This window comes from Herbidospora sp. RD11066, from assembly GCF_054661255.1.
On the sequence record NZ_BAAGDO010000006.1, the window covers coordinates 171,103 to 228,773 of the forward strand.

Genomic DNA, 57,671 nt, shown 5'->3' on the forward strand with positions numbered 1-57,671 from the left:
GTGCCGGTTGCGTAGCCACGTCCGGAAGGCGGTGGCCACGTGGTCGCAATGGCACCAGGTGCCGTATTCGTTGTGCACATGCCACATCGCCAGCGCCGGGTGCCCGCCGTAGCGGTCGGCCAGCGCCGCCGCCAGTTCCTTCGAAGCCGCTCTGTACGCCGGTGCGCTCACACAGTAGGTGTCCCGGCTGCCGTGGCTGAGGCGGGTGCCGTCGGCGGTGACCGTCAACGTGTCAGGAAATTTCCGGCCGAACCACGGTGGCGGTGACGCCGTCGGCGTGGCCAGGTTGACCTGGATGTCGTTGTCGTGGAGCAGGTCGATGACGCGGTCGAGCCAGCCGAACTCCCAGCGTCCAGGCGCGGGCTGGAGGCTGCTCCATGAGAAGACGCCCAGCGTGACGAGGTTGACCTTGGCCCGGCGCATGAGGGCGACGTCTTCGTGCCAGACGTGCTCGGGCCACTGCTCGGGGTTGTAGTCGCCGCCGAAGTACATGGCCCCCCTTGCCTCCTTGTTTGTTTGGTGTTCAAACTAATTACCCATGAAAAGCCATGTCAACCGGGAAGAGACCATGGTCACCGGCAACGCACCCTCGTCGGCGCCCTGAAGGTGACGCTCCCCACGAACGCCTCTTCCTGCCGGTGACCCCGCCCGTTGCGCCACCGCCGACCGCCGGAATCTTGGCCGAACTGCGGTCGCTGCTGTACACGGGGGAGTGCCAGCGCGCGGCTGACCGGGTTGCCGAGGTGGCCGGCGGAGGAACTCCGGTGGATCGACCCGTTCGTCGGCGCGGGCACGCTGGCCTTCCGCCCGGCGCAAGCTTCCGGCGCGTACGAGCGCAAGACGACGTTCGCAACCGGGCTGGTCACGCAAACGACGGGCGGCCTGACGCAAGACGTCTTCGCCTCCCGTGCCAACCACGTGGTCGTCATTCGGCCCGTCGATCGACGGAGTGCTGTCCCTGAACCAGCTCGACGGGAGTGCGGCCCGGGAGCTCGCCTTGCCCTGACCGGCGCGCGAACACCCGCGTTGACGTTTGTTGGGATGGACGGCAAACTAATTCACAGACAGCCCCAACGCGTTGGAGTGCAGCGATGCCGTATCGCCCCCCGTTGATCGCGCGCGAGTACTTCGTCGCCGACCCTCCCGAGCTGCCCCTCCGGCGGCACGGCGAAGGTGGGCTCGCGAGTCTGGCGCGGGCCGAGGTGGTGGCCACCGACGGGAGTGGTGTCACCCTCAAGGGGGTCACGACGACCGAGGAGTCGCTCGTCGTCCAGGTGAGCGCCGCCGGCGACGGGATCATCCGGGTCAAACTGAGCGAACAGGCCGACGCCCGCACCCGGTCGGCGCGGGCCCTCAGACTGACCCGGCCCGTCGAGGCCGCCGCCGAGGTGACCGTCGGCGACGAGCGGGTGGTCGTCGACGCGGGGGCCGTCAAGGCCGAGATCCGCCTGAACCCCTGGAACCTGCGCTTCACCGACCCGAGCGGGCGGACCCTGACCGAACAGGACCCCGGCCGTCCTGATATTTCGGGACGTGTTCGCACCCTCCCGTTCGGCCGGTCCCAGGCTGACGGGGTGACCGTCGCTTATCACGAGACGTTCCTGGTCCCGGCCGACGAGGCGTTCACGGGGTTCGGGGAGTCGTTCACGCCGCTCGACAAACGCGGGCAACGGCCGCTGATGTGGAACTTCGACGCCTTCGGGGCGGAGTCGCAGCGGGCGTACAAGAACGTGCCCTTCTACCTGTCCAGCCGGGGCTACGGGATCGTCGTCGACAGCGGCATGCCGGTCGAGTTCGACATGTGCCAGACGACCCACAGCGACGTGCAGATCGTGGTGCCCGACGACCTGATCGACTACTACGTCCTCGGCGGCCCTACCCCCGCCGACGTGCTGCGGCGGTTGCACGCGCTGACCGGGCCCGCGGTGCTGCCGCCCAAGTGGGCGTTCGGGTCGTGGATCTCCTCGGGGTTCTTCCGGGACAGCCAGGAGCGGGTGCTCGACCGGGCCCGCAAGATTCGTGAACGCGGCATTCCGTGTGACGTGCTGCATCTCGACACGTTCTGGCAGATCGACGGGCACTGGTCCGATCTGCGGTGGGACCGGGACGCCTTCCCCGACCCCGAGGGGATGCTGGCCGAGCTCGGGCGGCAGGGGTTCAAGGTCTGTCTCTGGATGAACCCGTACATCTCGCATCTGAGCCCGGGCTTCGAGGAGGCGGCGAGCAGCGGATACCTCCTGCTGACCCGCGACGGCGAGGCCTACGTGGCCGACGCCTGGCACGGGTCCTACCCGGCCTGCGGGATCGTCGACTTCACCAACCCCGCTGCGCGCGTCTGGTTCCGTGGCCTGCTGAAAGGGCTGCTGGAGCAGGGTGTGCAGGTGTTCAAGACCGACTTCGCCGAAGGGGTGCCGGCCAACGCGGTCGCCTACAACGGGATGACCGGGACCGAACTGCACAACGTCTACTCGCTGATGTTCAACGACCTGGTCGCCGAGGTGACCCGCGAGGTCGCCGGACACGGCCTGGTCTGGGCGCGGTCGTCCTACCTGGGCGGGCAGCGGCACCCGGCGCAGTGGAGCGGCGACGTCGACGCGACCTATCCGGCGATGGGCAGCACCATCCGGGGCGGGCTCTCGCATGGTCTGTCCGGCATCGCGTTCTGGAGCCACGACGCGGGCGGTTTCACCGGAACGCCCACGCCTGATCTCTTCGTGCGGTGGGCGCAGTTCGGGGCGCTCTCTCCGCTGGTGCGCTTCCACGGGACCACCAGCCGCGAGCCGTGGGAGTTCCCCGAGCACGCCGAACGCGGCGCGGTCGAGGCGCTGCGGCTGCGCTACCGGCTGATGCCCTACCTCTACTCGACGGCGATCGAGGCGGTGGAGACGGGCCTGCCGATCATGCGGGCGCTGTGCGTCGACCGGCCCGACGACCCGGTGAGCTGGCAGGCCGACCTCGAATACCTCCTCGGCCCCGACCTGCTCGTCGCCCCCATGACCTCGGCCGACGGCACCCGGGACGTCTACCTCCCGGCCGGGACCTGGGTCGACCACTGGACCGGCGAACACCTCACCGGCGGCCGCCACCTCCGCGTCTCCCCGCCCCTGCACCGCATTCCCCTGTACGGCCGCCACGGCGCCGTCATCCCCACGACCGCGACCCCGGGGGTGACCGTGACCGACAGCCCGGAGATCTCCCTGCTCGTGTACGGCCTTCCCGACGGCGAAAGCCGCACCGTGGTCCGCGATGACGACGGGGAGACGCTCGTGATCGCCGTACACGAAGAGGGAAGGCTGGTCGTGCGGTCGGAGGGCCCGAAGACGGTCGTCGGGGTCGAGATCATCGGCGGCTCGGCGGAGATCGTCATCGAGTAGGTCCGGAATCAAGGCTTTACCCAAGATCACGTTCGAGTAGGGCGACCGATGTCGCCAAGATTCGCAGCTTCTATGGCGGATTGAGCCTGTTCGACACCGGGGGTGGGGACTCCGTCGACTTCGAGATGGATTTCCCCTACGACTCCGACTCTGGGTATGTCCGCTTCGAGCGGTGGAGTGGGCTACCCCCGTGTCATGAAGCCTGCACGCGTGTCGGACAGGGCCGGGTCCTCGTGCCCTCCGGGGTCGTGGAGGTGCGTAACGGGTTCGACCTCGATGTGCCAGGTTATGGGTTCGACCTCGAACAAGCTGGAGCGCAATGGTCCATCCGAGTGGACCGTCACATCATCGCTGAGCTGCCGATGCTCACCTATTTCGTGATCCGCTTCTGGCCATAGAGCTGGAGCGGGGTTCACGAATGGTCAAATCGGGTGGGTCCGGTTTCGCTATTCTCCCGCTATGGCCGAATCGATCGGGGAACGACTGGCCTCCCGATATCTCCTGTTGCGTCCCCTCGGCGCCGGTGGCATGGGCACCGTCTGGCTGGCGCGGGACGAGTTCCTCGATCGCGAGGTCGCGGTCAAGGAACTGCGGGTTCCCGAGGGCATGGGGGAGCGGGAGCGGGCGGAGCTCGTCACCCGGGTGATGCGCGAGGCCGAGGTGACCGCACGGCTGCGGCACCCGGCCGTCGTCGCCGTGCACGACGTCCTGGTCGAGGACGGCCGTCCCTGGATCGTCATGGAGCGGCTCAACGGGCGCTCGCTCGCGGCTGAGATCGCCGCCCACGGGAGCGTGCAGCCGGGCGCGGTCGCCGAGGTCGGGGCCCGGATGGTCGACGCGCTGGCCGCCGCGCACGCCCACGGGGTGCAGCACCGCGACGTGAAGCCCGCGAACGTGTTCCTCACCGCCGACGGGCGGGTCGTGCTGACCGACTTCGGCATCGCGCGGCAGGCCGACACGACCCACCTCACCGGCGACGGGATGCTGATCGGGTCGCCGGGCTACATCGCGCCGGAGCGGCTCGAAGGCCACCCGGGCGGGCCCGCTTCGGACCTCTGGTCGCTCGGGGCGACGCTGTACACGGCTCTGGAGGGGGTGGCGCCGTACCGGGGGAATCAGGTTCAGGTCATCCAGGACACGCTGACCACACCCGTGCCCCTCCCGCGCACCACCGGGCCGCTCGGCACGCTGATCACGTGGCTGATGGCGCGCGATCCGGCCGACCGGCCCGACGCCGCGACCGCCGGGCGGCTGTTCCAGGAGATCGTCAAGGGCGGGAACCCGCAGATCGCCCCGCCGAAGCGGCAGCGCAGGATCCCGTGGGTCGCGGTGGCGGCCGGGCTCGTCGCGGTCGTCGCGGCGGCCGTGGTCGTCGTGGCCCCCTGGGAGACCACCGGCGAGAGCGCCGCCGCCGAGCGGAAGCGGCCGCCGGCGCCCGTGTTCGAGCAGGCCGTCGACCTGTGCCGGGTCGTCTCCGCCGACCAGGTCAAGGCGTTACTCGGGCAGCCCGCCCGGCCGACGGAGATCAAGGGCGGCTGCCAGTGGACGACGAAGGGCACCGGCCTGCGCCTGGAGCCCGCCACCGACTCCGACACCGCGAACTGGTGGGACCTCACGCCCGAAGCGGCCCGTTCCCTGTACGGCGGCATCCAGCGCCGGGTCGCCAACATGCCCCGTGACTCGTCCTTCATCTGGTACGAGATCGGCGCCAACCGCCGCCTGCCCACCGTCACCTCGACGGTCCGCCCGCTCGAAGGCGTCGGCGAGGAGGCGTTCACCTGGGACATCACCTCGGCCGAAGGCCGTCTCATCGGCGTGGACGTCTACTTCCGCGTCGGCGACTTCGTCGGCTGGTTCGAGTACGCCGACCTGGGCGACCGCACCGCCGACCAGATCCGCGACGGAGCCACGACCGGGGCCCGCGCCGCCGCCGACGCGCTGTGGGGCCACGCGTGACGCTGCTCGCCGGGCGCTACCGGCTCGCCGAACCCCTCGGGAAGGGCGGCGCGGGCACCGTCTGGCGCGCCCACGACGAGCTGCTCCGGCGTGAGGTCGCGGTCAAGCAGATGCGCATCCCGAGCGATCTCGGGCCCGGTGAGCTGGCCGAATACACCTCCCGCGCGATCGGGGAGGCGCGCGCGGCGGGGAAGCTCAACCATCCGTCGATCGTGAAGATCCACGACGTGGTGCCCCACGACGGCGCGCCGTGGATCGTGATGGACCTCGTGCCGGGAACGTCCCTCGACAAGCTGCTGCCGCTCCCGAGTGGCCGGGTCGCCGAGATCGGTCTCTCGATCCTGGACGCCCTCGAACTCGCCCACGCCCACGGCATCCTGCACCGCGACGTCAAACCGGCCAACGTGCTGGTCGGCGACGACGGGCGGGCCATGCTGGCCGACTTCGGCATCGCGGCGCCGTTCGGGGCGGACCCCGCCGACGGGTCGGGGTCGCCGGCGTACATGGCTCCGGAGCGGTTCCGGGGGCTGCCCGCCGGGCCGCCGTCGGACCTGTGGTCGCTCGGCGCCACCCTCTACGCGGCCGTGGAGGGCCGCGGCCCCTTCCACCGCAACCTGCCCGCCGCCGTCGTGGCGGCCGTCGTCATGCACGATCCGCCCCCGATGGCGCAGGCCACCCCCGCGCTCGCCCGCGCGGTCGGCGCGCTCCTCGCCAAGGATCCCGCCCACCGCCCCCCGGCGGCGACCACCCGCCACCTGCTGCGGGACGCCGTCGCCGCCGTCCCGCCCCGCCCCCGGCGCACCGGCCGGTGGGCGCTCGCCGCCGCCCTCACGATCGGCGTCGGCGTCGGCGCCGGATGGGCCGCCTCGCAGTTCACCGCCGACGACCCGGCCGTCACCCCGAGCCGGTTCGCCGCGGCACCCGACGCCTGCCAGAGCCTGACCACCGCGCAGATCACCCGTCTGCTCGGCACCCAGGCCGACGCCGAGCCGACGAGCGACGGCGGCTGCCGCTGGATCAACCGGTCCGGCGGCACCGAAGTCGTGGTCGGCTACCGCCTCACCACCGGAACCGCCCAGGCCCGCCCCGACGGCGCCGAAGACCTGACGGGCGTCGCCGACGAGGCATACGTGGCACCCACCGACGGCGGCGCCACCGTCTGGTTCCGGAGAAACAACCTGTCCGCCCAGGTCACCTACAAGTCGCCCGGCGACGACAGCAGGGAGCGCGCCCGCCAGGCCGCCCAGCTCGTCGCGGCCGGAATCGGCTGACCAAGGAGTCCCCCAATGTCCGAAGACCCCCAGAAGCCCCGGAACCACCTGCGCGCGGTCCCCCCGCCCCCGGAGGACACGCCCCCAGCGGACCCCCCGGGCGAGGCCTTCGGCTCTCCTGGACGGAACCCCCGCCGCTCCGACGACGAACTGGACGACCCGGCCACGGGCGAGATCCCCCGGGCGACGGGAATGCCGTTCCCGCGCCGGACGGGGGAGTCCGGCCTGCCGACGATCGGCGACCCGGCGAGGGTCGCGTCGTGGCGCACGGCCAAGGAGGCCCCGAAGGAACCGGCTCCCGAGCCTCCGCCCGTCGCGGAGGAACCGCCTCCGGCGCCGAAGGGCTCCGGCCTGGCCCCGGACGAGTCGGACCCCTTCGGGGCGATGCTCCGCGACCTCGACAAGGGCACGGCAGAGCCGCAGGGCGAACAGGGTGTCTCGGGCGATTCGGGCGGCGCCGGTCTGTCTGGCGACGGTGGTTCGGGTGGTCGGTCAGGCGGGAGTGGTGCCGGTGACGCGGCCGGGTGGCCCGCGAGCGGCGAGCCGGCCTCGCGGCCTCAGGAAGTGGATCCGGCGACCGCCCGGTTACGTGAGGGCGCCTCCGAGCTGCCCCGGCGGATACCCAAGTCCTCAGGCAGGCGGCGGGAGGACCCGGCGCCCTCGTCTCCGTCCGATCGTCCGGGATGGTTCGAGACCCCGGCCAGCCAGCCGCGCACGCCGGAGGTCCCGCAGACCCCTCAGGGCCCCGGTCAGGTCCGGCCGCCCGCGCTGTTCGGTGCGCCGATTCCGGGGGCGCCGCCCGAGGGACGGTCCGATTTCCGTGACTTCGGCCGCCCGGATGTCCCCGGACGTGGCGGCGGCCCCGTGCCCCAGCCCCCGGCGGACCAGAAGCCGCCGGGCGCCAACGGTGTCTCGCCGGTGGGCGACGGCGGGTTCAGCGCCTTCACCGCGCACCGGTCGCCCCAGCATCCGTCGGGCACCGACCAGCCTTGGCCCTCCGCCGGACCGGACTGGCCCGGCGCACCGGAGCCGCCCACCACGCAGGCTCCGAGCCCCAACCCCGGCTGGCCCGGCCCGCAGGACCACTCTTGGCCGGGCGCGGACGCCCCCGCGGCCGGTGGCGGATGGCCGGGCATGAGCCCGCACCCTTCCGGCATGGACGCCTCACCCGCCGCGGGCTGGCCCGGCGTCGAGCCCAGGAACGACGGCCCGCGACCGGCCCCCGGATGGCCGGGCGCGGAGTCTCCCCCGGGCGGCGCGCTGTGGCCGGGTACGGAACCCAGGACCGACGCGCCCTGGGCCGGTACCGAACCCAGGATCGACACTCCCCCGCCCGGCCCGCAGTGGCCCGGCACCGAGTTCCAGGCCGATGCGCCGTCGGCGGGTGCGGGCTGGCCGGGAACGGAATCCCAAGCGGGTGCGCAGTGGCCCGGTACGGAGCCCAGGGGAGACGTACCGAGGCCTGGACAGGAGGGCCCGCCGGACGCCCGGCTGGAGGCCTCGGGGCTGACGGCGCCGGGGTCGGCGTGGTCGACCCCGTCCGACGGGACCGTGTGGCCGCCGCCGCACATCCAGGAGCCGAGGAGCACGCCGGAGGTCCCCGGGCCCCACGGCCATGTCCCTCGGGGCAGCGAGCGGTGGCGGGGGCCCGCGGCCGAGCCGAACCAGCCGGTTCAGGGGCCCTGGCCGTCCACTCCCGCGGCTTCGCCGGGGCCCGAGGGCACCGCGGTGCTCTTCCAGCCGCAGAGCGGCGGTTCGGGCGGCGACGCCTGGCAGGGGCAGGACAACTGGCAGCAGCCGAACTCGGGGCCCTGGCAGGGCACCACCCAGCCCGGCTGGGCGCAGCCCCCCGGCCCGCCGCGGAAGAACAGGTGGCTCTGGCCGCTGATCGCGGCGGTGGTCGTCCTCGTCGTCGCGGGCGGGACGTTCGTGTTCTTCCAGAACTCCGGCGGGGAGACCCCGCAGTCGGCGCCTCCGCCGAAGGCGGGCGCGTCACCCGAGGCGTCGGGCGCGGCTCCGGCCGCACCGGCGAAGGATCCGAAGGGCACCGACGTCGACGTCTGCGCGATGCTCGACCCCGAGCAGACCGAGCGGCTCGTCCCGGGCGCCAAGATCGACATGCGGATGTCCGACGAGCGCGACGGCAACCTGGTCAGCTACGTCCGGTGGACGTGTGACTGGACCAACCGCAGCATCTCGTTCGGCGAGTTCAACCGCCAGCGGCAGATCACGATCAACGTCGCCCGCTACGAGGCGATCGGCGACACCACCGCCGACAAGGCCGCCACGATCCAGTTCGACGGCCAGAAGCGCCAGTGGGAGTACACCGCCTCGGTCTCCAACGAGGAGCGCTACTACTCCAAGCCCGAGATCATCCCGAACGTCGGCGACGCCGCGATCGCCCAGTACCAGTGGACGCGCGAAGACGACTACCGCTACGCCTTCGGCACCGGTTTCGGCCGGGTCGGCAACATCACCTTCGAGGTGAAGTACGAGGCCAGCCAGCAGCACAAGGAAGCCGACGTCCTCACGAACGACACCAAGCAGTCGATCACCGAGGAGAACGCCATCCGCGAGATCAAGGGCCTGCTGAACCAGCTCGCCCAGTCGGCGGGCGCCTGGTACGCCGGCAAGCCGCTGCCCTTCGAGGGCAAGGCCAGGCCGACGGCCGAGCCGACCCCGAGCCCGTCGCCGGTCAAGATCGCGCTCCCGCCGAACTGCGTGGCCGTGAACCAGACGGCCGGCACGCTGGTCCCGAACACCGAGGGCCTGGCCCAGTCGCTCACCGAGGGCAAGGCCAAGCTGACGGAGTGTCAGTGGTGGAACGACGCGATGCCGGTCGAAGGCGGCAAGGTCCGCTGGCGGAACCTGCGCATCGGGATCAGGGAGTTCCCGAACTCCGAGATGGCCCGGTTCTACCTGGTCGACGAGCGCGGCAAGAGCCGGGGCACGGCCAGCTCGAAGATCGGCGGCATCCAGTGGGGCAAGGTCCAGAAGCTGCCGAACATGGGCACCGACAACTACGGCCAGGCGGTCAAGCAGCAGACCGAGACCGCCTACAGCGGCGCCTATGAGATCAAGGTCATGCAGGACAAGTTCGTGATCACCGTCCTGTTCGGCGGCGCCGACCGCCCGTCCGGTACGGAGATCAACAACACCGAGGCGGTCCTGATGCCACTGCAGGAGGCCGCCGCCGGTGCGAAGGCGATGGCGACGGGTCTGCTCGCGACCCTGTGAGCTGTGGTGTCCCCCTGGGTAGGTACGCGAAGAAACGACCTATCCGGGGGGAATCATGGCCGCTTGCGAAGTATGCGGTAACGACTACGACATGACGTTCGAGGTACACGCCCAGGGCGCCGTCCACACCTTCGACAGCTTCGAGTGCGCGATCACGAGAATGGCCCCGATCTGCGAGCACTGCGGCTGCAAGATCATCGGCCACGGCGTGGAGGCCGACCGCAAGTGGTTCTGCGGCGCCCACTGCGCCCGCTCGATGGGCGCCTCCAAGATCGTCGACCGGGTGATGGCCTAGACCGGCGGACGGCCCCGAGTGATCACCCGGAGAGGCGGGTGATCACTCGGGCCTAGAAGAGGAACCGCACGTAGTCGGTGATGCCGGTGAGCGGTTCGAGGGTCGCGTCCGGGAAGCGGGCGACGAAGGTCCTCACCCGGCCGTCGGCGCTGATGCTCGCCCACACGTACGCCCGGCCGCCGCCTGGGAGATCCACCCACCACCGTGAGCCCGCCACCCCGCTGTGGACGGCGTCCAGAGGTCCCTCCACCCGCGTGGGTTTCGCGTCCAGGGTGGCGATGAGCTGGTCTTTCACCGTTTCCAGCAAGGTGGGGGAAAGCGGGGGTTCGATGGTCACGACGCGAACCGTGAGGCGGTGGCGGGAGTCGGGGGAGGCCAGGTCGGCGGCGCCGCTCGAAAGGCGGGTGTAGGTCCAGCCCGCCGGTTGGCACAGGGTCAGGCCGCCGGGCCAGTCGGGGCGGAAGGTCAGTGAGTCGGTCATGGTCGGGCGGGTCACGCTCGCCGTCGTCAGGAGGCGGTCGTCGGCGTAGAACTCGATGCGGTACTCGCCCTTCGACGGGCAGCTGAAATCCACGATCGGCCAGGTCATGGTGCCGGTCGGAGCGGTGCCGGGCCAGCGCAGGGGGACCAGCAGGTCGGGCCGTTGCAACCACTCCCCACCCGGGTCCTCGCGGTAGTAGGCGAGGGCGCCCAGGCGAGCACCCTCGACCATGCCCTCAAAAGGGATCTCGGCCTCGATCGTCGCGCCCCGCACACTCAGCGTCGGCGTGCCCAGCCGCACCGAGGGCGCGTCCCGGCCGTCCGGCAGCATCTCGGTCAGCTGCGCTCGCACCATGGCGGCCTTGATCTCCCGGGCCAGTGGCCGGGCGAAGCCGTGCCGCTCCGCCAGCAGGTCGGCGCCGACCCGGATCGTGGCCCGTAGCTCCCCGCGCTCGACCGGGTTCGCCCGCGCCGCGACCACCACGGACAAGGTGGTGAACGTCTGCCGGGCGGCGTCCACCCGGCCCTGGCCGAGCAGGGCGAACACCAGGTTCGCCCATGGCCACGGCGGGCCGGGGTTGAGCGCGATGGCCCTGCGGGCGTACCGCTCCGCCGCCTGGTAGTCGCCCAGGCGAACCAGATGGCCCGACATCCCCGCCAGGGCGACGTGGCTCTCGCCGCCCTGGTCGAGGGCCGCGCGCAGGTCGGTCACCGCCGCCTCGTAGGCCGCGCGCGGGGCCACGTTGACGACGTACACCGACGTGTCGCGCTGGGGGTTGGCCGCCGCGACCCTGGCGGTCGCGCGGCGTTCGTAGGCGTAGGCGAAGGAGTCGTCCGCCTCGATGGCCTTGGTGTAGGCGCGGACCGCCCCGTCGAAGTCGCGGGAGGCGAAGAGGTGTTCCCCCTCGACGGCCGAGGAGATCGCCGCCTGGGACCGCACCGGCGCGGGGATCGCCCACGTCACCCCGGTCGCGAGCACGGTCAGGCCGACCAGGGCCGCACCCGGCCGGAGCAGGTGGCGGCGGACGCCCTCGCCGACGGTCAGGGACAGGCCGAGCAGGGTCAGCGCGACCGCGAGGAGGGCGGTGCCCGCCGCGTAGGTGTTGCTCTTGTCGCCCCACGCGGTGGCCGTCTCCTGGGCCGCCTCCTGGGTGAACGCCGCCCGCCGGGCTTCCCGCATCAGCCCGCTCAGATCGATTCCCGTCACGGGGGCGGTTCCGTAGTCGGGGGCCGCGGGTTCGGCGAGCAGGGTGGCGCGGAGCGACTCGATGTCGTGGCGGCGTGCGACGGTGCCCAGGGTGGCCAGGTCGCCCAGGCTCCGCATGCCGTCGGCGGTGCCCTCGGCCTGCGCCGCCAGGGCCGCGACGGCCGCTCGCTGGGCTTGCCGGGCGTGCCGGTCCTCTTCGCTGCCGGCCTGTCCGCCCAGGTAGGCGAGGAAGGCGGCGAACAGGCCCACGGCCGCCATCGTCAGGGCCAGGCGCCGTTTGAAGGGCGTGTCGAACTCGTCCACGCTCATCCCACCGGGGCCAGCGCCAGCCACAGCGCCAGCACGGTGAGCAGGCCGCCGGCCACCGCGCAGCCCCGCACCAGCCACCTGCGCACCCGGGGCGCGGTGAGGCGGGCGACGATGAGCAGCAGCACCAGCGCGGGGACGGCGGCGGCGGTCAGGGTGAGGTGGCCGACCCGGGCGTGCAGCGCGTCGGCGGTGGCGGCGGTGCGGTCGGGCTGGTCGGCGGGGACGATGAACGCCTCGTCGTAGCTCACCGTCGCGGCCAGGTTCCTGTCGTGCTCCCAGCGGGCGACGGCGCCCTCGCCGGTCACGTAGCGGCGGTCGATGAACTGGTCGGCGAGGAGCCCGTCGGCCACCTGGCGCAGGATCAGCGCCTCCTTGGGATCGGTGGCCTCGATCGCGTCGGCTTGGGCGTGCAGGGCCCGGTAGTGGGTGACCTGCTCGGCGCCGTGCCTGCTCATGATGGACGCCGACACGTGGGCCGACCGCGTCTGCACGGTCTCCACCACGGCCTGCCGGTCGGCCTCGACCGCCTGCGACTTGAGCCGCACGGCGGCGTAGGAGGCGAACGCGCCGGTGATGGTGACCAGGCCCACCAGGATCGCGATCACGGTCTCGTCGGTCCGCCGGGGACGGTCGCGGCGCAGGCGGAACCGCCTGACACGAGGGGATGCCATATGGCCTATTCAAGTGAAGAAAAGCGCTACCGGCGGCGGTTCTTCATTTTTCGGAAATCGAAATCACGAGTAATGCACCACGGTCGGCAGATCCGAATCGAGTTCGGCGAGGGTCCGCCGTTCGGCCCCGGAAGTGGCGTCGATCGTGAAAATCCGGCGGCCGTCCCGCACGATCAGGGTGTCCTCGTTGAACCACCCGATGACCTCGCCCGACGGCCGCAGCACCCCCGGCCCGCAGATCCCCGCAGCGCACGCCCCGGCATACCGCCCACCCGAGGGCGAGAACACCAGACTTTCCATATCGTCATATGTCCGTAATTGGGTGCCGTCTAATCGGTAAACCACGCCACCCGACGTCACCCCACCCGGCGCGAACCCGAAAACCGACGGCGGCGAATCGACCGCCACATACGTCGCCCGCCGGGCGCCCACGTCCACCACCGCGAATCCGACCCGGGTCGACGTCTCCCCGTCCCACTCGGACACCGTCAGCAGCAGCCGCGTCCCGTCGGCGGACCAGACCGGCGAGCTCACCACCAGCGGCGTCGTCACGGTCGGCACCGTGAACGTCTCCGCGCCGCGCCGGAAGGTCACCACGTTCCCGTCGATCGCCTGGGACGGCGTCCAGTTCACCTCGGCCACCGTCCCCCCGTCGGGCGACACGACCGGATTGCGGTGCAGCTCGATCCGCTCGAAGGAGTCACGCCCCCGCACATACGACCGGATGCTGATGGTCGACGTACGGACCAGAAAAGACGTGAGCCGCACCGGGTCGGACGCATGCTCGTAGAGGGTCCCCGGCAACTCGCCCACCGTCCGCGCGGTGAAGGTGGCCGAAGGCGGCCCGGTCAGCTGGGGCGGGGGAGGCCGCGACACCCAGAACGCCACTCCTGCGGCGGCGGCCGCCAGCGCCAGCGCCGCCCCCGCGAACCACCACCGCCGCCGCCCCGGCCGAACCGGCGCCGGAGACGGCCCGAGCAGCCGTAACAGCACGTCGGACGAGGTGGGCCGGGCCAGCGGATCCTTCACCAGACACGCGGCGACCACCTCCCGGAGGTCCCCCGTCAGCCCTCCCAGAGAGGGCTCCCCGCGCAGCAGCCGGTTCAGCACCGCGGGCACCGAATCCGCCCCGAACGGGGGCGTGCCCGACGCCGCGAACACCATCGACGCCGCCCACGTGAACACATCGGCCGCGGGCCCGGGAGGCGATTCCCCGAGCTGCTCCGGCGCCATATAGGTCGGAGTCCCCACCGCCCCGCCACCGGTCGTCTCGGCGTCGACCGCCCGCGCGATGCCGAAGTCGATCACCCGGGGCCCGTCGCGGCCGAGGATCACGTTCGCGGGCTTGAAGTCGAGGTGCACCACCCCGGCTCGGTGGATGGCCGACAGCGCCGTGATCGTCCCCACCGCCACCGACCGCAGCGCCCCGCCGGTGAGCGGCCCGCGCTCCCGGACCAGCGCCTGCAGCGTCGGCCCCTCGACGTATTCGCTGGCGATGAACGGCACCCCGTCCTCCACCCCGAACGCCAGCACCTGCGCCGCGCAGAACGAGGCGACCTCCGGCAGCACCTGCGCCTCGTGGAGGAACCGCTCAGCCGACCCGTCGCCGGACACGGCGTGCAGCACCTTCACCGCCACCTGCCCGCCCTCGGGCGAGGTGGCCAGGTAGACCGTGCCCTGCCCGCCCGCGCCCAGGGTCCGCAGGATCGTGTAGCCGCCCAGCCGGGTGCCCTCCACGAGGGTCAGCCCCGCAGGAAGAACAACTGAACGCGGGGCTCGTCAGTGGGCACGTCGAGGGTGACCAGGGTCCGGGTCGTCTCGCCGGAGAAGTCGATCACGTCGGCGCGGTATTCGCCCTTCTTCTCCCGGGAGAACATCAGGTGGGTGGCGTCGAACCAGCCGATCATCCCGTCGCCCTCGGCCGAGGGCACCCCGCCCCGGCGGGCCCCGGTCGCGCTGTCCCACACGCAGAAGACGTGGCGTTTCTCGCACTGGGTCGTCACGAACGACTGACCGTCGGGGGAGAACCAGGAGAGCCCGGCCGGCAGGCCCGTCCAGTGGAAGCTGCGGGCCACCCGTCCGGTCAGGTCGTGGAAGCGCACCCCGAACCTGCCCTCCGGCGTCAGGTAGCCGGTGGCGACCTCGCGCCCGTCGGGCGTCCAGCGGAACGCGGGCAGCGCTCCCGGCCGGACATCCTCGGAGGCGGCCAGGAACAGTTCGCGGTCGGCGTCGTTGGCCGTCTCGACGACGGTCGCCGCGCGGGTGGCCGGGTCGACGACCAGGAACCCGAAGGGGGCGGTGTCCTTCGCCTCGCCCTCGGTGATCCACAGTGACAGCAGCAGCCGGGTGCCGTCGGGCGACCAGGTGGGATGGTGGGCGGTCAGCGGCGAGGCGATGGTCGGCACGGTGAACCTCCGGCCGCTGCCCCGGTCGGTGAACTCGACGTCGAGCCGGTCTCTGGTCGCGACGAACAGCTCGTCGATCGTGGCGGTCCAGCGTCCGTCGGGCGAGATGACCGTCACATGGTTGTCGCCGCCGGTCTGCGCGAACCCGGCGCCGTTGGGGCTGCGCGCGAAGGCGGCCGTCGCGTCGGCCGACACGCTGGCCTGGTAGGAGGCCAGCCGCAGCGGATCGCCCGGCTCCTCGTTGAGCACCCCGTCGGCCAGCGTCACCGGTGAGGGCCCCGGCGAGGGGAACGCCGGCGGATGCGAGGTGGGCGCCGCCGCACTCGGCGCGGGCTTGCGCGCCTGCGACGCCGGAGCGGGCGCGAGCAGATACCCACCCGCCCCGGACACCAGTGCCAGCGCCAGCCCACCCGCCGCGAGGGCGACCGCGCCGCCCTTCCTTCTCTTCTCCGGTTCTGTACGGCTCACGCGAACCTGAGGCGCCACGACCACCTCGGGCGTCGCGGTGGGCAGCACACTGTCGAGCGCCCCCGCATGGCCGAGCAGCCGGAGCAGCGTCTCCTCGGCCCCCGGCCGGGCGTCCGGTTCGTCGGCCAGGCAGTCGGCGACGAGATCCCGCAGCGCCCCCGACAACGGCCCGAGATCGGCCGCCCCATAGGACACCCGCGTCGGGTTCTCCCCGAACGGCGGACGCCCGGTCGCCGCGAACGCGATCACCGCCGCCCACGCGAACACGTCGGTCGCGGCGGACGGCGGCTCGTCGGGGTCCTGCCAGAGCTCCCGGTCGTCGGCGTCCCAGTCGGCGGTGACCGGCCGTTCGGCCCCGATCAGCCGTGGCCCGTCGGGCCCGAGCAGCACCCGCTCGGGCGCGATGGCCCCGTGGGTCAGCCCGGCCCGGTGGAGGGAGGCCAGCGCGGTCGCCGTGGTCACCGCGAGCCGGTGCACGGCGGGCCCGGACAGCGCCCCGCCCTCGGCGATCTCCTCGGCCAGGGTCGGCCCCGGTACGTACTCGGACACGATGTAGTCGCGCCCGGTGTCCAGGATGTGCGGCGTGCCGACGGCGGCGGCCTCCCAGACGCGGGCCAGCGCCTCGCGGCCCGCGGCGTCGAGCGGCCGGGCCAGCCGCCGCGCGGCCACCTGTGCGCCGCCGGGCGCGGTGGCGAGATAGACGTCGCCGCCCAGCCGCCCCACCAGGGGGTAGGGGCCGAGCGAGGCCGGGTCCTGTGCTGTGAGCGGCTCGACGGGAGGCATCTGGGTTCAGTTCCCCGTGTAGTAGAGGAGCAGGTCGGTCGTGTCGTCCTTGGGCGGGATCTCGGCCAGCACCCGCTGGGCGCGGCCGCGCAGGTCCATCACCACGATCCGGTGCGGGTCGCCGCGCGGGTCGGCGACGATGAGGTGGGCGTCGTCGTACCAGCCGTAGAGCAGGGCGTCGGGGTAGAACAGCGCGATCGACGCCTGCCGCACCCCGGTCATGGTGTCCCAGACACAGTACGACCCGCCACTCGGGCAGAACGTCACGAACGTCTTCCCCGAGGGGGAGAACATCCGGCGCCCGTACGTCTCGCCCACCCAGTGGTAGGCCTTGGTCTGGCGGCCGGTCAGGTCGCGGAACCTGACCCCGTGCTCGGTCTCGGTGCGGTAGCCGACGACGACCCCGGAACCGTCGGGCGTCCAGGCGAAGTGCCCTTCACCGCCGGTCGTCTCGTCGTCGGTGTCGACCGTGGAGACCGCCTTGGTGGCGACGTCGACGACGACGAACCCGCCCGGACGACCCTCCTCACCGGAGGTCGTCGTGAGCATCAGTTTGGCGCCGTCGCGCGACCACGTCGGCCGGGTGTAGGTGACCCCCGGTGTGACCGTGAACGGCTCACCGGCGCCGGTGAACGTGATCGTCTCGGGTCCGACGGCCGCCAGCCACTTCCCGCCGGGGGAACGGGCCGGTTCGGCGTCCTTCACCGGAAGCTGCGTGAAGGTGTCGCCCTCGGTCCGGACCCAGGTGTCGGCGCCCTTCCGGTAACCGGTCAGCCGGGCGGGGTCGGCCGGGTTCTCCAGCAGCGTGATGGCCGGGCCCGGCGCGGTGAAGTTCCCGGTGGCGACCGGCGGCGGCGAGGGGTCGGCCGCGGCGGCCAGCGTGCTGACCGAGGTCGACGGGACGCCGGTGGCGGCCACCTGGGTGGTCGCCGGGGCGGTGCGGTTCCCGCCCAGCAGATAGCCGCCCAGACCCGCCACCAGCACGATCGCCACGGCTGCGGCGATGATCGCGACCGGCCGGACGCTGCGGCGGGCCGGGGGAGCGGCGACGGCGGGCTCGGTCTCGGGTTCCACGGGCCGGGGGGCGGTGGCCTCGCGCACGGCTTCGAGGGTGGCCCGGTCGACGGTCAGCTGGGCCTCGCCGATCAGCCGTTCGAGGGCCTCCTGCGCGGTCGGCCGCTGCCCGGGATCCTTGGCGAAGCAGGCCGCCGCGACCCCCGCCAGCCCTTCGGGCAGGCCGTCGAGGTCGGGGTCGTCGTGCAGGACGGCGTTCATGGTCGCGGCGTGCGAGTCGCGCTCGAAGGCGCGGCGCCCGGTGGCGGCGAAGACCATGACGGACGCCCAGGCGAACAGGTCGCCGGGTGGTGACGCAGGGGTGGGCTCGGGGCGTAACACCTCGGGCGGCAGGTGGGCGAGCGAGCCGATGGGGCGGGTCTCGTCGAGCAGGTCGGGGCGGGCGATCGTGCGCACCTGGGCGGTGGCGTCGGGGTCGTCGGCCGACCAGGTGGCGACCGTCTCGGCGACCTTGGTGACCCCCTCTGCCACCAGGGTGCCGAGGTCGAGTAAGGCCAGCCTCGGGCCCGCGCCGGTGAGGATCACCGACTCGGGCGTGAACGATCCGTGGGCCACGCCCTCGCGGTGCAGCCCCGCCAGGCCCGTCATCGACGCGATGGCCAGGCGCTGCAGGGCGGCCTCCGGCAGGGCGCCGCGCAGGTGGGCGCCGTCGACCTTCTCGACCACCACGTAGGGCTCGCCGTTGGCGGTCCCCGCGTCGATCAGGTCGAGCCACGGGTAGCCGCCCGCCCGTTGCAGCCGGTCGATCCGTTCGAGGAACGCGTCGGGGTCGGTCAGGCGGGTGTGGAACAGCGTCAGCAGGGCGCCGTCGCTCGTCTCGAAGGTGGACGAACGGTCGCCCGGCGGGTACGCAGAGGTGAGCGTGTGGCCGCCGAGCCGGCGGGGATCGCGGAGCGGCTGTGGCACTGCCAAGTGGATCCTCCGATTGCGCGTCGGTGGATCATTATGGCGATTAGCCTACTGCGAATCCCGAAATATCAGGATTCAAAAGCGACCAACCGGACAATGACCCACCCGTCCCCGTCGGGCATCGGCGGGAACGTCGTGCCGGGCACCGCCGCGAAGACGTGCGGCATCTGCTCGCGGGTCACCGTACCGAACATGTCGCCGGGGAGGGTCATGCCCATGGCGTCGGCGCGCTTGGCCGCCGAGTAGAAGCTGCCGCCGTCGTCGAGCTCGGCGGCGATCGAGGCGGCGCCCCAGGCGTCCGCCAATCGGATGAAGGCGACCTTGGCCCGCTCGGGCCGCTGGGACTGGGCCACGAGGTAGTCCTCGATCTCCCAGATGAGCAGTTCGCCAAGGTACTGAGGGGTGTCCTTCCACATGACGCCAGATCCTGGCCGAGCCCGCTTGATGTCCGCTTGTCTCCCGATTGCACCGCTCTAGTGGCCTCCACGTTGCCGCCGCCTCACAAACGGGCCAATTGTCCGGTGAAGCCGGTCAAGGTCTTCTCGTCGCAGGTCGTAGAGACCACACTGCTAGGTGTGAGCGACTTTGATGTACTCGTCCTGGGATCCGGGCCGGGTGGGCAGAAGGCCGCCATCGCGGCCGCCAAGCTGGAGCGCCGGGTAGCCATCGTTGAACGGCGCAACATGATCGGCGGGGTGTGCATCAACACCGGCACGATCCCCTCCAAGACCATGCGCGAGGCCGTGCTCTACCTGACCGGACTCAGCCAGCGCGAGATGTACGGCCGCAACTACCGCGTCAAGGAAGAGATCGGCATCCACGACCTGACGGCGCGCACCCAGCACGTCGTGGGCCGTGAGGTCGAGGTGGTCCGCAACCAGCTCAACCGCAACCACGTCACGGTGCTGACCGGTTCGGGGCAGTTCCTCGACCCCCACACCGTCGCCGTGGTCGACGACCTGGGCCGCGAGACGAAGGTGACCGCCGACAAGATCATCATCGCCACGGGCACCCGCCCGGCCCGGCCCGACAGCGTCGAGTTCGACGGGTCGACCATCGTCGACTCCGACGGCATCCTCGACCTCAACCACGTGCCCGACTCGATGGTCGTGGTCGGCGCCGGCGTCATCGGCATCGAGTACGCCTCCATGTTCGCCGCCCTCGGCACCAAGGTCACCGTGGTCGAGCGCCGCGACCGGATGCTCGAATTCTGCGACCTGGAGATCATCGAGGCGCTCAAATACCACCTGCGCGACCTCGCCGTCACGTTCCGGTTCGGCGAGACGGTCGCCGCCGTGGAACGCCACGAGCGCGGCGCGCTGACCATCCTGGAGAGCGGCAAGAAGATCCCGGCCGCCACGGTCATGTACTCGGCCGGCCGCCAGGGCATGACCGAGTCGCTCGCCCTCCACACGGCGGGCCTGGAGGCCGACGCGCGCGGCCGCATCACCGTCGACGAGCACTACCGCACCAACGTCCCGCACATCTACGCCGTCGGCGACGTCATCGGCTTCCCCGCCCTGGCCGCCACGTCGATGGAGCAGGGCCGCCTGGCCGCCTACCACGCGTGCGACGAGCCGGTCTCCGACCTGAGCCGGCTCCAGCCGATCGGCATCTACACCATCCCCGAGATCAGCTTCGTCGGCGCGACCGAAGACGAGCTCACCGACGCCCACGTGCCGTTCGAGACCGGCCTGTCGCGCTACCGGGAACTGGCCCGCGGCCAGATCATCGGCGACACCCACGGCATGCTCAAGCTCCTGGTCTCACCCGAGGACCGCAAGCTCCTGGGCGTGCACGTCTTCGGCACCCAGGCGACCGAGCTCGTCCACATCGGCCAGGCCGTCATGGGCTGCGGCGGCACCATCGACTACCTGGTCGACGCCGTCTTCAACTACCCGACCCTGTCCGAGTCCTACAAGGTGGCCGCCCTCGACGCCATGAACAAGCTGCGCAGAGTCCAGCGCTTCACCCTGTAGACGGGCCCGGGGCGATCAGAGCTCGTACGCGAGGATCGCCCCGGGGTTCCGCAGGTCCCGCGTGGGCCTGCCGTCGGCGTCCCGGGTGAGGCCGCCGCTGTCGGTGGCGATGTAGAGCGTCTTACCGGCGGGATCCATCGCGGTGTCCCGGTAGCGGTTGACGGTGTCGGCGATCCTGACGGCGGCGCCGGCCTTCTCCCGGGCGGGGTCGAGCGGGATGCGGTAGACGGCGCCGTCCTTGAGGGAGGTCGCCAGCAGCGTCCCGGCGGGGCCTGGTTCCAGGCTCGACAGGGCCAGGGTGGGCCAGCAGACGAACGCCGTCGAGGGGTCGCATTTGGGGTCGGCGCGGAAGTCGAAGCCGTCCTCGACGGTGTCGAAGGTGATCAGCGGCGGGGTGAAATCGGGGTCGTCCCAGTCGGTCTCCTCAGCCTGGGGAACGGTCGCGGGGATGTCGTAGTCGCTGAACGTTTCAGCCTCGCAGCCGTCTTTCGCCTTGGCCCATTGGGCGTAGACATAGGCTTTGCCGTCGCGGTATCCGGCGACGTGGGGCCAGCCGTAGTTCTTTCCGGACCGCACGAGGTCGACCTCGTCGTCGGTTTTCGGCCCCTGGTCGGTGGCGTAGAGGAGACCCGAAGGGGTGAAGGTCAGCCCTTGGGCGTTGCGGAAGCCCACCGCGTAGACGTGGCTGCGGACGCCGCCGAACTCCGGGTTGTCGTCCGGGATCGAGCCGTCGAGGTTGAGGCGCAGGACCTTGCCCTGGTAGGCGCTCCGGTCACCGGCTTTCACCTGGGCCGCGGAGGGGAGGGTCTGGGCCTGGATGGTCTCGCAGTAGAGGCCGAACTGGTTGGCCCCCTGGTCGCCGATCGTGTAGTAGAGCTTGCCGTCGGGACCGAAGCGCAGCTTCCCCGACTGGTGGTCGACGCCGGAGACCAGCCCGGTGAGGACGTCGACCGGGCCGGTCAGCACCTGCCCTGCCGGGTCGTAGGTGTACCGGACGATCTTCGTGTGGCGGGCCTCGCCGTCCGCGTAGGTGTGGGCGAGGTAGACCCCGTCGTGGCCCTGGCCGCCCAGCAGGTCGGGGTGGAGGGCCAGACCCAGAACGCCGTCTTGGGCGCCTTCGGTGTGCAGGGCCTCGTCGACCGTGAGCACCACGGTCTTCTGACCGTTCGCCGGGTTGACGCGGGTGACGCGTCTCCCGGTCTTCTCCGTGACCCAGAGGAAGTCGTCGGGCCCCCACACGATCTCGTAGGGGTCGTCGAGCCCGGTGGCGACCACCCGGATCTCGCCCGATCTTGGTCCCTCGGCGGCGGGGGTGCACGCGGAGACCAGCGCGAGCAGACAGGCTGCGGCCGCCACGGAGATGACCTTCATGCGGCTAGATGGGATCACAGGAGCCGGGGGAAGACTACCCCTTGACCGCGCCGATGATCACACCCTTCGTGAAGTGGCGCTGCACGAACGGATAGATCAAGAGCACCGGCACCAGAGCCACCACGATGATGGCCATTTTGATGGCCAGGTTGGGCGGCAGGGCGTATCCGGCGGCGGTGTCGATGGCCCGCTGGTTCGGCACCAGGTTCATGCCCTGCTGCACGTACTGCCGCAGGATCAGCTGGAGCGGCCACTTCGCGTTGTCGTTGATGTAGAGGACGGCGTTGAAGAACGCGTTCCAGTAGCCGACCGCGTAGAACAGCCCGATCACCGCCGTGACGCCCTTCGACATCGGCAGCACGATCCGCCACAGGATCCGGAAGTCGGACGCGCCGTCGATCCGGGCGCTGTCGAGCACCTCACCGGGGATGTTCATGAAGAACGCCCGCATCACGACCAGGTTGAACGCCGACACGGCGGTGGGCAGGATCAGCGACCAGTAGCTGTCGATCAGCCCGAGCTCCCGCACGATCAGATAGCTGGGGATCATGCCCGGCGTGAACAGGAACGTCAGCAGGAACAGGAACAGCAGCGGCCGGTGCAGCACCGAGCCGGGCCGCGACAGCCCGTACGCCGCGAAGATCGTCAGCCCCAGGCTCAGCAGCGTGCCGACCACGGTCACCCCGGTCGACACCAGCACCGCCCGCGTCACCACACCCCCGCCGAACAGCTCCCGGTAGGCGTCGAGCGAGAGCTCACCCGGCAGGGTCACCAGCCCGCCCGCCTCGGTGACCGTCCGCGCGGTCGACAGGCTGGTCAGCACCACGACGTAGATCGGATAGACCATGGCCAGCACGATCAGGCCCAGCACGACGGTCTTCGCGGTCAGCCCGAAGACGGTCGGCCGCTCCTGCCAGACGGGACGAGTACTCATGATCTCTTGTAGATTCCCTGCTCGCCGAAGCGGTGGGCGACCTTGTTGGCCACCACGATGAGGATGAGCCCGACCAGGCCCTTGAACAGCCCCGCCGCCGCGCCGTAGCTCCACGCGCCGGTCATCAGCGTGCGCCAGTAGACGAACGTGTCGAGCACCTCCGCGGCCTCCGCCCCCACGGCGTCGCGCTGGAGGAAGAACTGCTCGAAGCCCACGTTCAGCGCGTCGCCCAGCCGCAGGATCAGCAGCAGCAGGATCACCGGCCGGAGCCCCGGCAGGGTGATGTGCCACAGGCGGCGCCACCGGGAGGCCCCGTCGACGGCCGCGGCCTCGTACAGGTTCGTGTTGATGGCGGCGAGGGCCGCGAGGAAGATGATCGTGCCCCAGCCCGCGTCCTTCCAGACCGACTGGGCGGTGACCAGCACGATGAACGCATCAGGGTTGGTCATGATGTTCCACGGCTCGTGCCCGGCCTGGCGGAGGGTCTGGGCGAGCAGCCCGGCGCCGCCGAGGATCTGCTGGAACAGCGCCACGACCAGCACCCACGAGAAGAAGTGCGGCATGTAGACGACGGCCTGGACGAACAGGCGCAGCCGCCGCGACAGCACGCTGTCGAGCAGGATCGCCAGCGCGATCGGGATCGGGAAGTAGAACACGAGCTGGAAGGCCGTGATCGTCACGGTGTTGCGCAGGGCGGTCCAGAACTCCGGGTCCGACAGCAGCCACTGGAAGTTGTAGAGCCCGACCCACGGGCTGCCGGTGATGCCGTCGTAGGGCGAGTAGTCCTGGAAGGCGATGACGTTGCCCAGCGTCGGCACGTAGTGGAACACCACCACCAGCGCCACGGCCGGGATCGTCATGGCCAGCAGTTGCCAGTCGCGCCGCAGCCGGGCGCGCAGCGGCGCCTTCCGGGAGCCGGCGGATGAGGTCAGGACATCCGCCGGCGGGGACTTTCTAAGCACGGCCATTCTCGGTGAGGACCTTCATGTAGAACTCGCGTCCGGCGTCGCCGCCGCCCGCCTTCCACTCGGTGATCGCCTGCGAGAGCGTGCCGAGCGCGCGGCGGCCCCGGATGATGTCGGTGACCTTGTCCTCGAACGGCTTCACGGCGGCGGTGAAGTCGCCGGGCTCCTCGATCCTGATGCCGTCGAACGGGTCCTGGTGGCGGACCTGCGCGGCGGAGTTCCACCAGGTGGTGGCGGCCCGCACGTAGTCCGGGTGGGCCTGCGACTCGAAGATCGGGTCGACCCGGCCGCCGAGCCACACGTAGCTGCCGACGATCTCCTTCGGCCCGAGCTCGGTGACCTGCGGGGCACCGGCCGCGTCGCGGGTGAAGTGGACGCCCTCGACGCCGTTGTTGAACAGCAGTTGCTCCCGGCTGCCGAACGGCGCCGACAGGTAGTCGAAGATCGCGAGCAGTTCCTCGATCTTCTCCTTCGGGGTGCCCTTCTTGATGAACGTGTAGCCCGGGTCCTGGTTCATCCGGTATTCGGGCTTGCCGCCGTCGGCGCCGAACACGGGCACCGGCTCCATCCAGAAATCGGGCTGCTCCTTGCCGATCTGGATGAGGGTCTCGGCCCAGAACGAGAAGCCGTCGCTCTTCACCAGGACCTGGCCCGACTTGAAGAGCTCCTTGTCGTCGGCCGCCGACTTGGCCGACAGGACGTTGGGGTGCACCAGCCCGGCGTCCACGGCCTTGCGCATCCACTCGACGGCGGCGGCGAACTCGGGGGTCTCGTACTCGTGGACGATCGAGCCGCCCTCCTTGCGCCACTTCTTGGGCGCCCGGTGGATCTCCTTGATCATCGGGAAGATGTCGCTGAACGCCCACCGCTCCTTCTTGGCGTCGGTGACCGCCTTGCCCATCTCGAACAGGTCGGTCGCGTTCGCGGGGGCGCCCTGACCTAATTCGTCCCAGAGGTCCTTGCGGTGGAAGAGCACCCAGCCGAACTGAGGCGTCGGGTAGGCGGGCACCGCCTTGAGCTTGCCGCCGAAGACGGAGTACTGCCAGGCCAGGGTCGGGATCGCCGACAGGCCCGGATACTTCGCCGCGACGTCGCCCGCCAGGTACGGGGTGAGGTCCTCGAACAGGCCGTCGACCGCGCGCGAGTAGTCGGGTACGGCGGCCAGCGCCCAGCCGGGCAGGGTGGTCACGTCGGCGACGTCGCCACCGGCCAGCAGGGTCGGCAGCTTGTCGTTGATGGTCAGGCCGTCGAGGTAGTTGAACTCGATGGTCGCGCCGAGGTCCTTGTTGACGGCGTCGTAGTAGGCGTTCTGGCCGAGCGGCGCCGGGAGCGGGCTCCAGGTCGGCACCATCACCTTGTAGGAGCCGCCCTTGCCGGGGGCCGCCGCGACCAGGTCGACCAGCTTGTCGCTCGACGGATAGGACAGGTATCCGTCGCGTCCGAAGCCGGGGACCGAGGCGGCGATCTCGGGGGTCAGGACCGTACGCGGAACATATTTCGGCACCAGCGCGGCGAGTTTGTCCATCGACGCGGCGGTGGCCTTGGCGCCGGGTTTCGGTCCCGGCGGGGCGGAGCAGGCGGCGAGCACGCTCAGCCCGGCGAGGCCGAGGAATCCCCGTCTCGTGGTGGTTCTCACAGAGCGCCCCCTTCCTGGTAGAGTTAGTTCGTCTAACGACCAAACAAACTAGTCCAGAACCCAAGTCGCCACAAGTGCGGGATGATGGGGCCGACACGGAACGGGGCTCAATTGATCACCAATACGCAGGGAAGCGCCTCCGGCCCGCAGCCGGCCGACTTCACCGATGTGCGGGCCACCAACCTCGCCGTCGTGCTGCGGTTCGTCCGGGAGAACGCCCCCTGCTCGCGCGCCGACATCGCCGCTTCCACCGGCCTCAACAAGGCCACGGTGTCGAGCCTGGTCGCAGACCTGATCGACCGGCGGCTGCTGCGCGAGACGGGCCTCACCGAGAACCGGGTGGGCCGCCCGGCGACCATGCTCGTGCTCGACGGCTCGCCCTACGCGGCGGTCGGCATCGAGGTGAACGTCGACTACCTGACGGCGGTCGCCGTGGACCTCAAGGGTGAAGAGCTGCTGTCGTGGCGCCGGTCGTTCCCGGGTGGCTCGGCCTCCCCGGGCCAGGCGGTCGCCGGGATCGCCGGGGTCGCCCGCCGCGTGGTCAACAAGATGACCAAGGAGGCCCGGCAGGTGCTCGGCCTCACGGTCGCCGTGCCGGGGCTCGTCGACCTGAACGGTTCAGTGCGGCTGGCCCCCAACATGGGGTGGCGCGACGTCGACCTCGCCGGCGATCTGGCCAAGGCGCTGCGCGACCCGGGCTTCCCGGTGCTGGCCGACAACGACGCCAATCTGGGCGCGCTCGCGGAGTTGCGGTTCGGCCCGCACAGCGGCGTGCAGAACCTGGTGTTCCTGACCGGTGAGATCGGGGTCGGCGCCGGGATCGTGCTCGACGGGCGGCTGCGGCGCGGGGGAGCGGGCTTCGGCGGCGAGATCGGGCACATCGAGATCGTGCCCGGCGGCCCGCCGTGTCACTGTGGCCGCCGGGGCTGCCTCGAAGTGGTGGCCGGGCTGGGCGTGATCCTCGACCGGACGGTCCCGGGCGGGGTGTCCCCGGCCGAGCTGGAGCCCGAGATCGACGAGGTGGTCCAGCGCGCCGAGGCGGGCGACCCGGCCGTGCTCGCGCTGCTCGACACGCTCGCCGAGAACCTCGGCAAGGGCGTCGGGATCGTGTCGAACCTCCTCAACCCCGAGGTCGTCGTGCTGGGCGGCTACTACGTGAAGCTCGCGCCGTGGATCCTGGCCCGCGCCGAACAGGAGATGCTCGGCCGGACCCTGGCGCCCGGAGGCGGCGGCTGCCGCCTCGTGGTCTCCGGTCTCGGCTATGGCGCCGCCGCTCTGGGCGCGGCGGCGCGGGTGCTCGACTCCGTCGATTCGGGACGGCTGCCCGCACCGATCTAAGACTTGTTTCAAGGCGTGGAGCATCGTTCAATGATGGGCATGGCACGCCTTTCGCGAATCCTGACCATCGCGCTGCTGGCCCTGCCGGTGACGCTGGCGACCCCGGCACACGCCGCCTACGGCTCCGACCTCGCCGTCAACATCGACGTCTACGGCCAGGGCATCAAACTGTCCGGCGCCTACGGCACGATCGCCTTCGACGACGGGAACACCAAATACCGCTACTCGATCGCGGTGTGCTGGCAGGGCAGCTACAGCCGCCCCACCCTCTACGCCTCGGTCAACGGCGCCTGGCGCTCGCCGCTGGGCGGCACCTCCACCCCGGTGACGATCCCGCAGTGCACCGGCCAGGCCACCCTCGTCTCCGGTGAGGCGAGCGGCGGGACCATCAACAACGTGTCGATCGTCGTCGACGGCGTGAAGTTCAACCCGCCGAACAGCACTTACCACACCAACTCGGCGTTCTACGACAACCCGTTCAACTAGAAACCGGGCAGGACGACACCGCCGAGAGGTGCGGAAACGGAGTAGGTGTCCAGCGGGCGGATGGCCCCGGTGGTGACGTCGGCCGCATAGGTCCGCCAGCCGGGGACGGGCTCGCCGGGTGGCAGGTTCACGGCGACCGTTATCTCGGTCGCGGACAGCCAGGGGCCCAGCCGCATGGGGAGGAAGTCCGCAGGGGCGTCCTTGAACCGGGTCGTGGTCCGCACCTCACCGGTGGCGGCGTCCCTGGTGATCAGCTCGTAGTCGCCGGGGGTGGGGTTCTCGTCCCCCGCGGGACGCGTGAGGTGGGCGATGGTGGCGCCGTCGGGGGACGACCGGCCGGGGGTGTGCCAGGCGGCGCCGGTGAAGGGCCGCACCCCGCCGTCGGCGAACAGCCCGAGGTGGTCGGGGTTCTCCGTGACGACCGCCCGGCCACCGGCGCCGATGCTCCGCACCGACCAGCTGGCCGGGACGGTGGTCCGCTCGCCGGTCTCGACGTCGACCAGGGTGCCGACCGCCCTCGGCGCGCCGAGGGCGAGGAACCGGCCGTCGTCCGACAGCGTGATCTCCGCGCCGTGCTCGACGATGTCGGCGACCGGCATCGTCGGCGGGGCGAGCCGCACCTGCCCCGACTCCAGGTCGCGGACGGCGAACCTCTCGTGCTGCTCGCTGTAGTAGGCGATCTTCCGCCCGTCCCCGGTGATCGCGACCGGTGCGGGCACGAGCACGTACGAGCCGGTGAGCCCTCTGATGTTGACGCTCATCGCCTCGGGCACGCGGTAGTCGTCGCCCGAACGGGTCACCACGCGCCACTGGAGGCAGTCGCGTCCGGCCGTGCGGGCCATCAGGCCGTCGGTCGGCGGTTCGCCGCACCAGTCGTAGTAGGCGTAGGCCAGCGGCGCGACCCCCGAGGCGGGCAGCACCTCCTGGGCCGAGGTCGCGGCCTGCCCGCCCTCACCCGGCCCAGGCGCGCCGATCACGGTGGCGGAGATCGCCAGGATCAGCGTGACGGCCAGGGCGGAAGCGGCAGAGAGGGCCGTCGCCCTTCTTCGCCGGGCCCGGCGCAGCACGGTCTCGGTCAGGTCGACGTCGGGGGTGTGGTCGGCGATGCGCGCCAATTCGTCGTGGAGCCTGGTCATCACTTCGCCTCCTGGGGGGCGGGGTCGGTGTCGTACGACAGATCGGCCAGTTCCGGCGCGACGGCCCGGAGTCTGCCCAGGGCGTGGCTGGTCTGGCTCTTGACGGTGCCGGGGGAGCAGCCGAGCAGGCCGGCGGTCTCCTGGATGCTGCGGTCCTCGTAGAACCGCAGGACCAGCACGGCCCGCTGCCGGGGCGTCAGCCGGGCCAGCGCCTGCCACAGCACGATCCGGCGGACGCTCTCGTCGCCGGGATCCCGGCCCGCCCGCGACGGCGGGGCGAACGTGAGGGCGCGCCGCTGCCGCCGCCACCACGAGATGTGCTCGTTGACCAGTGACCGGCGCACGTACGCCTCGGGGTTGCCCTCCGCGGCGATCCGGCGCCAGTTCCCGGCCACCCGCACCAGGACGCTCTGCAGCATCTCCTCGGCCTGGTGGGCATCCCCGCACAACAGGTAGGACGTACGCATCAACGCCATCTGCCTGGCACGGAGGAACTCCCGGAAACCCTCATATCGATCCACGTTTCTCCTCTCATCCCTTATCCACGCCGGGGCGGAGGCATCGGTTGGAAGGGGTACGACCGGATTCATGACCACTTTCACCAGGGAGAGCGCACTCGAACGGGTCCGGCTCGCCGAGGACGCCTGGAACACCCGCGACCCCCAGAAGGTCTCGCTCGCCTACTCCCTCGACAGCCGCTGGCGCAACCGGGCCGAGTTCGTCACCGGACGCGCCGAGATCGTCGAGTTCCTGACCCGCAAGTGGGACAGGGAGCTGGAATACCGGCTCATCAAGGAGCTGTGGGCGTTCACCGGGAACCGCATCGCGGTGCGGTTCGCGTACGAGAGCCACGACGACTCCGGCCAGTGGTACCGCTCCTACGGCAACGAGCAGTGGGAGTTCGACGACCAGCCCCTCATGGTGCGCCGGTACGCCTCCATCAACGACCTCCCGATCAAGGAGTCGGAGCGCAAATACCACTGGCCCCTCGGCCGCCGTCCCGACGACCATCCCGGGCTGAGCGACCTCGGTCTGTAGTTGGGTCTTGACCCCGAACCGGTTAAGCGGCACTCTTCGGGTGAGTTCGACGTAACCCGGGCGAAATCATTTCGAAGCGCTTCGACATCTGACCTCCAAGCGCTCGTGAACCGCGCCCTTCTTCCGGCCATTTCGAAGCGCTTCGACCGAGGACGTGTCCATGAGCGAACCCTTCCGCGACCCCGGCCTCCCGGTCGCCGAACGCGTCGCCGATCTGCTCGCCCGGCTCACCATCGACGAGAAGGTCGGCCTGCTGCACCAATATCAGGCGCCCGTCGAGCGGCTCGGCGTGGAGCCGTTCCGTACCGGCACCGAGGCCCTGCACGGGCTCGCCTGGTTAGGCCCGGCGACGGTGTTCCCGCAGGCCATCGGGCTGGCCAGCACGTGGAACCCCGAGCTGGTGCGCAGGGTCGGCGCGGCCACCGCGGACGAGGTCATCGCCTTCCACCGCAAAGACCGGGCCGGCGCCGGGCGCAACGTCTGGGCGCCGGTGGTCAACCCGCTGCGCGACCCGCGCTGGGGGCGCAACGAGGAGGGCTATAGCGAGGACGCCTGGCTGACCGGCGTCTTCGGCACCGCCTACGCCTCGGGCCTCAAGGGCGACGGCCGGGTGATGAAGACGGCGCCCACGCTGAAGCACTTCCTGGCGTACAACAACGAGACCGACCGCTGCTCGACGAGCAGCAACCTGCCGCCGCGCGTGCTGCACGAATACGAGCTCCGCGCCTTCCGCGCGCCCATCGAGGCGGGCGCGGCGGTGGCCGTGATGCCCAGCTACAACCTGGTGAACGGCCGCCCGGCCCACCTGTCGCCGCTGATCAACGACGTGCTGCGCGCCTGGGCCCGCGACGACCTGCTCGTGGTCAGCGATGCCTACGCCCCCGCCAACCTGTTCGGCCTCCAGGCCTACTACGACGACCCCGCCGAGGCCTACGCCCACGCGCTGCGGGCGGGCCTCGACAGCTTCACCCAGGACGACGCCTCGCCTGAGGCCACCCTCGGCCACATCGTGACGGCCCTGCGACGAGGGCTGATCGACGAGACCCACGTTGACGCCGCCGTCCGGCACGCGCTGTCGATCCGGGTCAGATTAGGCGAGTTCGACCCGGTCGAGCCCTACCTGGAGATCACCGAGGCCGTGGTCAACCGGCCCGAGCACCAGCGGCTCGCCCGCGAGGCCGCCACCGAGTCGATGGTGCTGCTCAAGAACGACGGGGCGCTGCCGCTGACGGCCGGGAAGGTCGCGGTCATCGGACCGCTGGGCGACGTGCTGCTCGAAGACTGGTACAGCGGCACGCTGCCCTACCAGGTCACCGCCCGCGCCGGGCTGGCCGAACGCGTCGAGACCCTGTTCTGCGAGGGCGTCGACCGGATCGTGCTGCGCGGCGAGGAGGGCTACGTCTCGGCCAGTTCCGAGATCACCGGCGGGCCGCTGACCACGGGCCCGTCGGCCGAGTTCGACCTGTTCGACTGGGGCGGCGGGGCGGTCGTGCTGCGCAGCGTCGCCAACGGCCGTCACGTCGGCGTCGACGACGGCGGCGTTCTGGTCAACGACCAGCCGGGGCCGAGCGGCTGGGAGGTGAGACAGACGTTCAGGATGGAGGACCGTTTCCGGGGCATGGTCCTGCGCCACATCGCCACCGGGCGATACGTCGGGGTGACCCGGGGCGTCCTCACCCTCGCCGACGACCCCGAGAACGCCGCCGTCTTCGTCGTGGAGACCGTCGAGAGCGGCGCGGTCACCGCCGCCCGGCTGGCCGCCGAGGCCGACGTCGCGATCGTGGTCCTGGGCGACCATCCGCTGGTCAACGGCCGCGAGACCGAGGACCGCACCGACCTCGCCCTCCCGCCGCTCCAGGAGGAACTGCTCAAAGCGGTGTACGCCGCCAACGACAACACCGTCCTGGTCGTCTCCAGCGGTTATCCGTTCGCGCTGAACTGGGCCCAGGAACACGTGCCCGCGATCCTGTGGTCGTCGCACGGCGGCCAGGAGTACGGCCACGCCCTCGCCGACGTGCTGTTCGGCGACGCCGACCCGGGCGGCCGGCTCACCCAGACCTGGTACCGCTCGACCTGCGAACTCCCCGACCTGCTCGACTACGACATCATCGCGACCGACGCGACCTACCTCTACTTCCGGGGCCGCCCGCTCTACCCGTTCGGCCACGGCCTGAGCTACACCACGTTCGGCTACAGCGACCTGACCGCCGTGCCCGGCGACACGACGCTGCGCCTGGAGGTCACCGTCACCAACACCGGAAGCCGGGCGGGGGTCGAGGTCGTGCAGTTCTACACCCACCAGTGCCGTTCCCGGGTCAAGCAGCCGGTGCGGTCGCTGCGGGGGTTCGCGAAGGTCCGCCTCGCCCCGGGCGAAACGCGCAGGGTCGGGGTGACCGTGCCGCTCGCGGACCTCGCCTTCTGGGACGTCACCCGCGACCGCTTCGTCGTAGAAGAGGCCCCCTGCAAGGCGCAGGCCGGCCCGTCGAGCGGCGCGATCCGGCTGTGCGCCAGGTTCGACTTACCGGGGGAGACCGTCCCGCCTCGCGACCCCGCCCGGCTCGCCGCCGTGAGCTGCGACGACTACGACGGCATGACCTTATGTGAGGCCGGCAGAGAGAACGGCGACGCCGTCAGGTCGGCCGATCCGGGCGCCTGGATTCGGTTCCGCGACGTCGCGCTCGACGACGAGACGGAGGTCGTCGTGACGGCCGCCAGTGACGACGGCGGCATGGTGACGATCCGGCTCGGCGACCCCCTCGGCGACATCGCCGCGACGGTGGCCGTGCCCCGTACGACCTCGCGTTTTGATCCAGTCGAGACCCGGGCGCACCTTTCGCCGGTGACCGGAGTGCGCGATGTTTATCTCGTGTGTGAGAACGAGGGAGTGACCGTGACCATGGTGGAGTTCCACAGGTGAGGACGGTCACGATCGCCGACGTCGCCCGGCACGCGGGGGTGGCGGTGTCCACGGTGTCGTACGTCCTGAGCGGCAAGCGGGCCATCTCGGCCACCACCCGGCAACGGGTGCTCGACAGCGTGCGGGTGCTCGGCTACCACCCCAACGCGGGGGCCCGCGCCCTCGCGAGCAAACGCGCCAACGTGATCGCCCTGGTCCTGCCGCTGCGCGCCGGGATGAACCTCCCGGTGCTGATGCAGTTCGCGACCTCGGTCGTCGCCACCGCGCGGCAGTACGACCACGACGTCCTGCTGATGACCGCCGACGAGGGCCCCGACGGCATCCGCCGGGTGGCCGCCAGCGCCATGGTCGACGGCCTGCTCCTCATGGACGTCGAGGTGCACGACGCCCGCGTCCCTTTGCTGCGGAAACTGGCAGAACCGAGCGTGCTCATCGGGTTCCCCGCCGACGCCGAGGGCCTGACCTGCGTCGACCTCGACTTCCAGCGCGCGGGCGCGCTCTGCGCGGAACATCTGGCCGAGCGCGGCCACCGCGAGATCGCCCTGCTCGGCGCCCCCGAGGTCGTCTACGAACGCGGCACGGGTTTCGCCGAACGGACCAGGGCAGGGTTCCTGGCGGAGGCGACCCGGCGTGAGCTGTCCGCGCGAGCGGTGCCGTGCGAGGAGACCTACGACGAGGTGGCCTCGGCGGTGAAGCTGCTCTTCGACGCCCACCCGGGCCTGACCGGGCTGGTCGTGCACAACGAGGCGGCCGTCGGCCACGTGCTGGGAGCGCTGCGCGCCCTCGGCCGGACGGTGCCCGACGACGTGTCCGTCGTCGCGATCTGCCCCGACGACATCGCCGAGCGGGCCCGGCTCACCTCGGTGCTCATACCGGCCGAGGAACTGGGCGGTGAGGCGGTCCGCCTCCTGATGGCCAAGCTCGACGGGCTCCCGGCCGGGTCGCTCCTGCTGGAACCCCGTCTCACGATCAGGGAGAGCACACGTTGATCACCTTTCCTGAAGGCTTCCGCTGGGGCGCGGCCACGGCGTCGTACCAGATCGAGGGAGCCGTCACCGAAGACGGCAGAGGCCCCTCCATCTGGGACGTCTTCTCGCACACCCCCGGGAAGACCGCCGACGGCCACACGGGCGACGTCGCCTGCGACCACTACCACCGCTACCGCGAGGACGTCGGCATCATGGCCGACCTGGGCCTGAAGGCCTACCGCTTCTCCATCGCCTGGCCCCGCATCCAGCCGACAGGTACCGGGGAACCTGTGGAATCGGGTCTCGATTTCTACGACCGCCTCGTCGACGAGCTCCTGACCAGGGACATCGAACCGGTCGCGACCCTCTACCACTGGGACCTGCCGGCCGCCCTCGACTGGCGCGACCCGTCGACCCCCGAGCGCTTCGCCGAATACACCGCGATCATGCACGCCCGCCTCGGCGACCGCGTGCAGACCTGGACCACCCTCAACGAACCGTGGGTGTCGGCCTTCGTCGGCCACGCCTCCGGCCGCCACGCCCCCGGCGTCACCGACCCGGCCGCCGCCTTCACCGTGGCCCACCACCTGCTCAAGGCCCACATGCTGGGCGTACGCGCCCTGCGCGCGGGCGGTGCCCACGAGGTCAGCCTGACGCTCAACCTCACCCCGATGGTCGGCGACCCCGACGTGACGACCCTCCCCGACGGCCTGGCCAACCGCCTGTTCCTCGACCCGGCGCTGAAAGACGGCCGCTACCCCGACGACGTCGCGGCCCACATCGCCAAGTTCACCGATCTCGACGATCTGCCCTACGAGCCGATCGACATCCTGGGCGTGAACTACTACACCGTCGCCCGCCTGGCCGCCGACCCGGCGTCGAGGGGCCACGACGAATACCCCGGCTGCGAGGGCATCGCGTGGCTCCCGCCGCTGGGCGAGCCGACCGAGATGAACTGGGAGGTCATCCCGCAGGGCCTCGAAGACCTGCTGGTCCGCCTGTCGGTGGAGTATCCCGGCGTGCCGCTGATGATCACCGAGAACGGCGCCGCCTACCCCGACTCGGTCGACGACCACGACCGGCTCGCGTTCCTCGACGGCCACTTCAGGGCGGCGTACAGAGCGATGGAACGCGGCGCCGACCTGCGGGGATACCTGGTCTGGTCGCTGCTCGACAACTTCGAGTGGGCCCGCGGCTACCACAAGCGCTTCGGCCTGGTCCGGGTCGACTACGACACGCTGGAGCGCACCCCGCGCGCCAGCGCCGAGTGGTACCGCGAGGTCATCGCCCGCAACGGCCTCTAGATGACCTCGGTCTTCAGGTCGGGGAACACCTTGGAGACCTTGCCGAGCAGATACTCGCCGTACGTCCCCGTGAAGGCCCGCAGGTCCTGGCCGTCCCACCGCCGGAAGCCCTGGGCGGTGGGCGGCAGCGGCGGCAGCTCGCTGTCCCAGCCGGGGTCGAAGAAGAACGGGAACGACAGCCGGTCGCGCCCGCTGGAGTTGAACACCCGGTGCGGCGTCGACCGGTAGTGGCCGCCGGTCAGCCGGTCGAGCATGTCCCCGATGTTGCACACGAACGTCCCCGGGATCGGCGGCGCGTCCGTCCACCCCCGCGAGGTGTGCACCTGCAGCCCGGCGTTGGAGTCCTGGAGCAGCAGCGTCAGCAGGCCGTAGTCGGTATGCTCGCCGACGCCCCACGAGTCGTCGACACCGGGCGGATAGTGAAAGATCCGGAACAGGATGGTCGGATCGGCGGTGGATCCGGCAGAGAAGTAGTCGCGCGGCTGCCCGAGACTCAGCGCCACCCCGCTGAGCACCGCCTGCGCGGCCACTTCGACCGCGTCGAGATAGCGCAGCACGACGTCGCGCATCTCCGGGATCTCCTCGGGGAACAGGTTCCGGCCGTGCAGCGGGCGCCCGTCGGGCTCCCGCTCCGCGCCGAAGTAGATCCCCTCCTTGAGATCGGGCTTCCCCGAGGTCAGCTCGCCGCCGACGGGGAAGAACCCGCGCCAGGCCCGGCCGCCCCGCGACATGGCGATCTTCGCCTTGGTCTCCTCGGGCAGCGCGAAGAACCGCCGCGCACAGTCGTCGAGCTCCCCGATCAACTCGGGTGAGACCCCGTGCCCGGCGATGTAGAAGAACCCGCTGTCCACACAGGCGGACTCGATCTCGGCGGCCACGTGGTCGGCGGAACCGCCGGAGAGCAGCGGGCTCACGTCGATGACAGGAAGACTCATAAGCTCTTTTTCTCCGTTACGGCTCCGCCCACCCCGGCACCGCCCGCCGCTCCCGGACCGGCCGCACGCGGCGCCGACCGGCCGCGCCCGCCTCGCGTCGCAACGACGACAGACCTGACCATCAGCTCCGCCGCGCCACCGTCGCGACCCGGCGGATGTGCCCGTGGATGCGCACCGGCCCTACCGCGGGCCTGTCCGACGCCGAGCGCGGGGTGGCCGTGCCGACGGCGGCCGGTGCGTGATCCGGAGGCTATTCGGTCTTGCCGCTGCGGCGGCCGGCGACCAGGGTGTCGCCCGGTTCTCCGCCGCTGGGAGCGGGTTCGCTGCGGTTCTCGGTCGTGGTGTCGCGGCGGGGCTTGCGCGGCACCGGCTTCGGCTTGGGATGGGGGGCGGTCGACTCCTCGGGCTGGTTCGGGAAGGTGACCGGGCCCTTGTGGGGTTCGGTCTTCTCCGGAGCCTTGTCCGAGCCGGGCGTCGGCTTCGACTGGGTCGGCTCGCCCCGTGTCGGTTCACGGAGCGCGTTGATGACGGTGTCGGCCTCCATGTCGGCCGCGATGTCGTCGGCCGCCTCGGCGTCGCGCCGCTTGATGATGACCATTTGGTCGACCGAAAGGCGCCCGGCGCCGTTGACCGACAGCAGCACCGACGCGGCGCCCAGCGCCACCACGAGCTGCACACTGCCGCCCGTGAGGGGAAGACCGGTGTCACCGGCGGCGAGGATGAACACCGCGAGCGCCTCGGCGAACAGCAGCACGCCGACGACCGTGACGGCCGCTCCGGCGATGAGCAGGGTGCCGCCGACCAGTTCGATGAGCATCGTCGCGGCCGCCCAGAACTCCGGGATCGGCGCGTCGAGCTGCGTGAACTGGGTCTCGGTGGCGTCTAAGCCGGCCCGCAGCTTGGCCCAGCCGTTGGCGAAGAAGATCCCGCCGACGCCTATGCGGGCCGCGAGCGTGGCGAGGTCGTGGAAGGTTTTCTTCACGTGACTCATTCTGAGGGGTTATGGGTTGGCTTTACGAGGCAATTGCCCCATAACCAACCCTCCTATGTCAGACAGAGAGACGTTCATTTTCGGTCCGCCGTTCACGGGAGGGCACCAGCACCGCCACCACGAACGCGTTGGCCAGCAGCAACACGACACTCACCCCGACGGCGACGTGCAGCCCGGACACGAACGCCGTCCGGGCCACCTGGAGGAGGGCCACTCCGGCCGGGCCACCCAGGTCACCGGCCACATGGGCCGCCGCCGCGAGCGACCCCTTGGCCTGCGCGATCAGGTCGCCGGGCACTCCCGGGGCGACGATTCCCGGTGCGTACACGAGAGTGGTGACCGTGCCCAGGACGGCGATGCCGAGGCCCGCGCCGAGTTCGTAGGCGGTCTCCTCGACGGCGGCGGCGCCACCGGCGCGTGACTCGGGGGCGGCCGACATGATGGCGTCGGAGGCGGCGAGCAGGGCGACCTCGATGCCGAAGCCGATGCCGACGAAGCAGAGCGTCAGCGAGACCGGATGGTCTTCGACGCCCCATCCGAGCGTGGGCAGCAGCGACAGCGCGGTCAGCGTGAGCCCGCCGCTCATGGTGGCTCGCAGCCCGGCCCGCTGGAGCACGTGGGCCGCCGCGAGCCCGCCGCAGATCGCCGCGACCATCAGCGGCAGCATCCGCAGCGCCGCGCCGAGCGGCGACAGCCCGAGCACGAGCTGGAGGTACTGCGCCAGCAGCAGCTCCAACCCGACCAGGGCGAACACCGCGAACAGCACGCACGCCACCCCGGTCGCGAACCCTCGATTGGCGAACAGCCCGAGGTCGAGCAGCGGCGAGGCCAGCGCCCGCTGCCTGGCCACGAACCACGCCAGCACCGCGACCCCGGCGAGCAGGATCAGCACCGCCGCGCCCCGGCCCACCGTGTGGCCGTAACCGGCCTCCTTCAGCCCGAAGGCGACGGCGAGCACGCCGACCACGGACAGCAGCGCGCTCAGCCCGTCCCACGAGTGGCCGTGGCATTCCGAGACGTCGGGAATGAGCCGGGCCGCCAGCGGCAGCGCCACGACCAGCAGCGGCACGTTGATCAGGAAGACGGTGCCCCACCAGAAGTGCTCCACGAGCACCCCGCCGACCACGGGACCGACCGCCGCGCCCCCGGCCGCCGTCGCGCTCCAGACACCCAGGGCGATCGCGCGCTCCCGCCGGTCGGTGAAGACCTGGCGGATGATCGACAGCGTGGCCGGCATGATCATCGCCCCGCCGACGCCGAGGAACGCCCGCGCCACGATCAGCGCCTCGGGCGAGGCCGCGAACGCGGCGGCCAGCGAGGCGGCCCCGAACACGACGTAGCCGAGCAGCACCAGGCGGCGCCGCCCGTAGCGGTCGCCGAGCGTGCCGAACGTGACCAGCAGCGGCGCCACCACGAGCGAGTAGACGTCGATGATCCACAGCAGCTGCACGCCGGTCGGTTCGAGCGCGGCCGTCAGCGCCGGAACGGCGATGTGGAGAACGGTGGCGTCGACGGCGATCAGGAGCAGGCTGAAGCACAGTAACGCGAGGATCGCCCACCGATCGGCCCTCGGGTCGGCCCTCGGGAACATGACGCGCAGCCTAGGCGATGCCCCGAAGATCACTCAGCCTGTTGGCAAGTCCCGTCATAGTGTGATGAGCATGCTGCCCTGGAATGCAGAGATGTCCGGACGCGTCGACCAGACGACCGTGGTCAGCGAGGTCCTGCGCGACAACCCCCTCGGCGACCCGCACGAGCGCCCGCTGTGGGTCTACCTCCCGCCCGGCTACGACGACGGCACCGCCGCGTACCCGACGATCTATGTCATCCAGGGATATTCGGGCCAGGTCGTGATGTGGGGGAACCGCCAGCCGTGGCGCCGCACCTACCCCGAACTGCTCGACCGCCTCTTCGCCGACGGCGAGGCGCCCCCGGCCGTCGTCGTCTTCGCCGACGCCTGGACCCGCCTCGGCGGCAGCCAGTTCGTCGACTCGCACGGCCACGGGGCCTACCACTCGTACCTCTGCGACGAGGTCGTCCCGTTCGTCGACAAGCACTACCGCACGCTCGCCGCGCGCGAGCACCGCGCGATCACCGGCAAGTCCAGCGGCGGCTACGGCGCCATGGTCACCCCGATGCTCCGCCCCGACCTGTTCGGCGCGCTGGCCACCCACGCGGGCGACGCCCTGTTCGAGGTGCTCTACCCGCGCGAGTTCGTGTCGGCCGCCCGGGTGCTGCGCGAGGAGTACGACGGCTCCTGGCCGCGGTTCCTCGACCGCTTCCACGCCACCGGCGGCCGCTGCCCCGGCAGCGACCTCATCCTCCTGTACGGCAACGCCGCCTCCTACTCGGCCAACCCCGACGGCTCGGTTGACATCCCCTTCGACACGCTCGGCCGATTGGTTCCGGACGTGTGGTCGAGGTGGCTGGAATATGACCCCGTCGTGATGGCGCGTTCGCACGGCGAAGCGCTGCGAAGCCTCCACGGCCTCTGGATCGACGCCGGAAAAAGCGACGAATATTACCTCGATCTGGGCGCCACGGCCTTCCGCGACGAGGTCGAGAAAGCCGGGGTACCGGCGGAGAACGTGTTCTTCGAGCTCTTCGAGGGAACCCACGCGAACCTTGAACACCGCTACCTCATGGCCGTCAAGTGGTTGGCCCGGCGCTTGACTCCGGCGCCACCTCTCTAGAGAGATAGAGGTGTATTGCGGGCCCTAGCCACGCCGAGCCCGGCCACCAGATCATTCGGGGGTGGGGAGCGATGCCGGAGATCGGGAACCCGAGGTGCCGCCCCCCAGCGACCGCGCCGACCCCCGGGCCTGGTGTGGGGTCGCGGCGGCACGACTGCGCCGCGATCAGCCCGAGGAGGCGCTGGAGGCCGCTCGTCAGGCGGTGGATCGTGATCCACACGGCGAGTGGGGGCATCGCCTGGCGAGCCTCTCCCTCGAACGTCTCGGCCGCGACTCCGAGGCGGTCGCGTCGGCCCAGGAGGCCGTCCGGCTCGCGCCGGGCTCCTGGGCCGCGCGGCTGAGGCTGGCCGGGGCGCTGCGGCGGCTCCCGGCCCGCTGGCGGGAGGCCCGCGACGAGGTCCGTCTCGCCGTCCGCTACGCCCCCGAGCAGCCCGGCCCCCACGCACTGGCGGGTGACCTGGCGCTCGTCCGGGGCGACCACGAGTCGGCCGCCGCGAGCTACCGCGCGGCGCTGCGGCGCGACCCGGCCCAGCCGGGGGCCCGCGTCAACCTGGGTCTCACGTTCCTGCGCTGGGACCGGCACCGCGACCACCACGACCCGGCCTGGGACGCCGACCCGCGCGACACCGGCCGGGCCCGCCGCGCCCTGGAGACCTGGTCGCGCCGCATCCGATTACTCCTGGCCCTCGCCCTGGTGGCCGTGTCGGTCGCCGGGCTGGGGTTCGACCTCCACGACGAGGCGAAGATCGCCGGATACGCCGTGCTCGCGGCGGTCGCGGTGATCACCTATCGGCACGTCGCGAAGATCACCGTGTGGCCGCTGGTCCCGGCCATGCTCGGGCGCGACCTCTGGCTGAGCGTGTCGGTGACCGTCGCCGTGATGACCGTGGCCGCCTACGCGATCGGGGTGGCCGGGATGCCTGCCCTGGAGATCACCCTGACCGCGTCGTTCCTGGCCCCGGCGACCGGGGGAGAGTGGGCGGGCGCGCTCGGGTTCGTGCTGTTCAACGGGCCCGCCGTCGCCGCCCTGCGGCTGCTGCTGGAGGCGTGGCGTGGGCATCCGATCAGGGCGCTCGCGCAGTTCGCGCGGGTGCCCGGAGACGCCGTCGCCTGGCGCGACACCGACGTGACGCTGTGGGTGATCGCCGGGCGGGCCTGGTGGGTGACGCTCGCCATCGGCCTCATCCCCTGGCCCTTTCTGGGGATCACCGCGCTGGCGGTGCCGGTCGGGCTCGCCTTGGCCGGGCGGCGCACCCGGCCGTGGCCGGTGCTGCGCCGCGACCGGTGGCTGGGCCTGGCGTTCGCGCTGCTGGTGGTCGCCGCCGTCTGCTTCGCCGTCGCGGGCGCCGACCCCGATCTGACCCGCGCCTGGCAGGGCGGCTGGGCCGCGCTCGCCGGTGTCGCCGCCGCGTTCACGATCAGAGGCGCGACGGCCTGGTGGCGCGGCGCCCCCGGGCCGACCCGCGCGTCGCTGCTGCCGCGCGGCCATCCCCCCGCCGACCTCGGCCCGTCGTCGGGCCTCACCAACGAGGTGCGCCACGCCGCCACCTTCTCCAGAAGCGTCGTCCTCTCGTACGCCGGTCCTTCCGGGCCCCGCTCGGTCGCGGTCAGCGCGGTGACCTCCGTCAGCCCGTCGGGCGAGATGCGCGTCATCGCGGGAGACGAGGCGTGGGAGGCGGTGGAGCGCGATCCGCGTGTGTCGGTGTTCGTCGGCGACCCCCGTTTCTGGGCCGAAGTGCGCGGTGTCGCCATCGCCGACAACGACGTTCTGAGGATCACCCCGCGTGAGGTTCTGGTCCGGGAATATCCCGGCCGCCACCAGGCTCGCACGCGCTAGGTCCACCCATTCGCCTTTCCCGTGCGGTATAACCGGTGCGGACCGGGGAGGCAGGATGCGGGAGGACGGCCGAGCCCGCCCCACGGGGCGATTGGCTGCGAGAAACGCTTTCGAGCAGGCGCGACAGCGCTATTTCGCTCTTCCTCCGGTCGCGCGAAGAGTCATTTTCGGCGTGTTACTGGTCGGGTCGATAGCGATGGGCGCCGGCTTCGGCTGGGACCTGATGCAGACCTTTTTCCTATCGCTGTCCGTTCTGGGATTCCTCGTTCTCGCCCTGCATTTCCCTCGCGGGGCGGCGACGCTTCTCGTGGTCGCGGCCTGGTCGCTGGTCTGCCCTTTCGTGATGGTCGTGGCCAACAGCCAGGCGATCGGCAACATCCTGCTGTTCCCGCTGTGGCTGCTCGGCTTCGTGGTCGCCGGGCTCGCCCATCTCATCCGGTGGGTGCCGCCGTGGCTGACCACCGCCCTCGCGCTGGGCGCGGCGGCCGTCGCGGGCATGCTGCTCCGGCTGGCCGGTGACCTGCCCGCGCTCTACGGCGCCTACGGCGCGGCCACCGTCGTGCTGGTCTGGCGGTTCGTGCTGGCCAGGCAGGCCAAGGCGCGGCAGGCGCCGCCCGAGGCGCAGGCCCAGCAGCGGGTGCGCGCGGGCGGTCCGCCGCCCCATCCCCACGTCCAGGGAGAGCAGAACCGCCCCCCGCAGATCACCGTCGAGCAGGCCCTCGCCCAGCTCGAAGGCATGATCGGCCTCGAACCCGTCAAAGAGCAGGTCCGCTCGATAGCGGCCTCCATCGAGGCGGCCAGGCTCCGCCGCGAGGCCGGGCTGACCTCCGACGCGCCGATGCGCCACTTCGTCTTCGTCGGGCCCCCCGGCACTGGCAAGACCAGCGTCGCCCGCAGCCTCGCCTCGATCTTCTACGCCTTCGGCCTGCTGGAGACCCCCTACGTCGTCGAGGCCCAGCGCGCCGACCTGGTCGGTGAGTTCCTCGGTGCGACGGCCATCAAGACCAACGAGCTCATCGACCGCGCTCTCGGCGGGGTGCTGTTCATCGACGAGGCCTACGCGCTCATCAACTCGGGCGACGGCCAGACCGACCGGTTCGGCCAGGAAGCAGTGCAGACCCTCCTGAAGCGGGCCGAAGACGACCGCGAACGCCTGATCATCATCCTGGCCGGATACGAGAAGGAGATGGGCACCTTCCTCGCCTCCAACCCGGGTCTGTCCAGCCGCTTCTCCACCCGGGTCCGGTTTCCCAGCTACGGCCCGGCCGAGCTGCTGGAGATCACCGAGGCCCTCCAGGCCAAGCGCGGCGACCAGCTCGACGCGGGCGCCCGGCCGGTGCTGCTGGGCCTGTTCGACGACGTCCACCGGCGTGGGCTCGTCGACGAACTGGGCAACGCCCGGTTCGCGCGCAGTGTCGTGGAGGCCGCCGCGCAGGCGCGGGACGTGCGGGTGATCAGCGTCGGGGGCGCGCCCCGGGGCGAAGACCTGGTGACGACCACGGCGTCCGACGTGAGCAAGGCGTTCAGCGAGATCACCGCGCGGTTCCGCGGCTACCAGGCCACCCCCACGCTGGCCGAGGCGCTGGCCGACCTCGACCGCATGGCCGGGCTCGAACCGGTGAAGCGGCAGGTCAGGGCGATCACGGCGCAGCTGCGGGTGGCGCGGATGCGTGAGGAGCAGGGGCTTCCCGTCCAGTCGCAGACGCGGCACTTCGTGTTCGTCGGGCCGCCCGGCACCGGCAAGACCAGCGTGGCCCGGATCATCGGGCGGATCTTCTCCGCCCTCGGCCTGCTGGCCCGGCCCGATGTGGTCGAGGCGTCGCGGCCCGATCTCGTCGGGCAGCACCTCGGCGCGACCGCGATCAAGACCAACGAACTGGTCGACCGCGCTCTCGGCGGGGTGCTGTTCATCGACGAGGCGTACGGCCTGGTCAACTCGGGCTACCAGGGTGGCGACGCGTTCGGGGCGGAAGCCGTACAGACACTCTTGAAAAGGGCGGAAGACGACCGCGACCGGCTCGTCATCATCCTCGCGGGCTATGAGCGGGAGATGGACACCCTGCTGGCCACCAACCCCGGGCTCGGCAGCCGGTTCAACAGCCGGGTCGTGTTCCCGAGCTACTCGCCGCAGGAGCTCGCCGAGATCGCCGAGATGACCGCCGCCGACGCCGGCGACCGCTTCGACGCCGCCGCCCAGCGCGACCTGCGCGACGTGTTCGGCTACGTCTGCCAGGAACGCCTCATCGACGGCCTCGGCAACGGCCGCTTCGCCCGGTCGCTCTACGAGCGGGCCGCCATGCGGCGCGACGTGCGGCTGGCCGCCCTCGGCAGCGCGAGCGCGACCGAGCTCACCACCATCACCAGCGACGACGTGCAGTCGGCGGTCGACGAGCTGTCCTGACCGACACCTGGCACGGGTTTTGCGGGTCCATCGGTGGCGTGATCACATGATGGTGGACCATGAGGAAACGCGCCGGTCTGCTGGTCCCGGTCCTCGCCATGGCCCTGTCCGGCCTGTCCGCCTGCGGCGGCGGTGAGACGAGGGCGACCGGAAGCGGCCCCCAGAAGGGCGGCATGCTCAAGGTCGTCGGCTCCGGCGACGTCGACCATCTCGACCCCTCGTCGTCCTACACGGTCGTCGCCTACAACCTCGGCCGCACCTGGACCCGCCAGCTCGTCACCTATCCGGCCGGGAACGGCATCTCGGTGGCCGGAGCGGTCGTCCCCGACGTCGCCACGAAGCTGCCGGAGATCAGCGCCGACGGGAAGACGTACACCTTCACGCTCCGCCCCGACGTCGTGTGGAACACCGACCCGCCGCGCCCGATCGAGGCCGCCGACTTCGAACGCGGGCTGAAGCGGCTGGCCAACCCGGTGCAGCCGTCCGGTGGCATCTCCTACTACACGCAGACCATCGAGGGGTTCCAGGAGTTCTTCACCGCCTTCCAGAAGCAGCCGAAGACGGCCGACGGAATGGCGAAGTTCATGAGGGCGACCCCGATCAAGGGCGTGCAGGTCGTGGACCCGAGGACGCTCCGGATCACGCTCACCGCCCCCGCCAGCGACTTCCTCAACATCATGGCCCTTGGCTTCGCGTCGGCGGCGCCGGTCGAATACGAGAGGTACGTCCCCGACGGGCCCGAGTTCCGGCAGAACACCATCTCCGCCGGGCCGTACCAGATCACCACCTATTTCGCCGGCCGGCAGATCATGCTGGAACACAATCCCGTGTGGCGGCAGTCGAGTGATCCGGTACGTCACCGGTGGGTCGACCGCATCCTCGTGACCCTCGGCCAGGACAGTCCCGATGTCGTACAGCAGCAGCTTGAGGCCAATGTCGCCGACCTGTCGTGGGACCAGCCGGTGCCGACCTCGGCCATCCCGCGCCTGACCGGGAACCCGGCCTACAAGGTCTACGAGGGGTCGACGCTGAACCCGTTCCTGTCGTTCAACATGCAGAGCCCCAACAACAACCGCGCGCTCGCCAACGTGAAGGTCCGCCAGGCGATCAACTACGCAGTCAACAAGGCGGCCATCGCCCAGATCTACGGCGGCCCGAAGATCAACACTGTCTTGGACGGCGCGATCCCGCCCGGTTCCATCGGGTACGACGCCACGGTGCGCCCCTACGCCACTGCCGGTGGGCGTGGGGACGTGACCCGCTGCAAGGCGCTCCTGGCCGAGGCCGGGGTCGCGAACCTGAGCCTGCAATTTCCCTACCGGACCAACGGCAACCACCCGAAGGTCGCCCAGTCGATCGCCGGCGACCTGACCAAATGCGGCATCACGACCCAGCTCATCCCGACCGCCCCGGACGACTTCTACGGGCGGTATCTGTCGAGCGTCCAGAAGAGCCGCGAGGGCAAGTGGGACATCGGCGCGCCCGGCTGGATCCCCGACTGGTACGGCAACAACGCCCGCTCGATCGTGGTGCCGCTGTTCGACGGCCGGAACTACACCGAGGGCTCGACCAACTACGGCGACTACAACGACCCCGCCGTCAACGACCTCATCACCCGAGCCCTGACCGAACCCGAGGCCGGGGCGGCCGAGGCGCTGTGGCGCCAGACCAACGCGCGCATCATGGCCGACGCGCCGATCGTGCCGCTGACCTCGCAGAACGTGCCCATCTTCCACTCGTCGCGGGTGCGGAACGCGATCTACACGCCGCTGACGCAGCAGTTCGACTACACCCAGCTGTGGCTGGCCTCATGAGCCTTCTCGAAGTCTCGGGGCTGCGGGTGACCTTCTCGACGCCCGACGGGGATCTGCAGGCGGTGCGCGGGGTGTCGTTCGAGGTCGAGGCCGGGCGGACGCTGGGGGTGGTCGGCGAGTCGGGCTCCGGGAAGAGCGTCTCGGTCCAGGCGCTACTCGGCCTGATCCCCGGCGCGAGGGTCGAGGGCTCCGCCCTGTTCGACGGCGAGCAGCTGATCGGGATGCCCGCCGAGAAGCTGCGGCGGATCCGTGGCGCGCGGATCGGGATGGTGTTCCAGGACCCGTTGTCGAGCCTGCACCCGATGTACTCGGTGGGGCGGCAGATTGCCGAGGCGGTGCTGGTGCACCGGCGCGTGTCCAAAGATCAGGCGTGGGCGGTGGCGCGGGAACGGCTCGAACAGGTCGGCATCCCCGCGGTCCGGGTCCGCGACTACCCGCACCAGTTCTCCGGGGGCATGCGGCAACGCGTGATGATCGCGATGGCGATGGCCCTGGACCCCGAACTGATCATCGCCGACGAACCGACGACGGCGCTCGACGCGACGGTCCGGGCGCAGATCCTGGAACTGCTCGGGCGGCTGGGCTGCGCGTTGATCATCATCACCCACGACCTGGGCGTGATCGCCGACATGGCTGATGAGGTCATGGTCATGTACGCCGGGAAACCGGTCGAGAAGGCCGAACGCCGGGCGTTGTTCCGCGACCCGCGCCATCCCTACACGCGGGGCCTGCTGAACTCCCTGCCGCAGGGGAAAGAGCGGTTGCAGCCCATCGCGGGACGGCCGCCCAGCCTGCTCAGCCCTCCGACGGGCTGCTCTTTTCATCCCCGCTGCCCGGTGCGCATTCCCCGCTGCCCACTGGAGGAGCCCCCGATGCTCGGCCCGGAGGACCATCCGGACGCGTGCTGGCTGGAGGAGGGCCGATGAGCCGCCCGGTTGAGGATCGTTCGGCCGCCTGCCGACTGGAGGTGGCTTGATGAGCCTGTACCCGATTGAGGGGGCGCCGGTGTTCGAGACCGGGGACCCTGCCTCCGCGTGCTGGTCGGGGGTGTCGTGGTGAGCCTGCTCGACGTTTCTGACGTGCGGAAATACTTTCCGATCAAGTCGGGGATCTTCTTTCAGCGCGAGGTCGGCCGGGTGCACGCCGTCGACGGCGTCAGCCTGTCCGTCGAGGCGGGGGAGACGCTCGGCGTGGTGGGGGAGTCGGGGTGTGGCAAGTCGACGCTGGCCCGGTGCATGACCGGGCTGTACGAGGTCACGTCCGGAAAAATCACCTTCGACGGCGATGTGCGGCGTGATGTGCAGATGGTCTTCCAGGACCCGTACGGGTCGCTGAACCCCCGGCGCCGGATCGGGTCGATCATCGCCGACCCGCTGGTGATCCACCGCGAGGGGACTCCGTCGTCGCGGCGGGACCGGGTGCGGGAGCTGATGGCGCTCGTCGGGCTCAACCCCGAGCACTACAACCGCTTCCCCGCCGAGTTCTCCGGCGGCCAGCGGCAGCGGGTGGGCATCGCGCGGGCGCTCGCGCTCAACCCCCGGCTGGTCGTCTGCGACGAGCCCGTCTCCGCTCTGGACGTCTCCATCCAGGCCCAGGTCGTCAACCTGCTCAAAGACCTGCAGACCGACCTCGGGCTGACCTACGTCTTCATCGCCCACGACCTGTCGGTGGTGCGCTACGTCAGTGACCGCGTGGCGGTGATGTACCTCGGCAAGGTCGTCGAGATCGCACCGGGGGAGGAGCTCTACGAGCGCCCCCGGCACCCCTACACGGCGGCGCTGTTGTCGGCCGCCTCGGTCGCCGACCCGGACCGTCAGCGGGATCGCGTGGTGCTGCGCGGCGACGTGCCGTCTCCGATCTCACCGCCGTCGGGCTGCCGCTTCCACCCGCGCTGCCCGAAGGCCCAGGAGCGCTGCACGGTCGAAGAACCCCGGCTGCTCGGCGACGGCCACAAGTGGGCCTGCCACTTTCCGCTCGAACCCGGCGAACGCCTGCAGAGCCGAGAGGTGGGCGAATGACACGCGGTTTTCCCCAGGGCGTGGTCGCCCGGCCCGAAAATGTCGGCCGGGCGGGAGACGCTGGTGCAACCCAGGGAGGGTGGGACGCCTCCCGGCAAGCGGTGGCCCGGCAAGCGGTGGCCCGGTATGCGGTGACCCGACGCTCCAACGCCTGCTCGCCCGAGCTCCATTTGGTCCTGCGTCCATCAGGCCGGGCTGCGATCGGGCTGAGTGTCTCGCCGAGGGTGGTCGCCAGGCCGACGCGCATGCCAGACGGGCCCATCGTCGAGGGGAGGTCGGCGTGAGTCTTACCGATGCCGCGTTCGAGGCCGAGCCCGTTCATGCCGAGGTCGTGCACGGCAAGGGGCCGTGGCAGCTCGCCTGGGAGCGCCTTCGGCGGGACAAGGCCGCCGTCGTCTCCATGGTCGTGATTGTCCTGGTCGCGCTGCTGGCCATCCTCGCGCCACTCTTCGCGCTGATCACCGGGCACGACCCGCTGACGCAGTATCCGTCCACCGCGCTCACCCCAGAAGGGCTCCCGGTCGGCCCGGGGTCAGAGTTCTGGCTCGGGGCCGACAGTCTCGGCCGGGATCTGTTCGTGCGGCTCGCCTACGGTGCGCGGATCTCGCTGCTCGTCGGCCTGAGCGCCACCTTCCTGGCCACGTTGTTCGGGGTGGTCGTCGGGCTGCTCGCCGGATACTTCGGCGGCTGGGTCGACGGGGTCCTCGCCCGGGTGCTCGACGTCGTGCTGAGCTTCCCCTATCTGCTGGTCGCCATCGTCCTGGTCGCAGCCGTGGGAGCCTCCGTCCCGCTGACGATCTTCGTGATCGCGTTCTTCTCGTTCGCCGCGATGGCGCGCGTGGTCAGAGGCCAGACGATCGGCTACCGCGAGCGGGAGTTCACCGAGGCGGTCAGGTCGCTCGGCGCCTCACCGGTGCGGATCATGGTCATCGACGTGCTGCCCAACCTGGTCGCGCCCGTCACGGTCCTCGCGTCGCTGCTCATTCCGACCTCGATCGTCTTCGAGGCCACGCTCAGTTTCCTCGGGCTCGGGGTCGATCCTCGTACGCCCAGCTGGGGCGCCATCCTCGCCGACTCGACCGACTTCTACCGCGTCGCCCCGGGGCTGCTGATCTTCCCGGCCGTGTTGCTGCTGCTCACCACGCTCGCGTTCAACCTCCTCGGAGACGGCATCCGCGACGCGCTCGACCCCAAGAGGTGACCTGTGTGGCGCTTTCTCATCCGGCGGATCGTCTTCGGGATCGTCGTGCTGTGGCTGGTGGCGACGACCGTGTTCCTGCTGTTCTTCGCGGGTCCCGCCGACAACGTCGCGCGCCGGCTCGCGGGGCCACGCGCGCCGATCGAGGTCGTCGAGCAGATCAAGGACACGCTCGGGCTCGACCGGCCGCTGTTCACGCAGTACCTCGGGTTCCTCGGCAACCTGCTCCGAGGTGACCTCGGGACCTCCTTCATCAGCCAGACGCCCGTCTCCACACTGATCCTGCAGAGCCTGCCGGGCACGTTGTGGCTGGTCTTCGGGGCGGCGGTGCTGTGGATGATCATGGGGGTGGGCGGTGGGGTCATCTCCGCCACCAAGCCGCGCAGTTTCCGCGATCGCCTGCTGACCGTGCTCGTGCTGGCGGGGATCTCGCTCCCGACGTTCGTGCTCGGCATCCTGATGATCTATCTCGCGCTGTCGGTGTTCCCGGGGACGGGGCTCCAGCCCGGCCCGTACATCTCGCCGTTCGTCGACGTCGGGGCCTTCCTGTCGACCATGGTCATGCCGTGGATCTGCCTGGCCGTGGTCCAGGCGGCGGTCTACGTACGGCTCACCCGGGGCTCGATGCTCGACACGATGGGCGAGGACTACATCCGTACAGCGCGGGCCAAAGGGGTGCCCGAGCGGTCGGTCACCTATCGCCATGGCCTCCGGGCCGCGCTGACGCCCGTCATCACCCAGTTCGGGGTAGATGTCGGGACTCTCCTGGGTGGCGTGGTCGTCACCGAATCGGTCTTCGGATTGCAGGGCATCGGGCAGCTCATGATCCGGTCGGTGCGGGACGGTGACCTGCCCGTCATCATCGGCGCCGCCATTCTGGCCGCCGCTTTCATCGTGATCGCGAACATTCTCGTCGACGTGGCGTATTCGTTCCTCGATCCACGCGTTCGGCTCGCCTGATTTGATCACGCTCTGCCATTACTCTGTGACGCGAGGTGGTGGGGGTAATCATGGTGCGACTGGTGAACTACGTGGCGTTGATCGTCGTCGCCTCCAGCCTGGCGTGGCTGCTGGCCGCGCTGACCCTCGATCCCCGGGCCAACTACGCCGGCCGCACCCCGGCGCCCCCGGCCACCGTGGTCGACGCCGCGCTGTCCGAGGTCGGCCTCAACGACAAGGACCCGCTGGTCGACCGCTACCTGACCTGGGCCTCCGGCATGGTGCGCGGTGACTTCGGCCTCACCTGGGACGGCACCAGCGTCGGCGCCGACCTGGCCGAACGCGCCGGGGTGACCTTCCGGCTCGTTACCAGCGGGCTCGTCGTGGGAGCGCTCATCGGGCTCACGGTGGGCACCCTCGCCGCCGTCCACCACCGGCGCTGGTTCGACCGGCTGTCGGGCGGGGGCGTGTTCCTGCTGCTGGCGGTGCCGACGATCGTGCTGGCCAACGTGCTGATCATCGCCACGGTCTGGTTCAACGACACGACCGGCGTCCGGTTCCTCATGGTCAGTGGCGAGTTCACCACCGGCGGCGCGCTCGACCGGCTCCGACATATCGTGCTGCCCGCGCTGACCCTGGCGCTCCCGGTGGCCGCGGTCGTGAGCCGCTACCAGCGCAGCGCCATGCTCGACGTGCTGGGCGCCGACTACGTGCGCACCGCCCGCGCCAAGGGGCTGTCGCGGCGCAAGGTCATCGTCGGCCACGCCCTGCGGACCGCGCTGATCCCCACGACCACCTATCTGACCTTCACCTTCGGCACACTGCTGGTCGGCGCGACCATCACCGAGACCGTCTTCGGCTGGCACGGCCTGGGCCAGCGGCTCATCTCCGCGATCGTGACCAGCGACGTCAACACCGTCGCCGGGATCACCGCCGTGGCCGCCGTCACGCTGCTGCTGTGCGCGGCCCTGGCCGACGTGCTCCAGCGGGTGCTCAACCCCGGGAGGGCCCGATGAGCGCGACACTCCCCGACGTCGCGGCGCCCGTCGACGACACCCCCGCCGACATCCGGCCGCGCATGTTCTCGGCGACCGGCATCGCCGGGCTCGCGCTGCTCAGTTTCCTCGCCGCGCTCGCCGTCCTCGGTCCGATCCTCATTCCCTGGACGGCCTCCGACCGCGATTTCGAGGCCTTCCTCCAGCCGCCTTCGGCGAATCATCCTTTCGGTACGACCGCATCGGGCGGCGACATTCTCGTCCTCACCCTCTTGGGGCTGCGCAAGTCGCTGCTCATCGGATTCGTCGTGGCCGTCGTGGCCACGGCCATCGCCGCGCTGGTCGGCGCTTTCGCGGGATATTTCCTCGGCTGGGTCGACCGCACGCTGATGTGGGTCACCGATCTGCTGCTCGTCATCCCCGCCTTTCTCGTCGTCGCCGTCGTGTCGTCGGGGCAGGACCAATGGATCGCGCTGGTCGTGCTGCTGGCGGCGTTCATGTGGATGGTGACGGCGAAAGCGGTGCGCGGCGTCACCATCGTGATGCGCGACCGCGACTACGTGAAAGCGGCCCGGTTCATGGGCGTGCCCGCCCACCGCATCGTGCTGCGCCACGTCATTCCGAATCTGGCCTCGCTCCTCATCGCCGACGCCACGGTGAATGTGAGCGCCGCGATCCTGGCCGAGACGACGCTGTCGTATTTCGGGTTCGGGGTGGTGCCGCCCGACGTGTCGCTCGGCTCGCTCATCGCCGACGGGGCGCCGACCGCCCTCTACGCACCCTGGACCTTCTGGTGGGCGGCCGGGCTGCTCATCGCCCTGATCATCGCGGTCAACCTGGTCGGCGACGACCTGCGCGACCGGTTCGACCCGGCCCTGCGAGCGCCCAAATGATCGACGTCACCGGTCTTTCCATCTCCTTCGGGAACACGCCAGCCGTCCATGACCTGAGTTTCTCCGTCGCGCGCGGAGAAATCCTCGGGCTCATCGGGGAATCGGGGTCGGGGAAATCCGCGACCGCGCTGGCCCTCATGGGATTGCTGCCGCGCACCGCCTCGACGAGCGGGTCGATTCTGCTCGACGGTGAGGAACTCACCACCGCCTCGGAGAAAAGGCTGACCGCGCTGCGCGGGCGCGCGATGGCCATCGTGTTCCAGGATCCGCTTCAGGCGTTCACCCCCGTTCATCGCGTCGGAGCGCAGATCGCCGAGGCCATTCGGGTGCACCAGCGCGTCACCCGGAAAACGGCGGCGCGGCGGGCGGTCGAACTGCTCGACCTGGTCGGCATCCGCGATCCGCATCAGCGGGCGCGGTCGTATCCGCATGAGTTCTCCGGCGGAATGCGGCAGCGCGCGCTCATCGCGATGGCCATCGCCAACGATCCCGGTCTGCTCATCGCCGACGAACCCACGACCGCGCTCGACGTGACCGTCCAGGCGCACATTCTCGACGTGCTGAAAACGGCGCAGCGGGAAACGGGCGCCGCCGTTCTTCTCATCACCCACGACCTTTCGGTCGTCGCGAAGGTCGCCGACCGGGTTCACGTCCTGCGGCGCGGCGCGACCGTGGAGACCGGCACGGTGGAGGAGGTGCTGCGGGCGCCGAGGGAGACGTACACGAAGGAACTCATCGCCGCGATGGAGGCCACGGACCGGCCCGCCGCCCCCCGGCCGATCAGGACCGTGCTCGAAGTGCGGGATCTGGTCCGCCACCACCCGGGGGTCAAAGCGGTCGACGGGGTGAGTTTCGACCTCCGCTCGGGCGAGACGCTCGGGCTCGTCGGCGAGTCGGGGTCGGGCAAGACCACGCTGCTCATGGAGATCATGGCGCTGGCCCGGCCGCAGCGGGGCCGGATCACCGTGCTCGGCCGCGACACCGCGAACGTCTCGCGGCGCGACCGCCGCCGGATCCGGCGCGACCTCCAGATCGTCTTCCAGGACCCGTCGTCGTCGCTCGACCCGCGCATGACCGTCGGCGCGATCATCGCCGAACCGCTCACCACCCACGGCCGCTCAGCCGACCGGGTCCCGCTGCTGCTCGCGCAGGTCGGGCTGCCGCTCGACTACGCCGACCGCCACCCCGTCCACCTCTCCGGAGGCCAGCGCCAGCGTGTCGCGATCGCCAGGGCGATCGCGCTCGACCCCGAAGTCCTGGTTTTGGACGAACCCGTCTCGGCCCTCGACCCGACCATCCGCGCCGAGATCATCACGCTCCTGGAGACCCTGCGGGCCGAACGCGGCCTGTCCTACCTGTTCGTCGCCCACGACCTGCCGCTGATCCGCCGCATCGCCGACCGCGTCGCGGTCATGTACCGCGGCCGGATCGCCGAGATCGGCCCCGCCCACCAGATCTTCGCCGCCCCCGCACATCCGTACACGAAAGCCCTGCTCCACGCCTCGGCCCTGCGCGACGACGACCCACCCATCGTCGCGGGCTGCCGTTTCCGCCCCCGCTGTCCCCTGTACGCCGAGCTCCCCGCCGCCCCGAGATCCCGCTGCGTCACCGAGGAACCCGAGATCACCGGCGACTCGGGAGCCGCCTGCCACCACCATCCAGGAGAAGCACCGTGAAACGCGCGTACGCCCTGCTACTGGCCGCCCTGACGACCGCCGCCTGCACCGCCCAGCCGGGTGAGCCGGGCGAGCAGGCCGCCCAGGTCACCGCGGCCGACCTCAACCTGACCCCGCGCGCAGAGGTCAAGACCGGCGGAACGCTCCGCTGGGGCCTGACCGAATATCCCGCCCAGTGGAACCAGAACCACATCGACGGCAACCTGGCCAACGTCAAGACGGTCATGGACGCCCTCATGCCCCGCCCGTTCCGCGCCGACGAACACGGGGTCCTCGCCCTCGACCCCGACTATGTGGCCTTCGCCGACGTGACGCGGGCGACGCCGAAGCAGGTCGTGACGTACACCCTGAACCCGAAGGCCCGCTGGTCGAACGGCGAGCCGATCACCTGGGCCGACTACGCGGCCCAGTGGAAGGCCCTGCGCGGCAGCGACCCGGCCTACCACGTCGCCAACGTCACCGGATATCAGGACATCGCCTCGGTGACGAAGGGCAAGAACGACTACGAGGTCGTCGTCACCTTCACCCGCCCGTTCGGCGACTGGCGCTCCCTGTTCGCCCCGCTCTACCCGAAGGGCGCCAACTCCTCCCCGCAGGCCTTCAACGCCGGCTGGGTCGGCAAGATCCCGGCGACGGCGGGCCCGTTCAAGTTCGGCGCCTTCGACACCCGGGCCAAGACGGTGACGCTGGCCCGCGACGGCAAGTGGTGGAGCGACCCCGCGAAGCTCGACTCGATCGTCTTCCGCGGCCTCGAATCGGACGCGCGGGTGGCCGCCTTCGCCAACGGCGAGCTCGACGTCTTCGACATCGGCCCCTCGGCCGCCGACCTGTCCCGCGCGAAGTCGGCGGCGGGCGCGGTGGTCCGCCAGGCGGCCGGTCCCGACTTCCGCCACTTCACCTTCAACGGCGAGAGCCCGATCCTCACGGACGTCCGGGTCCGCCAGGCCATCGCCCTCGGCATCGACCGCGCGGTCATCGCCAAGAGCGACCTGAAGGGCCTGAACTGGCCGGTCACCCTGCTCGACAACCACTTCCTGATGAACAGCCAGCAGGGCTACCGCCCCAACGCCGACGAACTCGCCGGTCCCGACGCCGCCCGCGCCGGGGCGCTGCTCGACGCGGCCGGGTGGCGGCTGAGCGGGACGGTCCGCTCCAAGGCCGGCAAGCAGCTCGACCTGCGCTTCGTGATCCCCTCCGGCCTGCAGCTCGCCCGATCGGAGGGGGAGATCACCCAGGCGATGCTGGCCAAACTGGGGATCAAGCTGACGATCGAGACCGTTCCGAGCAACGACTTCTTCACCAAGTACGTCATCCCCGGCAACTACGACATCGCGCCCTTCTCCTACGTGGGTACGCCGTTCCCCGTCTCGGCGTCCTACGGGACGTACGCGAACGGGGTCCGGTCGCAGGGCGACGACATCGTGTGGAACGCGAACCTGGGCCGCAGCGGCAACGCCGAGATCGACGCGAAACTGAAGTCGGCGATGGCCGAACTCGACCCCGCGAAGGCCCTGCGCCTGATCAACGAGGCCGACCGGCTGGTGTGGCGCGAGGTCAACGTCCTGCCCCTCTACCAGCGGCCCCAGACCGTCGCGGTCAACTCGGGCCTGGTCAACGTGGGCGCCCGCGGCTTCCGCGACCTCGACTACGCCGACATCGGCTTCAAGTCGTAGGGGTTCTGTCGGAGGGGTCGGCTAGCGTGCGGCCATGGACGTGACGTGGCCGCAGGTGCTGGCGTGGCGGCTCGGCCGTCAGTTCGTGACCTCTCCCGGCACCGACGCGGTGGCCGTGGCCGAGCGGCTCTGCGGGGTGCAGGCCCAGGTGGCGTCGTCGGCCGAGCTGGCGGTCTCGCTCCGGCTCGGCCGGGTCGCCGGGCCGGAGATCGAGCGGGCTCTCTGGAGCGACCGGTCCCTGCTCAAGACGTGGTCGATCCGGGGGACCCTGCACCTGCTGCCCACCTCGTCCTGGCCGGTCTACCGGGCGGTGCTGGGCACCCTCCGCTACTGGGACAAACCCTCGTGGTACCGGGGCAGCGGGGTGTCGGCCAAGGAGCTCGACGCCATCATCGGTGCCGTCCCGCAGGCCCTCGGCGACGCCGAGCTGACCCGCGAGGAGCTGGTCGACGCGGTGATCGCGGTGACCGGCGACGACCATCTGCGCGAGAAGATGGCCTCCGGCTGGGGCCAGCTGTTCAAACCGCTGAGCTTCCTCGGCGAGCTCTGCCACGGGGTGCCGCGCGCCGGGAAGGTGACCTTCACGGCGCCGCCCCGGGTGGGGGAGATGTCCCCGGAAGAGGGCGGGGCCGCCCTGCTGCGGGCCTACCTGGGGGCACACGGCCCGGCGAGCATGGCCGCCTTCGACGGGTGGCTGTTCCGGGGGCTGACCCGGCGGGCCGTCCTGCGTCAGTGGTTCGCCGACCTCGCCCCCGCGACGATCACCGTCGAGGGTGAGGACCTCTTCGTCCTGCCCGAACACGTCGACGAACTCCAGGCGACCGAGCCCTCCGAGGAGACCTTCCTCCTGGCGGGCTTCGACCAGTACATCATGGGCGCACCCCGCGACCTCGAACCCCTCCTGCCCGCGGCGGCGAAGGCGGCGGTCAGCAGGACGGCGGGCTGGATCTCCCCGGTGGTGGTCCATCGGGGGCGCGTGGTCGGCACCTGGGACGCCCGCGACGGCGCCCTGACCGCGACCATGCTGGAACGGGCGCCGGGCGTGGAGGAGGCGGCCGAGAAGGTGCTCGCCCTGATGGGCAAGAACCTCAAGGTGGTGGTCACCGGGGAGCTGTGAAGGAGCCGGGCAACCACGGGGCCGGTGAGGGGCGGCCGTCGTGGCGCTTCCGACGGCCGCCCCCGTGGGGCCTATTCGGTGGCGCAGGTCGCGTAGGTCACGACGCTCCACTCCCTGCCCGTGACGCTCAGTTCGTTGGCGTAGGCCATGGCGGTGTGGTTGGCGGGGATGAAGTTGGTCAGGACGGTCTCACCCGCGGCGCCGGGGATGTCGAATCCGGCGCTCAACGTCTGCTTGCCCGAGGGACAGTCCACGACCGACCCCTTGTCGTCGGAGTTCTCGTCGCTCTCCTCCGACACGACCTGCAGCCCCGCCGGCCTCTCGTCGGCGCAGCGGACGAACACCCGCAGGTAGTAGTCGCCCGCGTAGCCCCGGTGGATCTCCTTGGTCTCCACCGAGACGCCGGTCAGCGTCGGGACGAGCCCGGTGACGCTCACGTTCCCCCGCGCGCCCTCCAGTTGGTAGCCCGAGCCGAGCATCGAGTCGCCCGGGAGGCAGGAGAGCGCGAGGGACTTCGGATTGGGATGCGAGGTGGTGGCCTGCGAGCGGGTGTAGGTGGATCCGTGCGGGTCGCCGCACACGGCCCACACGCCGATCCGCCAGGGGGCGTCCGTGCCGTCGGGGGTCTCGACGCCGTAGGCGCTGACGCCGTCCGAGGTCGGGATCACCTGGTCGATGATGACGGAGCCGCCCACTCCGCCGGTGATCTCGGCGCCGACGCCGAGCACGCGTTTGCCGGTCGGGCAGGAGACGTCGGCGCCCTTGTCGCCGGAGTCGCTGTCACTGGTGCCGGTGACGGTCACCCGCCCGGGGACGTCGGCCGCCGACGGCCCGGCCGTCACCGGCAGGAGGCCGGTGAGCAGCGCGAGGACGACGGAGAGGGTGGCGGTTCTGCGGAGCGTTCTCATGGGATTTCCTTACGGGTGGACGATCCTGGTCCCTCCGCACGGTCGTCCTGGTGACGTCCCGATACCGCGCTGAATTACCCGTCGGCCACCGGTCCTTGTGCATGTGAGAATCGCGTCGGATGTGCTCGCGCCGCTCGGGGGCCACCAACCGTTGTCCGGCGTTCCGGGGAGGGTGAGGCCGGTCAGGGGAAGCCGCTGAGGGTTAAGGTGGGGTGCCTGGCGGAGGATGTCGCGTTGGAGGTCGCGGAGTTCGCCGGAGAGGTCGATGCCGAGTTCCTCGGTCAGGATGCGGCGGGCGGTGCGCAGAGCGTCGAGGGCCTCGCCCTGCCGGCCGCACCGGTACATCGTCAGGGCGAGCAGCGCCCACAGCCGCTCCCGCAACGGGTGCTCGTGTGTCAGCGCCCTCAGGTCCCCCACCAGCTCGTGATGGCGTCCCTGGGCGATCACCGCCGACACCCGCAACTCCTGGACCCGCACCCGGGCCTCGGTGAGGTGCGCCAGGGCGGCGGACAGGTACTCCTGCCCGGCCAGATCCGCATACGGCTCACCACGCCACAACTCCAGCGCCTCGGTCGCGGACCGTTCGACGCGGACGGGATCGGTCGCCTGCTCGACCTCGGCGGCCAGAGCGAGGAAGCGGGTGACGTCCAGGCTAAGGGGGTCGACGACGAGACGGTATCCGGCGGCGCCGAACGGCAGCACCAGGCTCCGGCCGCGAGGGGGCCGTTCCGGCTCCAGCAACCGGCGCAGGTTCGACACGTACGCCTGCACCGCGCCGAGCGCCTCGGCGGGAGGGGCGTCCCCCCAGATCCGGTCGATCAGGGTCGAAGGAGACACGGGCCGCCCCTCGGCCAGGGCCAGGATGCTGAGCACCATGCGCTGCTTGGGCGTTCCGATCTCACGGGGGCGGCCGTCGGCTCCGACGACCTCCAGCGGTCCCAGCACACGGATGTCGGTCACGACGCCCTCACTTCCGCAGGAGCGTCACCAGGCGGAGCCCGGCGAACACGGCCATGGTCAGGTGCCCGGCGACCAGCGCGAGCTGGAACACCCGCTGGGCGGCGGTGAGGTC

At 70.9% G+C, this 57,671-nt stretch carries 45 protein-coding genes (2 of these 45 only partly in view); 26 read left to right on the plus strand and 19 right to left on the minus strand.

Translation table 11 applies throughout. The features are described 5' to 3' along the window. Positions 1-492 carry the 5' end (the start) of a beta-galactosidase gene (locus tag ACYQ78_RS23650; protein ID WP_459803073.1) on the minus strand. The gene continues 1,452 nt to the left of window position 1, outside the view, so the window shows 492 of its 1,944 coding nt (coding positions 1-492); the start codon lies at positions 490-492; its stop codon lies beyond the left edge, outside the window. 599 nt (positions 493-1,091) lie between these two features. Between ACYQ78_RS23650 and ACYQ78_RS23655 the strand changes: the two genes are divergently transcribed. From ACYQ78_RS23655 to ACYQ78_RS23680, 6 genes are all read left to right on the plus strand, one after another. After that, the gene (locus tag ACYQ78_RS23655) at positions 1,092-3,374 is read left to right on the plus strand and encodes a TIM-barrel domain-containing protein (protein WP_459803074.1); all 2,283 of its coding nucleotides are present in this window, start codon (positions 1,092-1,094) and stop codon (positions 3,372-3,374) included. A 248-nt stretch (positions 3,375-3,622) separates the two neighbouring features. Further along, a complete protein-coding gene (locus ACYQ78_RS23660; protein ID WP_459803075.1) occupies positions 3,623-3,772 on the plus strand; it encodes a hypothetical protein in 150 nt (49 codons plus the stop codon). A gap of 61 nt (positions 3,773-3,833) precedes the next feature. Beyond that, positions 3,834-5,330, plus strand: a complete 1,497-nt coding sequence (locus tag ACYQ78_RS23665) for a serine/threonine-protein kinase (RefSeq protein WP_459803076.1) — start codon at positions 3,834-3,836, stop codon at positions 5,328-5,330. Beyond that, positions 5,327-6,601, plus strand: coding sequence for a serine/threonine-protein kinase (locus tag ACYQ78_RS23670; protein WP_459803077.1), 1,275 nt, complete (start codon positions 5,327-5,329; stop codon positions 6,599-6,601). The genes ACYQ78_RS23665 and ACYQ78_RS23670 overlap by 4 nt, the downstream gene beginning before the upstream one ends. A 15-nt stretch (positions 6,602-6,616) precedes the next feature. Then, on the plus strand, positions 6,617-9,838 hold the full coding sequence (locus ACYQ78_RS23675) for a hypothetical protein (protein WP_459803078.1): 3,222 nt from the start codon (positions 6,617-6,619) through the stop codon (positions 9,836-9,838). Positions 9,839-9,893: 55 nt separating this feature from the next. Beyond that, positions 9,894-10,133 carry a hypothetical protein gene (locus tag ACYQ78_RS23680; RefSeq protein ID WP_459803079.1) on the plus strand — a complete coding sequence of 80 codons (240 nt, stop codon included), beginning with the start codon at positions 9,894-9,896 and terminating at the stop codon, positions 10,131-10,133. Positions 10,134-10,185: 52 nt separating this feature from the next. Here ACYQ78_RS23680 and ACYQ78_RS23685 read toward each other — a convergent pair whose 3' ends face one another. The 6 genes from ACYQ78_RS23685 to ACYQ78_RS23710 all read right to left on the minus strand — a co-directional run bounded on the left by ACYQ78_RS23685 (position 10,186) and on the right by ACYQ78_RS23710 (position 18,855). Further along, a complete protein-coding gene (locus ACYQ78_RS23685) occupies positions 10,186-12,123 on the minus strand; it encodes a tetratricopeptide repeat protein (protein WP_459803080.1) in 1,938 nt (645 codons plus the stop codon). A gap of 2 nt (positions 12,124-12,125) precedes the next feature. Beyond that, entirely contained in the window at positions 12,126-12,800 is a 675-nt protein-coding gene (locus tag ACYQ78_RS23690; protein ID WP_459803081.1) for a hypothetical protein, read from the minus strand. Between the two features lie 63 nt (positions 12,801-12,863). Continuing rightward, on the minus strand, positions 12,864-14,537 hold the full coding sequence (locus ACYQ78_RS23695; protein ID WP_459803082.1) for a serine/threonine-protein kinase: 1,674 nt from the start codon (positions 14,535-14,537) through the stop codon (positions 12,864-12,866). A gap of 5 nt (positions 14,538-14,542) precedes the next feature. Further along, the gene (locus ACYQ78_RS23700; RefSeq protein WP_459803083.1) at positions 14,543-16,456 is read right to left on the minus strand and encodes a serine/threonine-protein kinase; all 1,914 of its coding nucleotides are present in this window, start codon (positions 16,454-16,456) and stop codon (positions 14,543-14,545) included. Positions 16,457-16,462: 6 nt separating this feature from the next. After that, positions 16,463-18,442, minus strand: a complete 1,980-nt coding sequence (locus ACYQ78_RS23705) for a hypothetical protein (protein WP_459803084.1) — start codon at positions 18,440-18,442, stop codon at positions 16,463-16,465. A 65-nt stretch (positions 18,443-18,507) separates the two neighbouring features. Further along, positions 18,508-18,855 carry a peptidylprolyl isomerase gene (locus tag ACYQ78_RS23710; RefSeq protein ID WP_459803085.1) on the minus strand — a complete coding sequence of 116 codons (348 nt, stop codon included), beginning with the start codon at positions 18,853-18,855 and terminating at the stop codon, positions 18,508-18,510. A gap of 159 nt (positions 18,856-19,014) precedes the next feature. Here ACYQ78_RS23710 and sthA point away from each other — a divergent pair, with 159 nt between their 5' ends. Next, entirely contained in the window at positions 19,015-20,418 is a 1,404-nt protein-coding gene (sthA, locus tag ACYQ78_RS23715; RefSeq protein ID WP_459803086.1) for a Si-specific NAD(P)(+) transhydrogenase, read from the plus strand. A 15-nt stretch (positions 20,419-20,433) separates the two neighbouring features. On the opposite strand, the gene ACYQ78_RS23720 is transcribed toward sthA, so the two are convergent. Genes ACYQ78_RS23720 through ACYQ78_RS23735 form a run of 4 tightly spaced genes read right to left on the minus strand, consistent with a single transcriptional unit; the run spans position 20,434 to position 25,324 of the window. After that, positions 20,434-21,789: a glucose/sorbosone family PQQ-dependent dehydrogenase gene (locus ACYQ78_RS23720; protein WP_459803087.1), complete on the minus strand. Its 1,356-nt coding sequence runs from the start codon at positions 21,787-21,789 to the stop codon at positions 20,434-20,436. Positions 21,790-21,823: 34 nt separating this feature from the next. Then, positions 21,824-22,723: a carbohydrate ABC transporter permease gene (locus ACYQ78_RS23725; RefSeq protein ID WP_459803088.1), complete on the minus strand. Its 900-nt coding sequence runs from the start codon at positions 22,721-22,723 to the stop codon at positions 21,824-21,826. Next, entirely contained in the window at positions 22,720-23,691 is a 972-nt protein-coding gene (locus ACYQ78_RS23730; RefSeq protein ID WP_459803089.1) for an ABC transporter permease, read from the minus strand. Before ACYQ78_RS23730 ends, ACYQ78_RS23725 begins: the two co-directional genes overlap by 4 nt. Then, a complete protein-coding gene (locus tag ACYQ78_RS23735) occupies positions 23,678-25,324 on the minus strand; it encodes a type 2 periplasmic-binding domain-containing protein (protein WP_459803090.1) in 1,647 nt (548 codons plus the stop codon). Before ACYQ78_RS23735 ends, ACYQ78_RS23730 begins: the two co-directional genes overlap by 14 nt. 111 nt (positions 25,325-25,435) lie before the next feature. Between ACYQ78_RS23735 and ACYQ78_RS23740 the strand changes: the two genes are divergently transcribed. Continuing rightward, positions 25,436-26,662 (plus strand): ROK family protein, encoded by a 1,227-nt coding sequence (locus ACYQ78_RS23740; RefSeq protein WP_459803091.1) that lies wholly within the window; start codon positions 25,436-25,438, stop codon positions 26,660-26,662. Between the two features lie 39 nt (positions 26,663-26,701). Beyond that, the gene (locus ACYQ78_RS23745; RefSeq protein WP_459803092.1) at positions 26,702-27,148 is read left to right on the plus strand and encodes a hypothetical protein; all 447 of its coding nucleotides are present in this window, start codon (positions 26,702-26,704) and stop codon (positions 27,146-27,148) included. Here the strand turns inward: ACYQ78_RS23745 and ACYQ78_RS23750 are convergent. Beyond that, on the minus strand, positions 27,145-28,284 hold the full coding sequence (locus tag ACYQ78_RS23750; protein ID WP_459803093.1) for a hypothetical protein: 1,140 nt from the start codon (positions 28,282-28,284) through the stop codon (positions 27,145-27,147). The genes ACYQ78_RS23745 and ACYQ78_RS23750 overlap by 4 nt on opposite strands. Beyond that, positions 28,284-28,805, minus strand: a complete 522-nt coding sequence (locus ACYQ78_RS23755) for a SigE family RNA polymerase sigma factor (RefSeq protein WP_459803094.1) — start codon at positions 28,803-28,805, stop codon at positions 28,284-28,286. Before ACYQ78_RS23755 ends, ACYQ78_RS23750 begins: the two co-directional genes overlap by 1 nt. A gap of 67 nt (positions 28,806-28,872) precedes the next feature. Here ACYQ78_RS23755 and ACYQ78_RS23760 point away from each other — a divergent pair, with 67 nt between their 5' ends. The 4 genes from ACYQ78_RS23760 (at position 28,873) to ACYQ78_RS23775 (ending at position 34,511) form a co-directional block, all read left to right on the plus strand. Further along, entirely contained in the window at positions 28,873-29,322 is a 450-nt protein-coding gene (locus ACYQ78_RS23760) for a nuclear transport factor 2 family protein (RefSeq protein WP_459803095.1), read from the plus strand. Positions 29,323-29,482: 160 nt separating this feature from the next. Continuing rightward, positions 29,483-32,239: a glycoside hydrolase family 3 C-terminal domain-containing protein gene (locus tag ACYQ78_RS23765; RefSeq protein ID WP_459803096.1), complete on the plus strand. Its 2,757-nt coding sequence runs from the start codon at positions 29,483-29,485 to the stop codon at positions 32,237-32,239. Further along, positions 32,236-33,228 carry a LacI family DNA-binding transcriptional regulator gene (locus ACYQ78_RS23770; protein ID WP_459803097.1) on the plus strand — a complete coding sequence of 331 codons (993 nt, stop codon included), beginning with the start codon at positions 32,236-32,238 and terminating at the stop codon, positions 33,226-33,228. Before ACYQ78_RS23765 ends, ACYQ78_RS23770 begins: the two co-directional genes overlap by 4 nt. Beyond that, the gene (locus ACYQ78_RS23775; RefSeq protein ID WP_459803098.1) at positions 33,225-34,511 is read left to right on the plus strand and encodes a GH1 family beta-glucosidase; all 1,287 of its coding nucleotides are present in this window, start codon (positions 33,225-33,227) and stop codon (positions 34,509-34,511) included. The genes ACYQ78_RS23770 and ACYQ78_RS23775 overlap by 4 nt, the downstream gene beginning before the upstream one ends. Here the strand turns inward: ACYQ78_RS23775 and ACYQ78_RS23780 are convergent. The 3 genes from ACYQ78_RS23780 to ACYQ78_RS23790 all read right to left on the minus strand — a co-directional run bounded on the left by ACYQ78_RS23780 (position 34,508) and on the right by ACYQ78_RS23790 (position 38,028). After that, the gene (locus ACYQ78_RS23780) at positions 34,508-35,446 is read right to left on the minus strand and encodes an isopenicillin N synthase family dioxygenase (protein WP_459803099.1); all 939 of its coding nucleotides are present in this window, start codon (positions 35,444-35,446) and stop codon (positions 34,508-34,510) included. The genes ACYQ78_RS23775 and ACYQ78_RS23780 overlap by 4 nt on opposite strands. A gap of 250 nt (positions 35,447-35,696) precedes the next feature. Then, on the minus strand, positions 35,697-36,428 hold the full coding sequence (locus tag ACYQ78_RS23785; RefSeq protein ID WP_459803100.1) for a DoxX family protein: 732 nt from the start codon (positions 36,426-36,428) through the stop codon (positions 35,697-35,699). 67 nt (positions 36,429-36,495) lie between these two features. Further along, complete coding sequence (locus ACYQ78_RS23790) at positions 36,496-38,028, minus strand: MFS transporter (protein WP_459803101.1); 1,533 nt, start codon at positions 38,026-38,028, stop codon at positions 36,496-36,498. A 70-nt stretch (positions 38,029-38,098) separates the two neighbouring features. Here ACYQ78_RS23790 and ACYQ78_RS23795 point away from each other — a divergent pair, with 70 nt between their 5' ends. The 13 genes from ACYQ78_RS23795 (at position 38,099) to ACYQ78_RS23855 (ending at position 55,691) form a co-directional block, all read left to right on the plus strand. After that, a complete protein-coding gene (locus tag ACYQ78_RS23795) occupies positions 38,099-39,130 on the plus strand; it encodes an alpha/beta hydrolase (RefSeq protein ID WP_459803102.1) in 1,032 nt (343 codons plus the stop codon). Between the two features lie 61 nt (positions 39,131-39,191). Then, positions 39,192-40,967 (plus strand): tetratricopeptide repeat protein, encoded by a 1,776-nt coding sequence (locus tag ACYQ78_RS23800; protein WP_459803103.1) that lies wholly within the window; start codon positions 39,192-39,194, stop codon positions 40,965-40,967. Positions 40,968-41,022: 55 nt separating this feature from the next. Further along, positions 41,023-43,368: an AAA family ATPase gene (locus ACYQ78_RS23805; RefSeq protein WP_459803104.1), complete on the plus strand. Its 2,346-nt coding sequence runs from the start codon at positions 41,023-41,025 to the stop codon at positions 43,366-43,368. Positions 43,369-43,427: 59 nt separating this feature from the next. Continuing rightward, complete coding sequence (locus ACYQ78_RS23810) at positions 43,428-45,182, plus strand: ABC transporter substrate-binding protein (protein WP_459803105.1); 1,755 nt, start codon at positions 43,428-43,430, stop codon at positions 45,180-45,182. Beyond that, the gene (locus tag ACYQ78_RS23815; RefSeq protein ID WP_459803106.1) at positions 45,179-46,108 is read left to right on the plus strand and encodes an ABC transporter ATP-binding protein; all 930 of its coding nucleotides are present in this window, start codon (positions 45,179-45,181) and stop codon (positions 46,106-46,108) included. The genes ACYQ78_RS23810 and ACYQ78_RS23815 overlap by 4 nt, the downstream gene beginning before the upstream one ends. A gap of 108 nt (positions 46,109-46,216) precedes the next feature. Then, positions 46,217-47,200, plus strand: a complete 984-nt coding sequence (locus tag ACYQ78_RS23820; RefSeq protein ID WP_459803107.1) for an ABC transporter ATP-binding protein — start codon at positions 46,217-46,219, stop codon at positions 47,198-47,200. A gap of 280 nt (positions 47,201-47,480) precedes the next feature. Then, positions 47,481-48,401, plus strand: a complete 921-nt coding sequence (locus ACYQ78_RS23825; RefSeq protein WP_459803108.1) for an ABC transporter permease — start codon at positions 47,481-47,483, stop codon at positions 48,399-48,401. Between the two features lie 3 nt (positions 48,402-48,404). Beyond that, positions 48,405-49,358 (plus strand): ABC transporter permease, encoded by a 954-nt coding sequence (locus tag ACYQ78_RS23830; protein ID WP_459803109.1) that lies wholly within the window; start codon positions 48,405-48,407, stop codon positions 49,356-49,358. Between the two features lie 50 nt (positions 49,359-49,408). Next, on the plus strand, positions 49,409-50,353 hold the full coding sequence (locus ACYQ78_RS23835; RefSeq protein WP_459803110.1) for an ABC transporter permease: 945 nt from the start codon (positions 49,409-49,411) through the stop codon (positions 50,351-50,353). Continuing rightward, a complete protein-coding gene (locus tag ACYQ78_RS23840) occupies positions 50,350-51,225 on the plus strand; it encodes an ABC transporter permease (RefSeq protein WP_459803111.1) in 876 nt (291 codons plus the stop codon). The genes ACYQ78_RS23835 and ACYQ78_RS23840 overlap by 4 nt, the downstream gene beginning before the upstream one ends. Next, positions 51,222-52,901, plus strand: coding sequence for a dipeptide ABC transporter ATP-binding protein (locus ACYQ78_RS23845; RefSeq protein ID WP_459803112.1), 1,680 nt, complete (start codon positions 51,222-51,224; stop codon positions 52,899-52,901). The genes ACYQ78_RS23840 and ACYQ78_RS23845 overlap by 4 nt, the downstream gene beginning before the upstream one ends. Next, positions 52,898-54,574 carry an ABC transporter family substrate-binding protein gene (locus ACYQ78_RS23850; protein ID WP_459803113.1) on the plus strand — a complete coding sequence of 559 codons (1,677 nt, stop codon included), beginning with the start codon at positions 52,898-52,900 and terminating at the stop codon, positions 54,572-54,574. The genes ACYQ78_RS23845 and ACYQ78_RS23850 overlap by 4 nt, the downstream gene beginning before the upstream one ends. Positions 54,575-54,608: 34 nt before the next feature. Further along, positions 54,609-55,691: a DNA glycosylase AlkZ-like family protein gene (locus tag ACYQ78_RS23855; RefSeq protein WP_459803114.1), complete on the plus strand. Its 1,083-nt coding sequence runs from the start codon at positions 54,609-54,611 to the stop codon at positions 55,689-55,691. Positions 55,692-55,762: 71 nt separating this feature from the next. Here the strand turns inward: ACYQ78_RS23855 and ACYQ78_RS23860 are convergent, their stop codons facing one another. The 3 genes in view from ACYQ78_RS23860 to ACYQ78_RS23870 are tightly spaced (at most 9 nt apart) and all read right to left on the minus strand, a layout consistent with a single transcriptional unit that may run on beyond the window. Further along, a complete protein-coding gene (locus ACYQ78_RS23860; RefSeq protein WP_459803115.1) occupies positions 55,763-56,599 on the minus strand; it encodes a hypothetical protein in 837 nt (278 codons plus the stop codon). Between the two features lie 9 nt (positions 56,600-56,608). Then, positions 56,609-57,559: an AfsR/SARP family transcriptional regulator gene (locus ACYQ78_RS23865; protein WP_459803116.1), complete on the minus strand. Its 951-nt coding sequence runs from the start codon at positions 57,557-57,559 to the stop codon at positions 56,609-56,611. Between the two features lie 7 nt (positions 57,560-57,566). Continuing rightward, on the minus strand, positions 57,567-57,671 hold the final stretch of the coding sequence (locus tag ACYQ78_RS23870; protein WP_459803117.1) for a hypothetical protein. 318 nt of this gene lie beyond the right edge of the window; the window shows 105 of its 423 coding nt (coding positions 319-423); its start codon lies off the right edge, out of view; the stop codon is at positions 57,567-57,569.

Excerpts from the sequence above, each read along its gene's own strand:
- ACYQ78_RS23655 (WP_459803074.1), top strand. The coding sequence starts at position 1,092 with ATGCCGTATCGCCCCCCGTTGATCGCGCGCGAGTACTTCGTCGCCGAC.
- ACYQ78_RS23665 (WP_459803076.1), top strand. The coding sequence starts at position 3,834 with ATGGCCGAATCGATCGGGGAACGACTGGCCTCCCGATATCTCCTGTTG.
- ACYQ78_RS23675 (WP_459803078.1), top strand. The coding sequence starts at position 6,617 with ATGTCCGAAGACCCCCAGAAGCCCCGGAACCACCTGCGCGCGGTCCCC.
- ACYQ78_RS23680 (WP_459803079.1), top strand. The coding sequence starts at position 9,894 with ATGGCCGCTTGCGAAGTATGCGGTAACGACTACGACATGACGTTCGAG.
- ACYQ78_RS23690 (WP_459803081.1), bottom strand. The coding sequence starts at position 12,800 with ATGGCATCCCCTCGTGTCAGGCGGTTCCGCCTGCGCCGCGACCGTCCC.
- ACYQ78_RS23700 (WP_459803083.1), bottom strand. The coding sequence starts at position 16,456 with ATGCCTCCCGTCGAGCCGCTCACAGCACAGGACCCGGCCTCGCTCGGC.
- ACYQ78_RS23710 (WP_459803085.1), bottom strand. The coding sequence starts at position 18,855 with ATGTGGAAGGACACCCCTCAGTACCTTGGCGAACTGCTCATCTGGGAG.
- ACYQ78_RS23720 (WP_459803087.1), bottom strand. The coding sequence starts at position 21,789 with ATGAAGGTCATCTCCGTGGCGGCCGCAGCCTGTCTGCTCGCGCTGGTC.
- ACYQ78_RS23725 (WP_459803088.1), bottom strand. The coding sequence starts at position 22,723 with ATGAGTACTCGTCCCGTCTGGCAGGAGCGGCCGACCGTCTTCGGGCTG.
- ACYQ78_RS23730 (WP_459803089.1), bottom strand. The coding sequence starts at position 23,691 with ATGGCCGTGCTTAGAAAGTCCCCGCCGGCGGATGTCCTGACCTCATCC.
- ACYQ78_RS23745 (WP_459803092.1), top strand. The coding sequence starts at position 26,702 with ATGGCACGCCTTTCGCGAATCCTGACCATCGCGCTGCTGGCCCTGCCG.
- ACYQ78_RS23750 (WP_459803093.1), bottom strand. The coding sequence starts at position 28,284 with ATGACCAGGCTCCACGACGAATTGGCGCGCATCGCCGACCACACCCCC.
- ACYQ78_RS23760 (WP_459803095.1), top strand. The coding sequence starts at position 28,873 with ATGACCACTTTCACCAGGGAGAGCGCACTCGAACGGGTCCGGCTCGCC.
- ACYQ78_RS23765 (WP_459803096.1), top strand. The coding sequence starts at position 29,483 with ATGAGCGAACCCTTCCGCGACCCCGGCCTCCCGGTCGCCGAACGCGTC.
- ACYQ78_RS23780 (WP_459803099.1), bottom strand. The coding sequence starts at position 35,446 with ATGAGTCTTCCTGTCATCGACGTGAGCCCGCTGCTCTCCGGCGGTTCC.
- ACYQ78_RS23790 (WP_459803101.1), bottom strand. The coding sequence starts at position 38,028 with ATGTTCCCGAGGGCCGACCCGAGGGCCGATCGGTGGGCGATCCTCGCG.
- ACYQ78_RS23795 (WP_459803102.1), top strand. The coding sequence starts at position 38,099 with ATGCTGCCCTGGAATGCAGAGATGTCCGGACGCGTCGACCAGACGACC.
- ACYQ78_RS23805 (WP_459803104.1), top strand. The coding sequence starts at position 41,023 with ATGCGGGAGGACGGCCGAGCCCGCCCCACGGGGCGATTGGCTGCGAGA.
- ACYQ78_RS23810 (WP_459803105.1), top strand. The coding sequence starts at position 43,428 with ATGAGGAAACGCGCCGGTCTGCTGGTCCCGGTCCTCGCCATGGCCCTG.
- ACYQ78_RS23815 (WP_459803106.1), top strand. The coding sequence starts at position 45,179 with ATGAGCCTTCTCGAAGTCTCGGGGCTGCGGGTGACCTTCTCGACGCCC.
- ACYQ78_RS23835 (WP_459803110.1), top strand. The coding sequence starts at position 49,409 with ATGGTGCGACTGGTGAACTACGTGGCGTTGATCGTCGTCGCCTCCAGC.
- ACYQ78_RS23840 (WP_459803111.1), top strand. The coding sequence starts at position 50,350 with ATGAGCGCGACACTCCCCGACGTCGCGGCGCCCGTCGACGACACCCCC.
- ACYQ78_RS23845 (WP_459803112.1), top strand. The coding sequence starts at position 51,222 with ATGATCGACGTCACCGGTCTTTCCATCTCCTTCGGGAACACGCCAGCC.
- ACYQ78_RS23855 (WP_459803114.1), top strand. The coding sequence starts at position 54,609 with ATGGACGTGACGTGGCCGCAGGTGCTGGCGTGGCGGCTCGGCCGTCAG.
- ACYQ78_RS23860 (WP_459803115.1), bottom strand. The coding sequence starts at position 56,599 with ATGAGAACGCTCCGCAGAACCGCCACCCTCTCCGTCGTCCTCGCGCTG.